General features: G+C 49.6%; 39 protein-coding genes (2 of these 39 cut by a window edge). 34 read left to right on the top strand and 5 right to left on the bottom strand.

Annotated elements, in window-relative coordinates:
- The 12 genes from EJQ19_RS03130 to EJQ19_RS03075 form a co-directional block, all read left to right on the top strand.
- A protein-coding gene (locus tag EJQ19_RS03130; protein WP_126139742.1) for a ThuA domain-containing protein crosses the window boundary here: on the top strand, positions 1–417 show its 3' portion. The gene continues 213 nt to the left of window position 1, outside the view; only the last 417 of its 630 coding nucleotides appear in the window; its start codon lies beyond the left edge, outside the window; its stop codon occupies positions 415–417.
- Between the two features lie 20 nt (positions 418–437).
- A complete protein-coding gene (locus tag EJQ19_RS03125) occupies positions 438–1,532 on the top strand; it encodes a Gfo/Idh/MocA family protein (RefSeq protein WP_126139741.1) in 1,095 nt (364 codons plus the stop codon).
- Between the two features lie 135 nt (positions 1,533–1,667).
- Positions 1,668–3,455 (top strand): sensor histidine kinase, encoded by a 1,788-nt coding sequence (locus EJQ19_RS03120; RefSeq protein WP_241242714.1) that lies wholly within the window; start codon positions 1,668–1,670, stop codon positions 3,453–3,455.
- Complete coding sequence (locus EJQ19_RS03115) at positions 3,448–4,995, top strand: response regulator transcription factor (protein ID WP_126139739.1); 1,548 nt, start codon at positions 3,448–3,450, stop codon at positions 4,993–4,995. The genes EJQ19_RS03120 and EJQ19_RS03115 overlap by 8 nt, the downstream gene beginning before the upstream one ends.
- A gap of 312 nt (positions 4,996–5,307) precedes the next feature.
- A complete protein-coding gene (locus EJQ19_RS03110; RefSeq protein WP_241242713.1) occupies positions 5,308–6,162 on the top strand; it encodes an ABC transporter permease in 855 nt (284 codons plus the stop codon).
- Positions 6,163–6,179: 17 nt separating this feature from the next.
- Positions 6,180–7,052, top strand: coding sequence for a carbohydrate ABC transporter permease (locus EJQ19_RS03105; RefSeq protein WP_126139737.1), 873 nt, complete (start codon positions 6,180–6,182; stop codon positions 7,050–7,052).
- A gap of 60 nt (positions 7,053–7,112) precedes the next feature.
- Positions 7,113–8,801, top strand: a complete 1,689-nt coding sequence (locus tag EJQ19_RS03100) for an extracellular solute-binding protein (RefSeq protein WP_126139736.1) — start codon at positions 7,113–7,115, stop codon at positions 8,799–8,801.
- Between the two features lie 77 nt (positions 8,802–8,878).
- Complete coding sequence (locus tag EJQ19_RS03095; RefSeq protein ID WP_126139735.1) at positions 8,879–9,958, top strand: Gfo/Idh/MocA family protein; 1,080 nt, start codon at positions 8,879–8,881, stop codon at positions 9,956–9,958.
- A gap of 22 nt (positions 9,959–9,980) precedes the next feature.
- A complete protein-coding gene (locus EJQ19_RS03090) occupies positions 9,981–11,009 on the top strand; it encodes a Gfo/Idh/MocA family protein (protein WP_126139734.1) in 1,029 nt (342 codons plus the stop codon).
- Positions 11,010–11,088: 79 nt separating this feature from the next.
- Positions 11,089–12,033 (top strand): sugar phosphate isomerase/epimerase family protein, encoded by a 945-nt coding sequence (locus EJQ19_RS03085; protein WP_126139733.1) that lies wholly within the window; start codon positions 11,089–11,091, stop codon positions 12,031–12,033.
- Positions 12,034–12,067: 34 nt separating this feature from the next.
- A complete protein-coding gene (locus EJQ19_RS03080) occupies positions 12,068–13,810 on the top strand; it encodes a hypothetical protein (protein ID WP_126139732.1) in 1,743 nt (580 codons plus the stop codon).
- 15 nt (positions 13,811–13,825) lie between these two features.
- On the top strand, positions 13,826–16,087 hold the full coding sequence (locus EJQ19_RS03075; RefSeq protein ID WP_126139731.1) for a glycoside hydrolase family 88/105 protein: 2,262 nt from the start codon (positions 13,826–13,828) through the stop codon (positions 16,085–16,087).
- Positions 16,088–16,091: 4 nt separating this feature from the next.
- Here EJQ19_RS03075 and EJQ19_RS03070 read toward each other — a convergent pair whose 3' ends face one another.
- Positions 16,092–16,967 (bottom strand): helix-turn-helix transcriptional regulator, encoded by an 876-nt coding sequence (locus tag EJQ19_RS03070; protein WP_126139730.1) that lies wholly within the window; start codon positions 16,965–16,967, stop codon positions 16,092–16,094.
- Positions 16,968–17,104: 137 nt separating this feature from the next.
- Here EJQ19_RS03070 and EJQ19_RS03065 point away from each other — a divergent pair, with 137 nt between their 5' ends.
- Positions 17,105–19,075 carry a beta-galactosidase trimerization domain-containing protein gene (locus EJQ19_RS03065; RefSeq protein WP_126139729.1) on the top strand — a complete coding sequence of 657 codons (1,971 nt, stop codon included), beginning with the start codon at positions 17,105–17,107 and terminating at the stop codon, positions 19,073–19,075.
- Between the two features lie 54 nt (positions 19,076–19,129).
- Here the strand turns inward: EJQ19_RS03065 and sspI are convergent, their stop codons facing one another.
- Positions 19,130–19,333 carry a small acid-soluble spore protein SspI gene (sspI, locus tag EJQ19_RS03060; protein ID WP_126139728.1) on the bottom strand — a complete coding sequence of 68 codons (204 nt, stop codon included), beginning with the start codon at positions 19,331–19,333 and terminating at the stop codon, positions 19,130–19,132.
- A gap of 118 nt (positions 19,334–19,451) precedes the next feature.
- Here sspI and EJQ19_RS03055 point away from each other — a divergent pair, with 118 nt between their 5' ends.
- Together EJQ19_RS03055 and EJQ19_RS03050 are read left to right on the top strand one after the other, a co-directional pair.
- Complete coding sequence (locus tag EJQ19_RS03055; RefSeq protein ID WP_126139727.1) at positions 19,452–20,165, top strand: potassium channel family protein; 714 nt, start codon at positions 19,452–19,454, stop codon at positions 20,163–20,165.
- Positions 20,166–20,176: 11 nt separating this feature from the next.
- Positions 20,177–21,019 carry a TrmH family RNA methyltransferase gene (locus tag EJQ19_RS03050; protein ID WP_126139726.1) on the top strand — a complete coding sequence of 281 codons (843 nt, stop codon included), beginning with the start codon at positions 20,177–20,179 and terminating at the stop codon, positions 21,017–21,019.
- 858 nt (positions 21,020–21,877) lie between these two features.
- Here the strand turns inward: EJQ19_RS03050 and EJQ19_RS03045 are convergent.
- Positions 21,878–22,480, bottom strand: coding sequence for a stalk domain-containing protein (locus EJQ19_RS03045; protein ID WP_164716284.1), 603 nt, complete (start codon positions 22,478–22,480; stop codon positions 21,878–21,880).
- Positions 22,481–22,602: 122 nt separating this feature from the next.
- On the opposite strand from EJQ19_RS03045, the gene EJQ19_RS03040 reads away from it, so the two are divergent.
- Positions 22,603–24,879, top strand: coding sequence for an FAD-dependent oxidoreductase (locus EJQ19_RS03040; protein WP_126139724.1), 2,277 nt, complete (start codon positions 22,603–22,605; stop codon positions 24,877–24,879).
- A gap of 49 nt (positions 24,880–24,928) precedes the next feature.
- On the opposite strand, the gene EJQ19_RS03035 is transcribed toward EJQ19_RS03040, so the two are convergent.
- On the bottom strand, positions 24,929–27,169 hold the full coding sequence (locus EJQ19_RS03035) for a helix-turn-helix domain-containing protein (protein WP_126139723.1): 2,241 nt from the start codon (positions 27,167–27,169) through the stop codon (positions 24,929–24,931).
- Between the two features lie 238 nt (positions 27,170–27,407).
- On the opposite strand from EJQ19_RS03035, the gene EJQ19_RS03030 reads away from it, so the two are divergent.
- From EJQ19_RS03030 to uidA, 12 genes are all read left to right on the top strand, one after another.
- On the top strand, positions 27,408–28,337 hold the full coding sequence (locus EJQ19_RS03030) for an ABC transporter permease (protein ID WP_126139722.1): 930 nt from the start codon (positions 27,408–27,410) through the stop codon (positions 28,335–28,337).
- Positions 28,331–29,191 (top strand): carbohydrate ABC transporter permease, encoded by an 861-nt coding sequence (locus EJQ19_RS03025; RefSeq protein ID WP_126139721.1) that lies wholly within the window; start codon positions 28,331–28,333, stop codon positions 29,189–29,191. Before EJQ19_RS03030 ends, EJQ19_RS03025 begins: the two co-directional genes overlap by 7 nt.
- Positions 29,192–29,229: 38 nt before the next feature.
- Positions 29,230–30,771, top strand: coding sequence for an extracellular solute-binding protein (locus EJQ19_RS03020; protein WP_126139720.1), 1,542 nt, complete (start codon positions 29,230–29,232; stop codon positions 30,769–30,771).
- 11 nt (positions 30,772–30,782) lie between these two features.
- Positions 30,783–32,132, top strand: coding sequence for an FAD-dependent oxidoreductase (locus EJQ19_RS03015; protein WP_126139719.1), 1,350 nt, complete (start codon positions 30,783–30,785; stop codon positions 32,130–32,132).
- A gap of 73 nt (positions 32,133–32,205) precedes the next feature.
- Positions 32,206–35,856, top strand: a complete 3,651-nt coding sequence (locus EJQ19_RS03010) for a carbohydrate binding domain-containing protein (protein ID WP_126139718.1) — start codon at positions 32,206–32,208, stop codon at positions 35,854–35,856.
- A 927-nt stretch (positions 35,857–36,783) separates the two neighbouring features.
- The gene (locus EJQ19_RS03005; RefSeq protein ID WP_126139717.1) at positions 36,784–38,502 is read left to right on the top strand and encodes a sensor histidine kinase; all 1,719 of its coding nucleotides are present in this window, start codon (positions 36,784–36,786) and stop codon (positions 38,500–38,502) included.
- Positions 38,503–38,515: 13 nt separating this feature from the next.
- Complete coding sequence (locus tag EJQ19_RS03000; protein WP_126139716.1) at positions 38,516–40,057, top strand: response regulator transcription factor; 1,542 nt, start codon at positions 38,516–38,518, stop codon at positions 40,055–40,057.
- Positions 40,058–40,313: 256 nt separating this feature from the next.
- A complete protein-coding gene (locus EJQ19_RS02995; RefSeq protein WP_420901659.1) occupies positions 40,314–41,183 on the top strand; it encodes an ABC transporter permease in 870 nt (289 codons plus the stop codon).
- A 14-nt stretch (positions 41,184–41,197) separates the two neighbouring features.
- Positions 41,198–42,076 (top strand): carbohydrate ABC transporter permease, encoded by an 879-nt coding sequence (locus tag EJQ19_RS02990; RefSeq protein ID WP_126139715.1) that lies wholly within the window; start codon positions 41,198–41,200, stop codon positions 42,074–42,076.
- A gap of 57 nt (positions 42,077–42,133) precedes the next feature.
- Complete coding sequence (locus tag EJQ19_RS02985) at positions 42,134–43,660, top strand: ABC transporter substrate-binding protein (protein ID WP_126139714.1); 1,527 nt, start codon at positions 42,134–42,136, stop codon at positions 43,658–43,660.
- A 108-nt stretch (positions 43,661–43,768) separates the two neighbouring features.
- Positions 43,769–46,054, top strand: a complete 2,286-nt coding sequence (locus tag EJQ19_RS02980) for a glycoside hydrolase family 2 protein (protein WP_126139713.1) — start codon at positions 43,769–43,771, stop codon at positions 46,052–46,054.
- A 28-nt stretch (positions 46,055–46,082) separates the two neighbouring features.
- Positions 46,083–47,882, top strand: coding sequence for a beta-glucuronidase (uidA, locus tag EJQ19_RS02975; protein WP_126139712.1), 1,800 nt, complete (start codon positions 46,083–46,085; stop codon positions 47,880–47,882).
- 268 nt (positions 47,883–48,150) lie between these two features.
- On the opposite strand, the gene EJQ19_RS02970 is transcribed toward uidA, so the two are convergent.
- On the bottom strand, positions 48,151–49,020 hold the full coding sequence (locus EJQ19_RS02970; RefSeq protein WP_126139711.1) for a helix-turn-helix transcriptional regulator: 870 nt from the start codon (positions 49,018–49,020) through the stop codon (positions 48,151–48,153).
- Between the two features lie 203 nt (positions 49,021–49,223).
- Here EJQ19_RS02970 and EJQ19_RS02965 point away from each other — a divergent pair, with 203 nt between their 5' ends.
- From EJQ19_RS02965 to EJQ19_RS02940, 6 genes are all read left to right on the top strand, one after another.
- Positions 49,224–50,273, top strand: a complete 1,050-nt coding sequence (locus EJQ19_RS02965; RefSeq protein WP_126139710.1) for a glycoside hydrolase family 88/105 protein — start codon at positions 49,224–49,226, stop codon at positions 50,271–50,273.
- A gap of 28 nt (positions 50,274–50,301) precedes the next feature.
- The gene (locus tag EJQ19_RS02960) at positions 50,302–51,252 is read left to right on the top strand and encodes an ABC transporter permease (RefSeq protein ID WP_241242703.1); all 951 of its coding nucleotides are present in this window, start codon (positions 50,302–50,304) and stop codon (positions 51,250–51,252) included.
- 13 nt (positions 51,253–51,265) lie between these two features.
- The gene (locus EJQ19_RS02955) at positions 51,266–52,147 is read left to right on the top strand and encodes a carbohydrate ABC transporter permease (protein ID WP_126139709.1); all 882 of its coding nucleotides are present in this window, start codon (positions 51,266–51,268) and stop codon (positions 52,145–52,147) included.
- 42 nt (positions 52,148–52,189) lie between these two features.
- Entirely contained in the window at positions 52,190–53,791 is a 1,602-nt protein-coding gene (locus EJQ19_RS02950; RefSeq protein WP_126139708.1) for an extracellular solute-binding protein, read from the top strand.
- A 67-nt stretch (positions 53,792–53,858) separates the two neighbouring features.
- Positions 53,859–55,631: a hypothetical protein gene (locus EJQ19_RS02945; RefSeq protein WP_126139707.1), complete on the top strand. Its 1,773-nt coding sequence runs from the start codon at positions 53,859–53,861 to the stop codon at positions 55,629–55,631.
- A 77-nt stretch (positions 55,632–55,708) separates the two neighbouring features.
- A protein-coding gene (locus tag EJQ19_RS02940) for a hypothetical protein (RefSeq protein ID WP_126139706.1) crosses the window boundary here: on the top strand, positions 55,709–57,671 show its 5' portion. Its footprint extends 1,610 nt past the window's final position; 1,963 of the gene's 3,573 nt are visible here — the first part of the coding sequence; its start codon is at positions 55,709–55,711; the stop codon falls past the right edge of the window.

Below are 57,671 nucleotides of genomic sequence, written 5' to 3'. Positions count from 1 at the left end.
CCGCTGCTGGCTGCGGTCAAAGAAGGCGGTACCGGGATTGCCGGCTGCCACGGCGGGATGGGCGATTCGTTCCGCAACGAAGTCGAGTATCAGTACATGGTCGGCGGTCAATGGGTGGCGCATCCGGGCAACGACGGCGTCACGTATACCGTGCGCATAAAGGATCGGGCGCAGCCGCTGACGGAGGGGATCGACGATTTTGTCGTCGTGTCGGAGAAGTACTATATGCATGTGGACCCGGCGATTCAGGTGCATGCGGTCACCGATTTCGGCGATGTGGAGATGCCGGTTGTCTGGACGAAAACGTACGGCGCCGGCAAAGTGTATTATAACTCGCTTGGCCATCAAGCGAACATCGTGCGCATGCCCGAGACGCTGGAACTGATGCGGCGCGGGTTGTTGTGGGCGACACGTTAGTTGGAGGAGGATGTCTTGAGATGAGCAAGAAAAAAGTAGGCATTATCGGGTGCGGCAATATCAGCTCGATTTATATGAAGAATCTTCCGACGTTTGCCGGTGTTGAGCTAGTGGCTTGTGCGGACCTCGATGTGAGTCGTGCAAAGGCGCGCGCCGAGGAATTCGGCATTCCGCATGCGTATTCGGTGAGTGAGCTGCTGGCGGATCCGTCAATCGACATTGTGGTGAACTTGACGATCCCGGCGGCGCATGCCGATGTGTGCCTGCAGGCGCTGGAAGCGGGCAAGCATGTTTACGTGGAAAAGCCGCTGGCGGTAACACGCGAAGAAGGACAGCGCGTGCTCGAGCTGGCGGCGCGCAAGGGGCTCCTCGTCGGCAGCGCGCCGGATACGTTCCTGGGCGGCGGCATCCAGACGTGCATCAAGCTGATCGAGGACGGCTGGATCGGGACGCCTGTGGCAGCGACGGCGTTCATGATGGGCAAAGGCCACGAGCACTGGCACCCGGATCCGGAATTCTACTACGCCAAAGGCGGCGGGCCGATGTTCGATATGGGGCCGTACTATTTGACGGCGCTCGTTGCCCTGTTGGGGCCGATTCGCCGGGTGACGGGGTCGACGGGCATTTCGTTCGCGGAGCGGACCATTTCCAGCGAGAAGAAGCGCGGGCAAAAGATTGCCGTCGACACCCCGACGCACGTTGCGGGTGTGCTGGATTTCCACGGCGGCGCGATTGCGACACTCGTGACCAGCTTTGACATTATGGAGGGGACGAAGCTCCCGCATATTGAGATTTATGGCAGTCACGGCTCGCTGAGCGTGCCGAATCCGAACAACTTCAGCGGCGAAGTGCTGCTGCGCAAGCACGGTTCGGATTGGCAGCCGGTCCCGCTGTCGCACGGCTACCACGCCAATACGCGCGGCTTGGGCGTTGCGGCGCTGGCGAAGGCGCTGCTGACGGGCGACGCGTCGGAGCACCGCGCGAACGGCGCGCTCGCGTACCACGTGCTGGAAGCGATGCACGGGTTCCACGACGCGTCCGACAGCGGCCAGCACTATAGGATGGCGAGCAGCTGCGAGCGGCCGAAGCTTTTGAATCCGGCTGAGGCGCTGTAGATGGAAAATCCTTGCCAATCATCTTCTCTTGACGATTAGGCCTTCGCAAGTTACCATAATGCTAAACATAAGGACATGCTCTTTTTTTTCACAAAGGAGAGGTGTCCTTCTTTTTTTAAGGAGAAGATAGATGTGATGCCGATCTGGTTGCGTATGAATCGAAGCTTCAAGGTAAAACTGATCTTCAGCTTGTCTTGTATCATTCTGCTTGCATTTGGCATTACCGGCTATTTGACCAATCGGTACAATTTGAAATTGTTTGAAGAAGAGATCAGCAAGCAATTTTATCAGACGAGCGCAGCAGCGACGGAAAAATTGGATTTGCGAATACAGGAAATGGTACGCGTCACCCAAACGGTTGTTTTTAATCCGGAGCTGGAACGGCTTATTCAATCGATGTCCGCCGATAAAAGCACAGATGCTTATCGGCAATATGACGATAAGAAGCAGTTGGAAGCACAAATGAGTCTGATTAAGTACGATCAGCCGTATATCACAGGGATGTACATGTTTGATTTAAACGGCAAGCTGGCTTTATATAGCTTTACTTCCGCAACCATCAACATGCTGGATGAGGCAACGGTCAATACCATTCGAAACCGAATCAGCGATTCATATGGCGACTTGGTGTGGATGAGTATGAAGTTGCCGAGTTCGATTGAACCTAGCGGTTACCGGAACACGATTATTGCAGCGCGTTGGATGAAGAATGGCAACCTGCAGACATATGGCATGCTCGTCATGGCGATCGATGCGACGTTTTTTTCCAATTCACTAAAGGAACTGACCCGGGAAGGGGCCGGGGAAGTGTATTTGTTTAATCCGAATGACGAACTGCTGTACACGAACATGAATACGCTTACGCCTGATGCGTTGGCAGGGATTCGAACAGTAGCCGCATCAAGGATTATCGACAATCGTTTATTCATACGAAGTGCAACCCAATCGACAGCTTTCCACTTAGTTAGCGGAACTTCACTGAATGAAATCAAGCAAAAAAACAGGAACTTGTCGCAGCGCATTTACTATTCGGGTCTGGCCAGTATTGTGCTGACGAGCATACTCATCGCTTTATTCACAGGAAAGCTGCTTCGTCCTTTAAAAGATTTGCAATCTGGCCTTCGCAAGGTACGGTCGGGCAATTTCGACGCCAGGGTCGACATCCAGACGAAGGATGAACTTGCCTATATCGGCGAAAGTTTCAATGCGATGACGGCACAGGTCGGGCATCTCATTAAGGAAGTGTATTTAACGCAGCTTAGTGAAAAAGAGGCGGAACTGAAGGCGCTGCAAGCTCAGCTGAATCCTCACTTTTTACACAATTTATTTAATGAGATCTATTGGAAGCTGTTCTTGAAAGAGGAGAAGGAAGTGGCGGGGCTCATTGGGACGGTCTCGGAAATGCTCAAATATTCGTTGATGCCGGTGCGAACGCTAACGACGGTAGGGGAAGAGTTTCAGCAAATTCGCAACTATGTGAAGGTGCAGGGCGAGTTGTTTGAACCGGACTTGGAGACGATGATTCAAGTTGATGAAGAGGTCATGGAGGTAAAGATGATGCGCGCGCTTCTCCAGCCGTTGGTGGAGAACGTCTTTATTCACGCCTTTCGCAATAAAATTACGCAGAAAGTGCTGTTGATCACCGCGCGTAAGGATGGCGATAGGTTGGAAATCGAAGTCAAGGATAACGGTTGCGGGATGGAGGAGAAGACAATCTATGATCTTCTGGGGCAACCAGGAACGTCACGTCTGCGACTGGATGGCCGGGAAAGCCTTGGCGTGCAAAGTGTCTGGCGGCGAATTGAGCTTGTGCACGGGCCTCCGTATCGCCTAGAAATATCGAGCACACCGGGAAGCGGAACGACCATGCGGTTGATTTTGCCCTATATGACAGAGGAAAGGAAAGAGGAGCACCATGGTTAAGGGGAAAGTGTTGATTGTAGAGGATCAAATGAATTTCCGCAAGGGGCTCGTCAAAATGATCGAGCAGGGCGATTTGGGCTGGGAAGTCGTTGGCGAAGCGAGCAACGGCCAAGATGCTCTTGAGCTGCTGGCAGAGCTGCAGCCGGATCTGGTGCTCACCGATATTCGCATGCCGATTATGGACGGCATTGAATTTGTCGGGCACCTGCGCAGAAGTCATCCGGATCTGCTTGTTGTTATTCTCACCGGCTATAAAAACTTTGAATACGCGCAAGCGGCGGTGCGGCACGGCGCCTTGGATCTGCTTATTAAGCCTTGTACGGAGCAGGATGTTCGTCAGGTGCTGAGCAAGGCGTCGGAGAGCTTCTACCGGAAATATGCGCTGGAACAGAAGCGCCTCGTTGAGCAGAAGCTGAACGTAGATCAGGCATTTCGCTCGATTTTTCTAGATTTGCCATATTCCTACGGGATCATTCCTGCGCTGAATGATTGCTTAGCCCATCAGGAGCTATGGCTGCTGCAGTTGAATAATGACGATTTTATTAAGCGGGATGCGCAAAAAGGGGACCGAAGCTTGCTGCAGTTCGCGCTTTCCAACATTGTTGAGGAATTGCTGCAGCAAACGGGATTGCTAAGCCGTCTTCTGCTCGTAGAGCACGACCGGTTCGTATTGATAACAGAGCGAAGCGGCGTATCCGAGCAGCTGACGGCTGATATGCAAGAGGCTGTGCAGCATTATTTGAAAATCCGGCTCAAATTCATTCCGATGGGTCCTGCGCCTTCTGCCGAGCATCTAACGGAATTATACATGTCGGTGTGCGGTTCACTGCGAGAGGAGAACCTTCTGAGGACGGCGGAGCAGGTGTCGAACCTCGGCATGTTGTCGCTGAATCAAGCCAGAGTCAACGAAATTGAGGTTCAATTGATGTCGGCCATTTTGCTGGGGCAGGCGGATAGCGTGCAGCAGCTTCTGGATCAGATGCTGCAAGAGTTCATGCACAAACCCTTGGAGGACATGAAGGTCCAGGCGCTGGCACTGGCCATTGCACTTCTCAAGCTTGTGCAAAAGCAATTTGATCCGGACGGGCAGGATGCTGTGCCAAGGCTGCCAGAGGAGATGCCCGGAGAGGATTGGTCCGTCGAAAGCGTTTTGGCTTGGGCGCGTCAACAGGTCAAGGGCTTTATGCAGCAATTCAACTTATGGCAGTCGTCAAAAAGCGAAAACGTTATCGAAAAAGCGGTACAATACATCGATGAGCATTATCACGAAGCGTGCCGGCTGACGGACGTTGCGGCGCACATTCACTTGAACCCGAGCTATTTCAGCGTGTTGTTTAAAAAGGCGAAAGGCGAAAGCTTCACCTCCTATGTAACGCGTTTGCGTATTGAAAAGGCGGCGCTATTGCTGCGCAACACCGATATGAAAATTTTCGAAATCGCCAGCCGTGTCGGGTTTGATGAGCCGAATTATTTCACGAACGTATTCAAGCAGCGGTACCAGATGTCGCCGAAGGAATATCGCAACGGCAGCGCGGTGTAGGGCGGGGCGGGAGGCTCCATTCCGCTTCCCCGCGGTCGCGGGCAGGCCCCGGAAGCTACTGTAAATGCCTCCCCGACTGCGGGGTTAAGCGGTTTACTAAATCTAATGAAATTATAGATTCCTCTATAATTTTTTAAGGGTTTTTATCTTGAAAACGGTTACGATAATACCATCAAGTAGGAATGAAGGAGTGGTGCACACATGAGAGAAACGCTGGAACATACTCCTGTCACGTTTCCGCAAACGACATCCACAAACGCGGCATCCTTAAAACGAAGACGCAGATTTAAACAAAACATCCCGTTGTTCGTCATGCTGCTGCCAGTTTTCGCCTTTTATGTGCTGTTCAAGTATTGGCCGATGGGCGGATTAATTATCGCGTTTAAAAGCTACAATCTCGGCGATGGCATTCTGCACAGCCCTTGGGTCGGCTTTGATAATTTCAAGCAGCTGTTTTCAACGCCGAACACGCTGGAAATTATCTGGAATACCTTCTGGCTCAGCTTCCTAAGCTTGGTGTTCGGTTTCCCTGTCCCGATTATTCTCGCTGTGATGCTCAACGAAATAAGGCGGGCTTGGTACAAGAAATGGATCCAGACTATCGTTTACCTGCCGCACTTTTTCTCCTGGGTGATCGTTTCCGGCATCGTGTTATCGTTGTTCGCGACGGATTACGGAACGATTAACAAAGTGCTGAAGCTGTTCTCCATCGAGCCGATTACGTTTCTATATGAATCGAAATCATGGGTCACCATCTTCGTCGGCTCCGGCGTATGGAAGGAAATGGGGTTCAGTACGATCATCTATTTAGCCGCTCTGACGACCATCGACCCTTCCTTGTACGAATCGGCCAGCATGGACGGCGCGACGAAGTTCAGGCAAATATGGCACATTACGCTGCCCGGCATCCGGCATACGATCATTTTGCTGCTGATTCTGGCGATGGGCCGCATTATGGAGGTAGGCTTTGATCAAGTGTACAACTTGCAAAATTCGGCGGTCGCCGACGTTTCGGAGGTTATCTCCACGTATATCTATAAAATGGGACTAGGCAACGCACAGTTCAGCTTAACGACAGCGATGGGACTTTTCGAGTCGGTCATTTCCTGCAGTCTTGTCTTAATTGCCAATCGAATCGCCAGGAAATTCGACCAGGCGCTGTTTTAGAGGAAAGGAGGAAGCGTATGAAGCCGTCAAAAGGCGAGTCGATTTTCTATGTTATCAACTATGCGCTGCTCGGTTTGATAGCGCTCACGTGCATCATCCCGTTCATCCATATCATCGCCCTGTCTCTGAGTGAACGGTCGGCGGTTGATTCCGGTCATGTGTTTCTCTGGCCGGTGGGTATGCAGTTTACCGCATATAAAATATTTTTCATCTCCAGCCCGGCGTTCACGGCGTTTAAGAACAGCATCGTCATCACCGTGATCGGGGTGGTGCTGAGCCTTCTTGGTACCATACTGGCGGCGTATCCGCTGTCCCGGTCGTACCTGTACGGGCGCCGATATTTTGTACTGGCGATGGTGTTCACCATGTTGTTCTCCGGCGGGATAATCCCAACTTATCTCGTTGTCAAAAATATGCATCTGATTGACTCCTATTGGTCCATCTGGCTGACAGGGTTCATCAGTACCTATAACATGCTGCTGATGAAGAGCTATTTTGAGAATATTCCTTATGAGGTTCAGGAGGCGGCCCGCATTGACGGGTGCAGCGATACGTCGCTTCTCCTCCGTGTCATTCTCCCGCTTTCGCTGCCAATGCTTGCAACGCTCGCGCTGTTCTACGGCATCAACTTCTGGAACGCTTTTATGAGCGTCCTGATGTACATTAATAAGAGCGATAAGATGAATCTGACCGTTGTCGTTCAGGCGATGCTGCAGAAGAACGATCTGCTCAATTCGCCATCGCTGAATCCGGAAGAGCAGGCGGCCGTGGCAACCGAAATGGTGAAGGCCGTAGGCGTCGTCGTCATGGTCGTCCCGATGCTGGTCGTCTATCCGTTCTTGCAAAAATATTTCGTCAAAGGCGTCATGCTGGGGTCAGTGAAAGGTTAGTTTTCCGTCCGGTTTTCCGTTGTAACAACTTCAAATACACGTTGTAGGGGGAATAAGGGAATGAATAACAAGAAGCTATGGTTAGGCATGTCGGTAAGTCTTGTTGCGCTGGGGGCGACACTTGCCGGCTGCAGCAACGACAAGAAAGAAGGAACGGAGGCATCTCCCTCATCCACTCAAGCGGCTGCGACAGCATCGCAAAAGCCGGCTGCACGTGGAGATATCACGGTATCCATGTATGATCGGGGCGCCGTCCCCGCTGCCGAAGGCTCTTATGAGGAAAATCGCTGGACCAAATGGATTAACCAGAACGGCCCTGCCAATGTGAAGTACATTCCGATTCTGCGCAGCGACTCCACCAAGAAATTCAACGTGCTATTCGCTTCCGGCTCAGCGCCGGACATCATCAACGAGTATAACACCCCGTTCCGGGGCAGTTTATACGATCAGAAGCAGCTGCTGCCGATCGATAATATTTTGAAATTTATGCCGGAGTATCAGAAGCTGTTAACGCAATATCCGCAGCTGAAGAAAGCGGGCACGAAGCCGGACGGCAAGATTTATGAAATTGGAAAAGTGAAAGAAGCAACACCGGCGCACATTCTGCTTATTCGCACTGATTGGTTGAAAAAGTTGAATTTGTCTATGCCGACGACGACGGAAGAGATGCTGAATGTAGCGAATGCATTTGCGAACCAGGATCCGGATGGCAACGGCAAGAAGGACACATACGGCATGAATATGAGCACCTATTCGGAGCAGGCGATTAACGAATTGTTTGGCGAAAGCTCCTCCAGTTCGTTGCTGGCTTGGGATTTGAAAGACGGCAAGGTTGTGCGCGCTTGGGACAAAGAATTGGCTTCCTTAAGCTTTAAGAAGAAGCTCTACGAAGGCGGTATGATCGATAAAGATTATATCAACGACAAAGACGGCGCCAAGGCGAAGCAGGACTTCCTAAACGGAAAAATCGGCATCTACGTGAAGTTCTCAGGCGGATGGTACGATTTTTCGATTAACGATATGGCCACGTTGAAGAAAAATGTGCCTACAGCAGAAATCGCACCGCTGGGTTACCCGAAATCCCCGGTGGGTACATTTACCGGCGCCATCGACAATCCGGTGCAAATGACAACCGTCATTAATGCCAAAGCGAAGGATCCTGAGGCGGTGGGACGTTATCTCGACTTTATGATGAAGCCGGAGACGGCATCGAAAATCATCAACGGCGAAGAAGGCACGCACTGGAAGAAAGGTCCGAACGGTTGCCCGCAAACGATCTCCCCGGACAAATCGAAGAACGAAGTCGGGTATGCGCTGGATTACGAAATGTTTTATTCCTCGGGCACGGACGCTTGTTCCTTTGTCTTGAATCAGTTTAACCCTGGCATTCCGGCTGAGAAAGCGGGCATGGACATGTATAGGGACGTTCAGAAGCTGTATTTTGATGAGAAAAGAGAATATCCGGGCATCGCGTTAGGCGACCATATGCCGGTATATCCAGCTGATCTTCAATTGATCAACACGACGATTCTCAAAGAGAAAGGCGACCTGTTCGTCAAAGCGATTATCAGCGGCGATAAATATACGGCGGAGCAAGCCATTAAGGATGCCCAGGCAGCGTATGACAAAGCTGGCGGCAGTAAGCTCGACGAGTTCATGAACAAATGGTATGCGGAAAATAAAGACACCGCCTTCCTTGCGAAGGATGCGATGGCGGTTGTGAAATCGCAAATGCAGCTTGTGAAGTAAGCTAGCAGAGAACGGGAAGGCTGAACAAAGCGTTCGGCCTTCTCATTTTATCCAGAAGATCAGGGAGGCAGTACCAAATGCAGAAAGTTAGAGTGGGAATGATCGGCTGCGGTGGCATTGCAACAGGAAAGCATCTACCCAGCTTAAATAAAATAGATAAAGTTGAAGTTGTTGCATTTTTTGACATCTCGGAGGAGAGAGCGAAGGAAGCAAGGGATCAATTCGGCGCACCCGGCGCGAAGGTGTATGCGAGCTTCCAAGATCTGCTTGCCGAAGAGGCGGTCGACGTTGTGCACGTGTGTACGCCGAACGATACCCATGCGGAGATTTCAATCGCAGCGCTCGAGGCCGGCAAGCACGTGATGTGCGAGAAGCCGATGGCCAAGACGGCCGCAGATGCGCGTCGCATGGTCGAGGTTGCTAAACGTACCGGAAAGAAGCTGACGATCGGGTACAACAACCGGTTTCGCGCAGACAGCCAATATTTGAAGAAAATCGTTGATGAAGGCGATTTGGGTGAGATTTACTTCGCCAAAGCGCACGCTGTTCGCAGACGGGGTGTGCCGACGTGGGGCGTTTTCCTCGACGAGGAGAAGCAAGGCGGCGGTCCGCTCATCGATATCGGCACGCATGCGCTGGATTTGACGCTGTGGCTGATGAACAACTACGAGCCGAGGGTCGTGCTGGGAGCTGCTTATCATAAGCTGTCACGGAAGGAAAATGCCGCGAATTCATGGGGACCTTGGGACCCGGCTAAGTTCACGGTGGAGGATTCGGCATTTGCGATGATCGTTATGAAGAATGGGGCGACGGTGATGGTGGAAGCGAGCTGGGCGCTGAATACGCTGGATGCCAAAGAAGCGAAGTCGACGCTCTGCGGAACGGAAGGCGGCGCCGACATGCAGGACGGCCTGCGCATAAATGGCGAGAAGCACAGCCGGCTCTATGTGAATCAGCTGCAGTTCGAAGCTAAGGGCGCAGATTTCTATGCGGGCAAGAAAGAATCGATGCAGGACAAGGAGATCCGCCTATGGATCGATGCGGTTCTGAACGATACACAGCCGGTAGTGACCCCGGAACAAGCCTGCGTCGTCTCTGAAATTCTCGAAGCGATTTACGAGTCCAATCGGACGGGCAAAGCGGTTTATTTTGATTAAAGGAAAAGGAGGCCGTCACACTGTGATTCGAGTAGCGATACTGAGCTTCTGGCATGTCCATGCGAAGGATTATGCCCAGCAGGCGATAGCGCATCCCGATACGGAAATTGCCGCCATATGGGATGAAGTGCCCGAACGTGGCCGGCAAAAAGCCACCGAATACGGCGTGCCGTTCTATGAGCGGCTGGACGATGTGCTCGCCTTGCCAGACGTCGATGGCGTTATTGTGGTGACGCCGACGAATCGGCATCGCGACGTGATGACGGCGGCGGCTGAGGCCGGCAAGCATATTTTTACCGAAAAGGTGCTTGCTTTGACAACTGGGGATTGCGAAGCCATCCTGGCCGCAGTAAGGAAATCTGGAGTGACGCTCACGGTGTCGCTGCCCCGCCTCAATATGGCGTTCACGCAAGCAGTGAACGCCATACTTCAAGCCGGACAGCTCGGACAGCTGACGCTGGCGAGGCTTCGCCTTGCGCATAACGGCGCTTTGCCGACGGAGACGTCAACGCTCGGCTCGCTGCCTGCGCATTTTTTCTCCCTCGAGCAGGCGGGCGGCGGCGCGCTGATTGATTTGGGCTGCCACCCGATGTATCTTGCCCGCCTCTTTCTTGGGATGCCGGAGAGCCTACACGCCAGCTTCGGCTATGTGACGGGCAAGGAAGTCGAAGATAGCGCCGTTGCGGTGCTTCGTTATCCGGATGGGGCGCTTGGCATCGTGGAAGCGGGCTTCGTCAACAGTTACTCGCAGTTCAATCTCGAGATCCAGGGGACTTTAGGCAGCTTATCGTACTCCAGGCAGGACGACAAACTGTATGTGCGAGGCGCGGGATTTGCAGGAGCGGAGAAGGAATGGCGCAGCTGGACGGACCTGCCTTCCGCGCTACCGTCTTCCTTCGAGCAATGGGTAACCCATATTCAGCAGGGAACTACAGCCGATGAAAACATACAGCTTGCGCTGGATCTCACACGTTTAATGGAGGCGTCCGTGAAGTCTGTGCAGTCGGGCGGCGCTGTAAGCCTTTGCGAGATTCCGGCGTCTGGCGTCTAATCGATGAAGCCGGTTCTCTGCAGCATGTTTACGCGGAGAAACCGGCTATCTGTTTTGCATGATACAAGGAGGGCTAGGAATGTGGGATAAAGGGGAATTTTCATTTTCGACATGCTGGAACATTAAGCGGCATACGACAGGCCGTGTGATGATAGAGGAGATCAAGTCCCTCGGCTTCCGTCAGGTGGAGCTGAACTACAATGTGAACGAGATGCTTTTATCGACGATCGAGCCGATGATTGAGCGGGGAGAAATCGGCGTATCCAGCGTGCATAACGTGTTCCCTTACATCGCGGATAAGGATTACGATACGGACTCCGTGCTGTTAGGCTTTGATGATGAAGAGAAGCGCCAGCGCTCGGTCGACCTGCTCATCCGCTCGATGGAATATGCGGTTCGCTACGGCGCCAAAGCGGTTGTCGTGCATCCGGGCGAGGTGCCTTTTGACCGAAATATCGACTCGGAGCTCAAAGCGCTGTATCGCGAGTTCGGCAAGGATTCGCCGGAATACCGTCAGCTGTGGAACGAAATGCTCGAGAGACGAGAGCGCTTGAGCCCGCGCTATACACAGCGAATTACGGAAAGTCTGGAACAAGTGTCGGAGCATGCCGCACGCCAAGGCTGGCAGGTGGCCATCGGCATCGAGACACGCGCCCGCTGCTATCAAATGCCGACGCTGATGGAGGCGAAGAGGATCTGCGACAATTTGCAGGGAAGCCCGGTCGGCCTCTGGTACGACATCGGCCATGCGATGATGATGGATCGGATGGGGCTGTACGATAATGTGCAGGAACTGGCTATCGTCAAGCCGTATATTTGCGGCGTGCATATTCATGAGACGCTGGAACTGTCGGATCATTGGTGCCCGTATGTGCATAGCAAGGACATGACGTATTTTGACCACTTTCTGGATGCGATCGATTACGCGAAGGTCAAGGTTTACGAGCTTAAGGCGGCGTGCCAGCCGGAGGAGATTCATGAAAGCCACGGGCTTCTGATCGGCAAGTTGAACGGCAGGAGATAAGCGAATGTCGACGTTTAAGATAGGAGAGAGAACCATGGAACCGATGTATATGAAGCTGGTTCAGCTTAACGATGAATGGACGGAAGCGGGCTTGCAGCTGCAAGTCGCCGATCCGGCCTCCAAATATGACGGAGGCGTGATGGACGAAACGACGGGGATTCCGCGTGCGAACCATCTCGGCACTCCCGCAGTCATGGCCGCATGGGCGGCTTCGCTCGTAAATGCGGATTCCCGCTATTACCGGCAAGCCGAACTGCGGGAAGCGCTGGAGAAGGCGTCGGCGTTTCTGCTGCGCCGTCAGCATGCTGATGGTACAATTTCGCTTGGTTCCACGAATTTCAACTCGCCGCCGGATACCGCTTTTGTGGTGGGCGGCATGACGCAGATTTACCGCTTGCTCGAGCAAGCGAATTGGCCCGAGCTAGCACCGGCGCTAGCGAATATCCGCCTGTTTCTGGAGCGGACGATTCCAGCGCTGCAGACCGGCGGCTGTCATACGCCGAACCACCGCTGGGTCATTACCGCCGCTTTGGCGCAGCTGCACGACATCTTCGGCCATCCCGAGCTCCTTGTCCGTGCGGAGGAGTGGCTCTCGGAAGGGATGGACATGACGGAGGACGGGGAGTGGACAGAGCGCAGCAACGGGATTTACAACGCGGTCAGCAATATTTCGCTGTTCCATACAGCGCGGGCCTTGAACCGGCCTGCACTGCTCGAGTATGTCCGCCGCAATCTGCGGATGATGGCGTATCTGATCCATCCTGACGGCGAGGTGGTTACGGACTATTCCGGCAGACAGGATCTGGGGCAGACGTTCAATCTTTCCAATTATTTTCTCGTCTGCCGGCTGATGGCGGCGCACGACCGGGATCCGCTGTTCGCAGCGATGTCCGATTATGCGGGATCGTTTATCTCACAGTATAAGGAAGGCGTCAATAATCATCCGATGGTCGGCGTACTACTCTTTCCTTCGAGTCTGGAAGGGCTGGAGCGCGAGCCGCTGCCGGAGCGCTACGTGAAGAGGCTCAACTTTGGGCACCCGATGGAGGCGCATTTGAAGCAGGCGGGCCAGGTCGGCCACCATATGAAAATCCAGCACAGCTCGATGCACCTCGCCTTCGGCGCTCCGGTCGTCCGCGTGCGCGACGGGAACGACAGCGTGACAATGATGGCGAAGGCGCCATCCTTCTTCTCGCTGCGCCATGGCAAGGCCAGACTGCTTGGCGTCAAGCTGGCGACCTCCTTTGCGCCGGGCGTGGTGATGTTCGATTCGCTCGAGGAGGCGGAGCAAGGGGCCTTCAAGCTTCGCACGCTGCTGGAGAAAGGCTACAGCGGCCCAATTCCGGCAGCAAGCCTTCGGGAGCTTCGCCTTAATGAGTCCATGAGCCCTTGGTACCTGCTGCCGCATCATCTGCGGCCGATGACGCACTTGCAGCAGTTTGAGCTGGCTGCGGACATCGCGCAAGGTGACCAGGCGTGGACGCTCCGCCTTCGCTCCGACGAGCGGGAGGATGTGTTTGCGCAGCTGACTTTTGTGTTTGGGAGCGAAGGAGAAGTAGAGGGCAGCGGGGTGGAGCCGATCAGTGACGGCCGTTTTCTGTATAAAGAGGGAACGCTGACGTATGCCGCCGGCCCGGATGTCATTGAGATCGCCTCCGGCGCCTTTGAACACCGCCTGCCAGAGCTTCGTGACGTACAGCATCCGAATGGGTGCTTGTATGCCCATGTCAACTTGCTTTCCCCATTTGACCACACGGTGACGATTCGATTGCGATAGAAAGGGCGGAGAGAGATGACCTATTATTTTGACGCGCAGGAGAGCGCGTATGCACAGTTCGGAGATGACGAGGGCGCTGTACTTGGGCTGCTTGCAGACCGCTATAAAGGTGCAAATCCGCCGGTTCCGTTTATCTTTCGTGTCAGTTATCCGTCGGGTGTTAGACAGACGCGGGAAGGCCTGTATGAGTTGGACTTGCAAGCCAAGTTTCCGGACGCGCGTCCCGGACATTTTGCTTACGCTTATGCGCTCGTATGGAGCGACAGCGAACGGAACCTGGATTTGCTGCTGGAGAGCTTGGGGCCGGTACAGGCTTATTTGAACGAGGAACGGATCTTCCGCTCCAATGTCATCGAAGAGATTCTGCCCGATGCCAGGGTGAAACTGAATGTCACATTTGCCAAGGGTTGGAATCGCTTGTTCGTCAAAATGACAAGCACGCCGGCCGGCTTCGGCTGCCGCTTAGGTGCGGATGAGGCGAAGGTGCGGATTCTGAATGTCTTGACGCCGTTCCCCAGCAGGGCCGGGCAATCCGGCTGGGTATACTCCGAGCCGGTGGAGAAGGATCTGTTCCCGGACGGTCCGGACGTCCACAGGCTGGCCGCCGAAGAGTGCAGCGGCCTCAGATGGCTGCCTGCGCAGCAGTGGGACGAAGCCCAGCGCCGCCTGCCGAACTTTGCGCGGATGTTCGGAGGAGGACGCCCTGGCCAGCTTGCGTACGCTTGGACGAAGCTGGAGCTTGAGCGGCTCGGCGGCGCGCCCGTTGTACTCGAAGGGCAAGCTTCCGGCCCGATAACGGTGTGGGTGAACGGGACGGCAGTGCTGGAGCAGCCGCATGCCGGAAGCTTCCGGAAAGAGCTGGCCCTCGGCGGTGGCAGCTGCGATGTCCTCGTTCGCAGCGTGTGCACCGACGCGGCGTGGGGCTTTACGCTTGGGGCAAGCTGCGCGGGAGCGTCCTGCCGATTCGCTCTGCCCGTGCCGGTCAAAGGAACGGATCAAGCTTGGATGTTCGTAGGCCCGCTCGATCCAGACACGGACTTGCCTCTTTCCGATTTTATGCGCACGGACCGGGTTTATCCTTCCGGCTCGGCTAGCGGACATCAAGGCGCTGATAGCAGCGTGTACTGGAGATTGGACGCGCCGGATGCGGCGATTCGGCCGATCTATGAGAACGCCATGCTCAGCAACAAATGGACCGTAGGCACGGTAACGAATTATGCGCGTTGGGACTATCCGCTGGGCGTGACGATTTACGGGCTGCTGCAGGCGGGCCGATGGCTGAACCGGCCGGATCTTACCGCCTATGCAGTTGCACATGTGCAAGCTTGTACACGCATGTACGATTACGCGCTGTGGGATCGGGAGCAGTATGGTTTCCCGGCCGTTAATCAGCAGCTGGTGCTGATGAAAATGCTGGATAACTGCGGTTCTTTTGGTTCCGCCATGCTGGAGGCATATTCCGTATGCGGGGATGAGGCGTTTCTGCGCATTGCCGAGCGGATCGCCGACTTTATGTTAAACCGTCTGGAACGCAGGGAAGACGGTGCGTTCTTCCGGGAATGTCCCGGGGAATATTCGGCGAATACCATGTGGGCGGACGATTTGTATATGAGCACGCCGTTTCTTTGCCGCTACTATAAGCTGACGGGAAGCGAGCGTGCGCTGGATGAAGCGGCGAATCAGTTCTTGCTGTTCCGCAACTATTTGTATATACCGGAGCATCAAATCATGTCGCATGTGTTTGATTTCAAGTACGGCAGAGCTACGGGCATTCCGTGGGGAAGAGGCAACGGTTGGACCCTGTTCTCTTTGACAGAGGTGCTTGAGACGCTGCCGGGCACTCACTCGGCGCGTCCGGCGCTCCTTGCATTCTTCAACGAGCTGTGCAGCGGATATGCGGCGCTTCAGGCGGAGAGCGGCTTATGGCGCCAAGTGCTGAACGATCCCGACGCGTATGAAGAAGCATCGTGCACGGCGATGTTTGCCTATGCTTTTGCACGCGGAGTGCGTTTTGGCTGGCTGAACGATCCGGAACGCTTCTTGACGGCGGCGTCCAACGCCTGGAGAGGCCTGACGCAGGTCGCCATTGACCGCCAGGGCAACGTACACGGGGTGTGCAGCGGATCCAGGTACGCTTTCCACGCAGAATATTACAAAGACGATTTAAAAACGGTGCTCAACGACAATCATGGGATCGGCATCATGATGCTGGCGGGGACGGAGGTTGCCAAGCTAAATGCACGTTGGACAGCCTCTGTAAAAAAGGTGTTGTTGTAAAATCTCACACATACCCATACGCAGACCTGCGGTAAGCGCTTGGCGTGCTCCCGACGGTTTTGCGGAACATCCGGATAAAGTAGTTATAATCCTCGTAGCCGACACGTTCCCCGACGTCCTGAAGCGATAGTTCGCTCGTGCGGAGCAGACGCTTCGCCTCCTCCATCCTGACCACATGATGATACTGCAGCGGGCTGAGTCCCGTATGTTTGCGCAGGCAGCGGGCTGCATAATCCTCGTTGAAGTGCAGCTCATCCTCCATGCGCGCCGCATGATACGGCTCGCGCAGGCGGGCTTCGAGATAGCGCATCACCTGTGCGGCGATGATGGAAGAGCGGCTGCCGAGCCGCTCCGTCCGCAGGGAAGCTTGCAGCTGCGAGAGCAGCCTTCCCAGGAGCAACTGCTGATCAAGGGCTGCTTCCATCGTCAACGAACGCCGCAGCCTGAGCATTTCCTCCAAAATCGGCTCCACCGCTACCCGATCGTACGTCCCGAATTTAGGCAAATACATATATTGCTCCTGCGGCGCCAGATCGCTGTCACGCCCTTCACGCACGCGAACCGACCAGGCAACCTGGTGATCCGGGAGTCTGGCAGCCGGAGATTCATGCTTGAAATGGACCCAGTAGATCCCGGTCGGCTCCGTGCAAGCTTTGTGACCGATGTGGGGGACGCCGGGCTCCAGAAGCAGTACTTCGCCGGGGCCGATCTCGTAAGCTTGCTCCCCTTCCGTCATGTACAGCGTCCCGCTGCGAACGAGCAGCAGGTCGTACACATCAAAGGTGCGCCCGAAATGCTGGGTCTGGGCCGGCCACGTGGAGTAGCCGATCGTGAGAAATTGCGGCAAAGGCGGGATGCGAAGCTGCAAACAGTCGGTCATAGGTAGGGCCCTCCTTGGTGGACATATTCATAAGTCGGTCGAAAATATGCTATTTTAAGTCGATACTATGACTATATCATGTTCGCTTTTGAAACTATAGTTAAATTAACTACAGGGCCAGGAGGCGACAGTAACTTATGCGTTTTCGTCAAGTTCATCTCGATTTTCATACATCGGAAGCGATCCCGGGGATCGGGCGCGATTTCGACAAGGGGCAGTTTCAGGACATGCTTCGCAAGGGGCACGTGGACTCCATCACCGTTTTCTCCAAATGCCATCACGGCTGGGCGTACCATCCGTCTGAAGCGAACGAGATGCATCCGCATCTAACGTTCGATTTGCTCGGGGGTATGATCGAGGCTGCGCATGAGATAGGGGTGAAAACGCCGGTCTACTTATCCGCAGGGCTGGACGAAAAGCTGGCGCGCCGGCACCCGGAATGGCTGATCCGGGACGTGAACGACAATACGAACTGGGTGGATGGCTTCATGAAGCCGGGGTATCACCAGTTCTGCATGAATTCGCCGTATCTGGACGTGCTGCTCAGCCAAATCGATGAGGTGGTTCGCCGCTACGACGCGGACGGCATCTTCCTCGACATTGTCGGCGTGCGCAAATGCTTCTGCCATACGTGCGTCGGGCAGCTGCTCGCCGAGGGAAAAGATCCGCGTGACACTGCCGCAGTTGTGGAGCTTGGCGAGCGTACGTACGCGACGTACGCTCGCCGGGTTCGCGAGACGATTGACGCCGTGAAGCCGGGGCTGCCCGTGTTCCACAATGGCGGGCATATTCGCCGCGGGCGCCGGGATCTCGCTGCGATGAACTCGCATCTGGAGCTGGAGTCGCTGCCGACCGGGGGCTGGGGCTACGATCATTTTCCGCTGTCCGCGCGCTATGCGCAGGGACTTGGGCTGCCGTTTCTCGGCATGACGGGCAAGTTCCACACGTCGTGGGGAGAGTTCGGCGGTTACAAGCATCCGAACGCGCTGCGCTACGAGACGGCGCTCAGTATCGCGAACGGCGCCCGCTGCTCGATCGGCGATCAGCTGCACCCGGAAGGCTGGATGGATCCGGCGACATACGCGATCATCGGCGCGGCTTATGCCGAGGTGGAGAGCAAGGAAGCGTGGTGCACAGATGTGCGAAGCGTCGCGGATGTCGGGCTGTTTTCGGTTGAAGCATCCGGGCAGGAGGAGGGGGCGGAGCGAACAGGCGATTCCGACGCCGGTGCGGTGCGCATGCTGCTGGAAGGTCACGTGCTGTTCGACGTGATCGATATGGCGAGCGATTTCCACCGCTATCGGGTGATCATTTTGCCGGATCGCATTGCGATTACGGGTGAGCTTGGGGAGAAGGTGAAGGCGTTCCTTGCGCAGGGCGGAAAGCTGCTGGCCACGGGGGCATCGGGGCTGAATGTGGAGGGCACCGATTTTGCCATTGAGCTTGGCGTTCGTTATGCCGGGGTGAATGCGTATAAGCCTTCGTACTTCCGTCCGCATTTTGCACTGGAGAGCTTGCCGGAAGCGTCCTTTGTGTTCTATTCGAAGGGGCAGCAGATCGAAGTGACCGAGGAGGGAACCGTGCTGGGGGACCGGGAAAATCCTTATTTTAACCGCGACGTGTTCACGTTCTGCTCCCATCAGCATACCCCAAGCGCGCTCCAGCCGAACGGTCCGGGTATGGTTGAAAGCCGGAGCGGCATTTATATCGCGTGGAACGTGTTTGAGGAGTATGCAAGCGTGGGCAGTCTCGTGCTGAAGGAGAGTGTGCTTTACGCGCTGAATAAGCTGATAGGCGCAGCGAAAACGCTCTCGACCAACTTGCCGGCACAAGGCGTCGTTACCCTCATGGAGCAGCCGGCGGAAGGCCGGTATGTGAATCATCTGCTGTATGCGGTGCCTGTCAAACGCGGGAAGGGGGTAGAGGTGATCGAGGATCTGATGCCGGTGTATGGAACGAAGGTGTCGGTGCGTCTGGGCAAGCCTGTAAAACACGTCTATCTGGCTCCGCAAATGACGGAGCTCGCTTTCGAGACGGATGCCGAGGGAACGGTGCATTACGAGGTGCCGAAGCTGCTGTGCCATCAGATGGTCGTGATGGATGTATAAAAAATGTAAAAGCCTGCGGCCGCAGGCTTTTTTCATGTAGAGCCGGGAAGCCGCTTAGGCGAGATGGCCTTTCAGCGTTTCCACGAGCGTATCTTGTGTGCTTGCTTCGCTGTGCTGCCAAATAATTTCGAAAAGCACCCCGAGCCCGGGCAGCACCCGCTCTTCCCCGCCGATGGAGTCTTCGATGATTTCTTTTAACTCCTCATCCGATTTGTTGTTAACACGCTGGAGAATGGCCTGTCTTAACGTGATGTTCATACGTCGACCTCGTTTCTATATATCAGTATCGAAATTAATATGTGCAAAAAGGGGAGGCTTCATCCTTTTTTCTGAGCGGTCGGGACAGTCCACATGGAAAAAGTGAGATGAGGGCAACATGTATGGTATACTGAGGAAAATCTCGGAATATGGGGGCACAGACGCAGTGAGTGTAAGAAAACAGTTTGCGGTCATCGGTATCGGCCGATTCGGTTCGGCGATTGCAAAAACTATAACGCAATTGGGGTTCGAGGTATTAGCCATTGATCAAGACGAGGAGACGGTTCAGGAGGTTTCCTCTTACGTGACGCATGCGGTGCAAGCGGATTCCACCGATGAGGATGCCATGCGGGCGCTGGGTTTGCGGAATTTTGACGTTGTGGTCGTCGCGATCGGAGAAGACATTCAGGCGAGCATTCTGACGACGATTATTCTGAAGGAAATGGGCATTCCCAAGATTGTGGTGAAGGCGGTCAATGACCTCCACGGCAAGGTGCTGAATAAAATCGGGGCCGACAAGGTGATTTATCCGGAGCGCGATATGGGGCAGCGGGTTGCCCATCATTTGATCTCATCCAATATTATTGATTATATCGAGCTGTCCGCGGACTACAGCATCGTGGAGATTAAGGTATCCAAGATGATGGTCGACCGCAGCCTGCGGCAACTGGATATGCGGGCCAAATACGGCTGCAACGTCATCGCGATCAAGCAAAATGAGCAGCTCATCATTCCGCCTAGTGCGGAAATGCCGCTGCGGGCCGAAGACGTGCTCGTGATTGTCGGGAAAAATGAGAGTCTGAAAAATTTCGAGATTACTTTTTCGGAGTAGGAAGTCGGGTTATGATGCGTACATATTCAGAAATTTTATCCGTGCAAAATGCAAGAGTGAAAGAGTGGGCCTCCTTGCTCGAACGACGCGGCCGCGACAAGCAGGGCAAATACCTCATTGAAGGATACCACCTCATTGAGGAAGCGTTAAAAGCGGGGGCAGGGGTCGAAACGATCCTGTTCCTCGCGGATAAAGGGCTGCCCGGCGAGCTCGCTTCGCTGGGCGGCGCCGCTGCGGCGGAATGGATCGGCGTGAGCAGCGCCGTGCTCGCCAAGTGCTCCGATGCGCAGACCCCGCAAGGGGTGCTGGCGATCGTCGCGAAGCCGGAGGTCGGCGCGGACGCGCTGCTCGCCGGCGCGCATGACCTGGTCGTGGTGCTGGACGGCGTCCAGGACCCCGGCAACCTCGGCACGATCATCCGCAGCGCGGATGCCGTCGGGGCCAACGCCGTTGTGCTGGGTCGCGGCACCGTCGACCTGTACAACCCCAAGACGATCCGCTCGACGATGGGATCGCTCTATCATCTGCCGATCGTTGAGGCCGATCTGGCGGAGCTGCTGCCGCACGCGCGGGAACGGGGCGTGCGGCTCGTGACCACGAGCCTGCAGGCGCAGCGCTCGTGTTACGAGACCGACCTGCGCGAGCCGGCGTGGCTCATCCTTGGCAACGAGGCCAAGGGGGTGTCGCCGGGCGTGGCCGCGCTGTCGGACGTGCAGGTGATCATTCCGATGCAGGGGCAGGCGGAATCGCTGAACGTCGCGATGGCCGCGACGGTACTGCTGTTTGAGGCGATGCGGCAGCGGATAGATCCCGCACAAATAAACTCATCATGTGTGAGTAACGATTATAGTTGAGACTCATTTGGTCGATATTTGGGACATTCTAGGTGATATGTTTGAGACAAATTTTTAACCAGTAATAGCAAGAATCCTTGTTATTACTGGTTTTATTTCAGTTCTAAACAAGTTTTAATTTCCTGTTCAGATTGTAAAGGTATGAGAATACTTTTAAGAAATATTTGATTATAATTGAGATTTTCTGTGAAAGGTTGTGAGCGACTTTACGACTAATTCGGATAAGGGGCTGGTGCAACTACCAGAGTAGCTCCCAGGAGCACTTCCCTGATAGGAAGCGACAATCTGTATTGCACCTTTATCGTTAGAGTCAGAGATACGTATGGGCTCTAAGGCCATAGCTTTTCGACCTTCCTATCCCAGCCATAGTAGCAGTTTTGATGGATTCCTCATCCCATTTTCATCATTTAAGGTACGGGAAGAGAACAGAGAGTTATTATTGCAAAAAGAACAGTCCTCCTCAGAACTACTAGCCCAAGAGGATCTTGAGGCATTTCTTCAAATAATGAAGAGAGCAAGAAGTATAACACATGTGTAAGGTATTTTCTATGAAAAGCCGCGGAAATTGAGGCTTCGGGCATAACTGAAAGGGAGTAAATTAGGGCAAGATTATTTGTCTATTTCCGTATGCCCCCGCCCAATTGCCGAATGAAATGGGTAATCTTACTTTCATTCTTTAAAATGATCCGATCTAGGGTGGTGAAATCTTGCGATATGAGTAAGTACCCTGGGGCCTATTTGGCAGATCAAGTCCAAATTCGCTGGTTTTTGAGCAAATAAGCACTCCGACAAGCTGAAAAAAGAAGCTATCCTGCAGTCATTGACTTGTGGGACAGCTTCTTCTTTCTTTATATGGGCCTATCGTCTAGCGTTGAAGCCGACGAACGCTTTCGTGTTAAAATCAAACACAGCTGTCAACGGCCCGAGGAGTGTATCTTGGTCTGTGTTGTAGGTTACCGTCACGGAATTGCCGTTCGCTGCTTGGATGTCGGCAAGCAATTTCTTTTGCTCGTCTGTCGTTGCGAGTACGCCCGATTCCTTAGAGGAGACGATTTGAACCGTAGCTTCCTCTTGCTTTGTCGTAATATGGGAAGCTTGCTCCTTCACTTGCGCCCAAGAGCCAAGTCGCGGTATTCTTGCGCTGCTTCCGGCGTCAATTTCAGTACCGACCTTCAGATCAGCAGCGGTTGGCGTTTTGCCGTCAAGGCTTTTGATCACCGTCGATGTATCGTTAAAATCACCCAAGTGCTGCTCTTTGTTTGCTTCATCGTAATTGACGGTATAGCCGAGTTTCGTTGCAGCGTCGCGTACAGGGAGGTATGCTTTGCCATCAATGTAAACAGGCGTAAGCGGGCTGTCTTGCCCGTTAACAACAATTTTTACATCCTTTTGCAAGTAGCAGTATTGTTGCTGACAAACCCTCTGACGGCGGTCGGTTCGAATAGGTTGCAGTTTGTCCAAAACTTTTTGTTTCGTTATTTTCAGAACCACCATAAAACTGAGAACTATACAAACGGCGGGGGAAGGCGTACAGTATCCCATATCTGCGGACAGTTAGTTGAAACGTTAGGGGAGGAATCCGTTTGCAGCATGTAAAAGAATCTTTTGACGTCGTTGTGTGTGGCGGCGGTTTGGCTGGCGTATGCGCGGCCATAGCCGCAGCAAGGAATGGAGCGCGTACCTGTATCGTGCAGGATCGCCCTGTATTCGGAGGGAATAGTTCGTCTGAAATTAGGGTATTTCCGCAGGGAGCGGCGAACTACAACGCTTATGCGCGAGAAACAGGCATTATTTCGGAATTGCTGATTGAAGAGCGTGCCGTGAATCATGAGCCCAATAACGAAAATGGCCGAACAAACAGTGTCTGGGATATGATTCTGTACGATAAAGTGATAAGTACACCGGGCTTGTCCTATCATTTGAACACATCCGTTCATGCTGTGGAAATGGGGGATGCTAAGGAGATTCACGCGGTTTGCGCGCGAATCGGCAATGCGGAGATCGAACTTACCCTGCAAGCGAAGGTTTTTATCGATTGCTCAGGGGATGGAATCCTGGCGGACTTATCCGGCTGCGAATGGCGCATGGGATCGGAGGGAAGGGATGAATTCGGGGAACCGCACGCCCCTTCTACGGCTAACGCGGAAGTCATGGGCAGTTCGATTCATTTTCGGGCCAAAGATATGGGCAGACCGGTCCCTTTTCAAGCGCCGACATGGGCATTTCCCTATGAGGATCCGGATGTCTTTTATAAAGGAGGCCGTGTTCCTCATGATCCTGAGGGGGGCTATTGGTGGATTGAGCTGGGCGTACCGTGGGATACGATATCGGATAACGAGACCATTCGCCATGAGCTGACGAGGCACGTCTTGGGCATATGGGATTATATGAAGAATAAGGATCCGGACCTGAGGGTAAAAGCAGCGAATTATGCGCTGGACTGGATCGGCCAAGTTCCCGGAAAACGGGAGAGCCGGCGAATCATGGGTCAGTACCTGTTAACAGAAAATGACCTAGTGAATCCGCCTGTTTTTGAGGATGAGATTGCCTTCGGCGGCTGGTATATCGATCTGCACAAATCGGGTGGATTGCTTGCCGAATACAGCGAACAATCTGTTGCCGAAGGAGAACATTCGGCCTATATGATCAAGAGCTACGTCGCTCCGTACGGCATTCCACTGAGATGCCTAATGGCCAAGGACGTATCGAATTTATTGATGGCAGGACGCAATATCTGCGCGTCCCATGTGGCACTAGGCAGCAGCCGCGTAATGGGCACGACCGCACTGCTTGGTCAAGCCGCAGGCACGGCGGCCGCTGTCGCGCTTAGCCATGCAGAGCGCGTAAACAGTATCTCTGCGGACACCATAGCTGCGCTGAAACAAAGGCTTTTGAGAGATGGCTGCTTCTTAATAAACGAAACCAATCAAGATCCGCTGGACATAGCGAGATTTGCAACGGTGACGGCTAGCAGCGAAGCTAAACTGAGTCGAATCGAACCCGCGGAGCAGGGGTCAGCACTGGATGGTGCTCATGACAGCAGTGAGCTTTTAACGGAAAGACGAGGCCAATGGATTGCTGTAAGCACAGCGCAGATTGAGGCTCTCTCTGTTTGCGTAAGCAATCTGACCGATCAAACCCAGTGGTTGGCTGCATCCTTAGCCGCCGTCGGTCACATCTGGGAGTATGTCACAGATACGCAGCCGATCATCGCGAGCACCACGCTTGCGGTTCCTCCTGGCCGGCTACAGTGGATTCGCTGGGAGCTGGATGTGAAGCTAACGCAGGACGCTTCTGCAGGCTATGTCCGGTTAGATATCGGCGCTCATCATCAACTCTATTGGCATAAGGCGGCCAGCGTTGCACCGGGGATGGTAGCCGCGTCGGATATGGGCAATGGGCTCATGCGAAGGTATGGCAACGGTGAAACGTTGGCCTTTCAGATCGAGCCCGCGCAGAACTGCTATCCGGCGCAGCATATCGTAAGCGGCGTCACACGACCGTATCGAAGCACGAATCTTTGGCGCTCCGATCCTTCCGAAGGGATGCCGCAGTGGGTGGAGTTAGCTTGGGAAGAGGCGCAAATGATTTCGCAGGTGGAAGTTACGTTTGCCGGGCATTTATTGCGCGATTACCGCTTTTACCCGCCGCTTAGCCCGGACCCGCAGTGCGTCAAAGCGTACGAGCTTCAAGCGTGGATGAACGGGGAATGGATGACGTTGGAGAAGGTCTCCAACCAGTATCAGAGGCGGCGGATTCATCATCTTGCGAATTCAGTATCTACAAAGAAGCTCCGGCTTGTCGTTTATGAGACAAATGGCGATCCAAGTGCCGCTATCTACGAAATCAGAGTGTATTAAAAGAAGGTGCCCCCAAAGCCATGAACATGGTGAGGGGGCACCTTCTTTATCAATCCTGCTCATGCTGCTCGCGGTATTGATTCGGCGTCATGCCGGTTGCTTTCTTAAAAGCTGTAAAGAAGTGGCTTTTCGACTGGAAGCCGGACTGCGCCGAGATTTCGGCTACGGACCATTTTGTTTTGAGCAGCAGCTCCTTCACTTTCTCAACGCGGCGCTCAAGGATGAAATCGGAGATGGAAATATCGTTCTGTTCCTTGAAGATTAAGCGCAGATAATTGACGGAAAAATTGACATGGTTGGCAATGTCATCGATGGTCAGCATCGCATTGTGAAGGTGATTAGAGATATATTCCACAATCTCTGGAAAAATTTCTTCTTTTTGCGTGCGGCGGCTGGACATTTGTTCGATCAGATTCATCAGCGATTCCTCGATCCAAACATGCACTTCCCTCAGATTGTTATACTGATCCAATTGGTTGCGTATGCCGACCATACCCCCGGGGGTGTGCAGCTGTTTAAATGATTTTTGCAGCACATACAGGAGTTGAATAAGTTGAAGCTTGCTTTCATCCGCAGGCAAGTCTTGCAGCTGACTGAACAAGTGCAGAAGCTGCCGTTGCAAAGCGTCGGTATCCCGAATGCGAATCGACTGAACAAAAGCGGAGATTTGTTCGTTATCCAATCCCTGGAACTGGCCATCCATGTGCGTGTTCTTTTTGTCATGGGGCGTATAAATGGCGCTTTCTCCTGTAAGGAAGGAGATCTCGGTCAGCTCGTACGTCATTTGATAAATGTGATGGATATTTTCAGTCGGCGCAATGGCATCGCTGATTCCGATCGAAAGGGACACTTTAATCCATTGCAGAACATGATGTTTGGCGTCTTCGAGCATGGCGAGAAGCTCGGCTTCACTCCGCTTCTGCGTCTCGGGAACCGAGAGGACGACGACCACATGATCGCTGCCGAGATCGGCTGTCTCCGCTTTTAACCCGTACGTTCGAACGACTTCCTCTATCACGTTCTGTATCGCAAATTTCATTAATTTTCGGGATTGAAAGTTGTACGTTTGGCAAAAGGGGATATACTCCTCAATGCGACAGACGACGATGCGAATCGGCTTATGTAAAGAGATGGTGATCTTCTGTTGTAGATCCTCCCGTAGGGACGGACCTACGGACCCGCTTAAAATCCACTGTCTCAGAAGTTCATCCTTCACAATCGAATCGCTGTTTTTGAGCGAGCGATTTTGCTCCTCGATGCGATGAACTAATGTATCAATGCCCAGCTTGAACTCCGTATGAAAAGAGGATATCGAAAGTTCATTTTCCGGCAGCTTCGACCCTGTGGTATACTGGCGAATTTTATCCAGAATTTCAGTCAGTGGTTTGTAATTTTGTTTGGACAGGAAATACAGAATGACCAGCAGCAAGACGATCATGAGAAAGAAGGAGCCTAATACTTTTAAATTGAGCGCGAGCAGCTTGTTTTTCCAAATCCCCTGCGGAGTCAGCAGGAAGAGCTGCCAGCCTTCGTCCGAAAAAGTAATCGATTGTACACCCCAACTCTGCCCTTCCGATCGCCACTGATCCCCCGCTTGCATAATCGTCTTTGCATCAGAAGGGCTGACATCCCCCATCAGCACGTTCTGGTCGGTGTCGGCGACGAGCCACTTTCCTTCGAATTCATTATTGCTCAGCAGAAGATCCTCAGCGAGAAATGCTTTATCCAGCATAATCACAAGGCGCCCCTTCGGTGTCTGGTCAATGCCGCCATTGGGCAGAGAGAGAGTTAATTCCGTTTGCCCCAGATAGCTCGTTTTTGAAAAGTTGAGAGGCTGCACTGACGGATGCATGAACTGCTGCAGCATCGCTTGATCGGGAAACTGATCAAACGACATAGCCCCGTTTTTGACGGAAAACACTTCTTGGGTGGTCAGGTTAAAAAGGAAGACATCATGAACGAGCCGCTCGGTCGCCAGAAAATCGCCTAATTCGATATCAATCAGATGACTCAAATAAGCATCTTTTCCTTTCTGGGTAAGCCAATCTCGCATATTCCGCTCCTGATAAAGTTGAATACTGCTTACTTTTAATTTTCTTAACGTCATGTCCATCGTATTTCGAAAGTGATTGAGTTTAGCGGCTGATCTTTCGTTCACTTCATTAATGGCATATTTCGAAATTTGGCTGGATAGGAAGAACGAATAGAGCAGTGCCATCCCGACAAACGCCACGCCGACGATAAAGAAGATGCGCATGTAAAGTTCTTTGAAATGAATCCGTCTTAGCATAGCTGGCAGCCTCCAAAAGGATGAAAGATGTTGATGATGTATGTCACATTCGCTATATCCATTGTCTCAGCAGTCCTAGCAGAATGCAATCGTCCAGCGGGGTTTCATGAGATTCAAAACCTTGTGTGAAAAGGAGAACTTGACGAAATGTGATTCTCAGAACTCCCTTCAAACTAAGAACTATACAGCCTGTTAGCGAAGGTATAGAGTAGGGCCTATCAACGGATTCGAAGCATGCATGCGAAATCTAGAAAGAAAGGTGAGTCCTGTGTATAAGAGAATCATTCTTCACAAAGTGCATTATGTCATGTTGCTTCCGGGGCTTGTGTACTATCTCATTTTCAAATATGTCCCGATGGGGGGCGCCATCATTGCTTTTAAAGACTTCAATATTGCAACAAGGATTTGGGGGAGTCCTTGGGCAAACCCGTGGTATAAGCATTTTAAATATTTCTATGATTCACCGTACTTCTCGCAAATTATGGCGAATACGATGCTCATTAGTGTTTACAAGCTCTTCTGGCTCGTCCCTCCGTCGATCCTTTTTGCCATTTTATTATCCGAGATTCGGTGGAAAGCTTTTCGAAATGTCATTCAGTCCATTATGTACATGCCGCATTTTATTTCCTGGGTCATCATTTTCGGGATCTCCTTAGCCTTATTCTCGGAAGCGGATGGACTTATCAATCTCATGTTGAAAAATGCCGGCGTGGCGACGATTCCCTTTCTAACGTCGAACGAATGGATTCGATCTTTACTTGTGGGAACCGATCTTTGGCAAAATCTAGGCTGGGGTACCATCGTTTATTTAGCTGCTATTGCGGGCATTGATCCGACCTTGTATGAAGCCGCCCGAGTGGATGGCGCGAGCAGAATCAGAATGATTTGGCATATTACCTTGCCGGGCATTCGGACTGTCATCATTTTGATGCTGATTCTCCGTCTTGGCACGATCTTAGATGCGGGGTTTGAACAAATCTACATCATGTACAATATTCAGGTGTATCAGAAAGCGGACATTATCGACACCTGGGTATTCCGCACGGGCTTAGAACAGCTTAACTTCAGTCTGGGTGCCGCTGTAGGGCTCTATAAATCAATCATTGCACTGATCTTGGTCATTGGTGCCAATACTTTAGCCAAGCGAGTAGGTGGAAGCATATGGTGATGGATTGGAAAGAACGTTTTTTTGAAATTTTGATTTATCTGATTCTCATCGTAATGTCGGCCTGTTTCGTGTTCCCTTTGCTGTACGTGCTATCGATGTCATTGACGCCGTTCAGCGAGGTGATGAAAAACGGCGGTTTTCTCATCATTCCCAGACATATTTCATTCGAGGCCTATGCCCTGTTCCTAAAGGATGCGACGATCCCTAGAGCCTTCGGTGTCTCTTTATTCGTCACCATCATCGGAACCTTATTGAATGTGCTGCTGACGGTCCTTATGGCGTATCCCTTGAGCAGGAAAACGTTGCCTGGCAGGTCGATTTTTCTCTTCCTTATTCTGTTTACGATGATGTTTAATGGCGGCATTATTCCTACCTATCTCGTCGTGAAGGCAAGCGGATTGTTGAACTCCGTATGGTCGATGATTATTCCATCCGCAGTCGGGACGTTTTCGCTTCTGATCACAAAAACCTTCTTCGAGGGTTTACCGGAAGAAATTATGGAAGCGGCACGGATCGATGGGGCTTCCGAAAGCAAGGTTTTAATTCGTGTGCTATTGCCGATGTCTGTCCCCGTCATGGCTACAATTAGTACCTTTTATGGCGTTATGCATTGGAATGAGTTTTTTAGCTCGATTTTATATATCACGGATGCCAATCTATATCCGCTTCAGGTCGTTTTGCGAAGCATTCTAACCGCCTCGATGTCCGCCGAGATCAATTTGGAGAATACGGTTCCTTCTACAACCCTGCAAATGGCAGGCGTTATCTTAACAGCACTTCCGATTGTAATTGTCTATCCTTTCATCCAAAAATATTTCACCAAAGGAATGTTGATTGGTGCAGTGAAAGGTTAACCGTTTACATATAAAATGATCTAAGGGGAGATGGTTCTATGAAGGTTTCATTGACAAGCATTACAGTCATCGGGTTATCGATCAGTATCTTATTAAGCGGATGTGGGAAAACAGAAACCACGGATGGGGGCAAAGCGACCTCCGCGAGTGCAACCGCACCGGCAGCTTCTGCGAAATCAACGGCACCGGTTAAATTAAGCGTGCTGATCGGCGGGACCGGTTTAAGCGATGTCGACAAGCGGATTCAAGCCGAGATCGGCAAGAAGCTCGGCGTGGATTTCGACTTTAACGTGATGCAGACGGGCAACAACAATGAATATGCCAATCAAATTAACGTCAGAGTCGCTGCCGGCAATGCGCCGGATATTTTCACCGTTTCGAATGATCAAATGCAGCAATTCTCGAAGCAAGGGGCCATTCTGGATTTAACGAATTATTTGGATAAAATGCCGAATGTGAAAAAGGCGTACAGCGAAGCTGACTTAACCAAAGGGAAAGTGGACGGCAAGCTCATGACGCTTCCGAAGCGGGCAGCGGTCCCTTACCGCATGGTGATGTTAAGAAAGGACTGGCTGGATAAACTGAACCTGCCTGTTCCGACTACATTAGACGAATTGGCAACCGTCATTAAAGCTTTTCATGATAAGGATCCGGATGGGAACGGCAAACAAGATACTTACGGGCTGACGGGAACCGGATTGGATGTGTTCGCACCATTCTTCGGGGCGTTTGGCGCTGCTTTCGGTTCGGAGGGCAATTTTACCATCAAAGATAATAAAGCGGTATATTCGAGCACCCAACCGGAAATGAAGCAAGCGCTCACTTACATCAATAGCCTGTATGCCTCGGGCGCGATCGATCCGGATATCCTGACGAATAAAGGAAATGCAGCAGCTACGAAAGCTCAAAAAGGTCAAGTGGGCGTCATCTACGCCAATTGGTCGGATATGTTCAAGGATGAGTTCGTGAAGCTGACGACAGATACGAATCCCAATGCCAAGTTCATTGCCATTGAGCCGCCGACGGGACCTGCCGGTAAATTTAACGGCGCGTTCGACTATAGCGCAACAGACTGGCGAATTGCGCTTCCGAAAGCCATCGAGAAAACACCGGAGAAATTAGAAAGAGCGCTAGCCTATCTCGACTACATCACAGGGGCAGGCGAAGGTCAGAACATGGTGATGTTTGGCTTTGAAGGTACGCACTATACCAAGGAAGGCAGCGTGATTACACCGCTTCCGGCGATGTCAGAGCTCGGATCGACCTTTCAATTGCAGTTGACCGGCCGGGATGAGCTGCCTTACTTGTATACGAAGTTCGCCAAGCAAAAAGCTTACATCGATTTCGCGATTAACCTGCCGTACATCAAAGTGTACAATAACTTTGTAAAAACACCGGAAGGCTTAAACAAATCGGATAAGGATCGTTTCGAGAATGAAGAGTTTATCAAATTTATTTATGGGAAACGTCCGGTTGAACAGTTCGATGATTTTGTGAAAACGTTGAATACGACCTACCAGCTTCAAAAGTATGTCGACGAGGCAGAGAAAGCTTTTAAAGAAAAAGGATTGATTAAGTAGAGCGGAGTTGAATGGATTTGTTACGTGAAGAAGCCAGAGAAATTCCTGTTTTCTACGAGGCAGACATTTGTGTCCTAGGGGGTAGCTGCACTGGCGTTTTTGCTGCTGTTCGAGCCGCTCGCCTGGGCGCAAAGGTCGTTATCATTGAGAAACAGAACGCTTTCGGCGGCGTTGCGACATCGGGTTTAGTAAATATTTGGCATTCGCTGCACAATACCGAATTCAATCAACAGATTATAGCCGGATTGACGCTTGAGACCATCGAGCGGCTGGATCGGATAGGTGCCGTGATTGAGCACCAGAAGAACCACTCTTCGGGTTTCTTGCTCAATACCGAGGAACTTAAGATCGAATTAGATCGACTCGTTCAGGAAGCAAATGTAAAGGTCTATCTTCACACGATGTTTGTTGCCCCCTACGTCGTAGATGGGGAGCTTCAGGCCGCCATTGTGGAGAATAAATCCGGGCGTGGCGCGATTAAAGCCCAAATGTTCATAGACGCCACAGGTGACGGTGATCTGTGTGATCGGCTGGGAATTGGGCACCGCATCTCCCCTGAGTTTCAGCCGTCAACGGCATGCGCCAAGATCGATGGGTGGGAGCCTGGGCTGCAAGGATTTGATTTGGCGGAAGCGCTGCTTGCGTATAAAGAAGAATTTCATATTCCTGAAGGCTTTGGTTGGGGCGCTCAAGTTCCAAATTCTAAACACGTGTACATGTATGCGGGAACGCGTGTGTATCACGCCAACAGTTCAGACGGCGAGGCATTGACCTACAGTGAAATGGAAGGCCGCAGACAAGTAAGAGCCATCATGGACATGGTTCGCAAATACGGTCAAGGCAACCAGATGTCGCTTGTCTCTCTTCCATCGTACATCGGCACGCGGGAAACGCGCCATATTGACTGTCATTATCAATTGACAGGGGATAACGTGCTGCATGGCCATCGGTTTGATGATGCCATCGCGAACGGAAGTTATCGGGTGGATATTCATCATCAAGATAAGCCTGGACTGACGTTCAGATACTTAAATGGAGAGCAGGTGTATATCCGGCCTGGTTATCCGCATGAAGTGGGCAAGTGGCGGGAACCGGTTGAGATTGACCCCACCTTTTATCAAATTCCGTATCGAAGCTTATTGCCGCAAGGACCCTACAAGAATGTTATTGTGGCCGGCAGAATGTTGGATGTGGATGAGACTGCTTTTGGCGGCGTGCGGGTCATGGTGAATATGAATCAACTTGGCGAAGCTGCGGGCGTTGCTGCTTATATAGGGCTTTCAGAGAATAAGGGATTTGTAGATGTGGATGTACAGCAGCTTCGACATCAGTTGAAGAGCGGTGGATCGATTGTACTATAGATAACTACCTGATGTTAAGGGAGAGGATAGCGAGTAGAACCGGGAGCCAACCATCTGAAATTCAAATAGGAGGATGTGCATGGTTATGAGGCTAAGATGGAGGTTTATGTCTTGTATACTACTAATTACGATGATGACATCTGTAATTATTCCTTGGGGAGCAGCGCCTGCATATGCAGATACAGTGGAAAAGAATGCCTTGCTGAATCCAGGATTCGAGAGTGGCAACCGAAATTATTGGGGGCAATATAGTTCGAATTCTGCTGTGGTTTCTATCCAAAATACAGTCAAACATGAGGGCAACTACAGCTTGCAGGCAACATTTAGCGGAAACACCAACCTGCAATTGTATCAAGACGTTACGGGCGTTCCCGGGCAATCGTATTATTATGAAGCATGGGTCAAAAGCGAAGGTATTTCGCCAACGGGGTCGCAGCCCAATGGGTTCTATCCTTCCTTGCTGATCGCTGCTTATAATGGCAGCACATGGGTAACCAACCCGGCAGCACCGGCTGCTATCGCACCGAACCAAGACTGGACGAAGGTCAGCGGTACGTTTATATTCCCGTCCGGAGCGAATACCATTAAGCTTTCGCTCGGGCGCTGGAATGCGGTGGGCGCTATCTCCGGCACGCTGTATGTGGATGATGTATTTATCGGGAAAGCACCGGATTCTCTGCAGGCGGCACTGACGGCGCCTAACTTTTTAGTAACAGATTCGGTCGATCTTACAACGCAAATGAACCTTACGGGAAGCTTTAACGGTTCGTCATCCGGAATCGCTCCGTCCAGTGCGGTTCGGTGGCAAGTGACAAGCGGCAGCGCGGTGATCGTGGGCAATCACTTGACGTATACAGGCGATATGTCGGGGGGAGATGTCAGCCTGAAAGCGACGTTCGCGGGTCTTGAAGCGACGGTCACGGTTCCCTTTATTCGAGATCCCATTGCTCCCATTCCCGGGAATATCGTGTTGAATGGAGGATTCGAAGCCGGAAATCGAAGTAATTGGGGGCAGTACAGCGCCAGCTTTGCTGCGGTTACGGTGCAGAATGCGGTCAGACGAGGAGGGAGCTACGGCTTACAAGCTGCGTTGAGCGGGAACACCAATCTGCAGCTTTATCAGGATATGGCAGGCACGCCGGGAAAAAAATATTACTATGAAGCGTGGGTGAAAAGCGATGGCATCACGCCAACGGGTTCACAGCCCACGGGCTTTTATCCTGCATTACAAATCGCGGCTTACAATAATAGCAGCTGGGTAGCGAATGCGGCAACGCCTGTTACCATTCCACCCAATCAAGATTGGACGAAGATCAGCGGAACGTTTATATTCCCGGCTGGAGCGAATACAATCAAGCTGTCATGGGGCCGATGGAATGCAGTTGGTGCCATCTCCGGTAACTTGTACATCGATGATGTGTATGTCGGGAGAAGCCCGGATGCCATTCAGCTGGCCATGTCCAAGGGAAGCTATAAAGTAACAGAGTCGGTTGATTTGGCCGACCAAGCAAATCTCACAGGGAATTGTGGTGGCTGGTTGCTCCCGGTCACGGAGTCCGACTTGGTGACATGGTCCGTAGTCGCCGGCAGCGCGACCATAGCCAATAACAAGCTGAACTACGGGGGGGCGCCGACAGGGGGAAGCATTACCTTGAAGGGCATGTATAAGGGACTTGAAACGACTGTCATGGTTCCTTTTGAGCCGGATGTCGAAGCTCCGGTGTGGGGTTCCAACGCGCAGATCGCAACCACGGGAAAAGGGAGACATACCCTTAACTTAGCATGGCCCAGTGCATCCGATAATGTAGGTGTAACGAAATACCGGTTATATCGAGATGCCGAACCGCCTATAACTGTAAATGGTAACGTTTACACATTGGCAGGGCTTGAGGCGGGGAGAAGCTATCACTTTGAGATTGAAGCGGGTGATGCCAGCGATAACTGGACGAATGATCGAATTGCCGCTGACTTCAGTACAAGAACACTGCAAGAGCCAGATTGGATTCAGGGTTCGCTAACGGCAACCGACGTGGATTATTCATCGCTTACCCTGCACTGGAGCGGAGCTGCGGATGATCTTGGCGTCACGCAGTACCGCATTCTGCAAAATGGACAGCAGATTGCCGTGACTTCGACTGTGTACGCGTATCCCGTTAGCGGGCTGCTGGCAGAGACCGCCTACACCTTCCGCGTAGAAGCGGGCGATGGCAGCAGCAACTGGACCGACAATGGTCCGACCCTGCAAGTGGTGACGCCTTACCGCTCGGTTGCGGCAGCTGAGGTGAGTGTCAGCGAATCGGACGTCATACGGCACGCGGATAAGGAATTGCTCGGTTTCAACAATGACTGGCAAGAAAGCCAGCGCGTCATCATGAACCAGAGTCCGAGCTTGGCCATCCGGGATGATTATGCAACCGCCATGCAAGGCCTGTCTCTGCCGCTCAGCAGAATGGGCGGAACGGATTCGCAATATTTTAAATGGAAACAAACCTTGGGGCCTTATGCACAGCGAACAGGCTTTCCTAATCAATGGTATCCGACGACGCCGATGAATTTCGGTATTGTGGAGTGGTTAAAGTCCGTACAAAGCGTGAATATGAACAGTTTGTTTACATGGACATTTAATATGCTGCAATCGGATTATGCCGCAGATGCGGCGGATTTGGCGGAGTTTCTGACAAGTCCGGGCGACGGCACTACGAATCCCAATGGCGGAACGGATTGGGGCGCACTGCGCAGGCTATACGGCATAGCGGATCCAGTCAACGTCGTGTTCGAGCTTGGGAACGAATTGGATCATGGCCTGGGGATGAGCAACGCGGACTATATTCAAAAGTGTACGGAGATTATCGCAGCTGTGCGAGCTGTAAATCCATCGGCGAAATTTGCAGCGTTGGCCAAAACGGCACCATGGGGGGATGGGGCTCCTTCGGGTACTTGGCGGAACTGGCATAATGCGGTGCTGCAACAACTGGGAAGCAGCATCGACTATATTGCCTTCCACCCATATTATCTCGGTAATTCAATAGCCAATACAGAAGCGTATCTCAACTATCTTCGGGATGATATTCATGCATGGGAAGTCGGCAATGGTTCCGGTCATGCTGTGAACGTGTACATTTCTGAACATGCCGTATGGCCGCTGCGAGGCACGGAAACGGATTATTCGGCAGCTTCGTACCGAACGCATGATTTGGAAGGGCTTCTGGGCACAGCCCAATTCATTAACAGGATGTACAATCGACCTGAAATTACGATGGCTGCTTATCATGCGCTTGTATCGGGCCCATGGTTCACCTTGGGCCTGGGACCGTCGGGCATTTATCGTACGGGCATTGCGGAAATGATGACGACTATGGAGCAAGCGCTGGGGACGGATGTCGTAAAAGCGGACGTAACGGGGGACTACACGAATCTTACGCAGGATAATAATACGTTTACGGTCAATGCGATGACGGACGATGCGGACGGATTGCGTCTTGTGCTTGTGAACAGAGATTCGCGGATGAAGCGCGATATCGGCTTTGAATTTGAACATGCGTATAAAGTGGTCAAAAAGACAGTCCTAACGGCACCTAGTCTGATTTCCACGAATACGGCGACTAGCGCGCCGATCTCGGCCGTCACAACTGTGGTGACGGATGAACAAGCGCTGCAGCATTACCTGATGCCGGAGAAAAGCATGGTGGTGTTGTATTTGGAGAGGCTTGACGCGCAGCCTTGAGACGAATCACAAATAAGGAGCTAAGCGGCCTGATGCGCTTAGCTCCTTCGCTTTTTGAGAACCACAAAAATTTTCATTCTTTTCTAATGGATACCTAATAATTGGTTTACTATCATCAAGACATTTCAGAACACCGGTTTTTCCCGAGTACTGGCGTAGATTCATTACATGTAATTCACTTTGTCACTGATTGGAACGTTATTTGGCATAGAATTGGAACGTAGATTTGTATAAAAAATGTAGCCCGATGAATCAAGGAACCTTGACTTGTCGGGCATTTCTAATTAGTGTAATAGTCAATAAAAAAACCTTCATTTTCAATGTCTTATCTCTGGAACCAATCTTGTCATAAGTAGTGAAAATAAAATTAAGGTACGTGCCGCATGATTGGAGATAAAATTCGTGCTCTGAGAAAACGGATATAATATGCTATTGGAAGAAGATTATAGTAAGGATTTGAAATTAGCTGATGTTTGGAGTCTTAGTCCCACTGAGTTAGAGCTAATATCTCAGTTTAGATTACTTTCAAGTGCCAAACAAAAAGAAATTTTGGATTTTCTCAGCTATAAACTTAACTATACTTAGTTTCGACGCTAACTACAAAAACCATGCCAAGATGACCACGCAGGCGTGGCTTTTTGCTGTTCACTTCCTATTACTCCTAATCCATGAATTTTAATAAAGTGATGGCCCCTAGTCCTTCTTCTGTAACATGGTACAATCTGTTCGAAAATGAAAATATTGCTTTAAAGTAACACAGTAGTCTTAGATGCAGTTAAAGGTATGGTGTAATAACCATTAACCTAAAAGCATCGCAAATTTTGCACGTATTTTCATCTGAATTTTCTATTGTATAATGAATCGAGAAAAACTTTGAAAATATAGTCAGCCTATTTTCCTTCACAATAGGTTAAAGGAGACTTTATCATGCAATCGATAAATTTTAATACGATTCGTTTCAAGTTAATTTTCGGTTTATTTGTTATCATGCTACCGGTTATTTCTTTCCTTGTTTATAACAGCTATTATTCCATAAGCGTAGTTCGTAATCAGGTGGCACAATCGAGCAATAACTTGCTCCACTTGTACATGGGATTGATTGATAAGGATTTAAATAATATTGATAATTATCTCCTACAATTTGCTGCACAGAATGCAGGGTTATCTTATTTGGACCGCCCGGCTGTGCAGGATCAGGATGCGTATAATCTGGCCAAATATCAGTTATTCCGGGATTTGTATGAGAAAAGCAATTCGTATAATGCGCTTGATTTTTTCTTTGCTTACTCCGTTGTAAATCAAGACTTAATACTTGCTCCAAAAGCTTCAGTGTCGGAGAGTCCCGACCTTAAGGAATTCAAAGATACTCTAAGACAGCTCACTCAGGATACTCAGAAATTATCGTCTTATAGCACGAATCGGTGGTCAACAATTACTATAAATGGAATCCCTTATCTTATTCATTTAATTAAGTATGGAAATGTTTACATCGGTGCGCTTGTAAATTCCAAAGAAGTCATGGTACCGCTTGATCTGCTGGATCTTGGGAAAAACGGAAGATCGCTGATTGTTGATGCTGATAATCAACCGCTGATGGACCATAATTTTTACAAGGAGCAGGAGATTCAGCTGAATTATGAACAGGGCACTTATTTGCTTACTGGCACGAACCGGAAATATTTGGTCATTGGTGAGCAATCAAGCAAAGGAGATTTCAGTTTGCTTGCCGTAATACCGGATCGTAATATTATTGAACAGCTTCCTTATACACAGCGTGTTATATTGATAATAACTATTGGGGCGGTCTTTGTTTTAATCGGAGCTTTATATTTCTTGAGAAGGACCGTACTTCTGCCGATTAATCGCATTATTGTAGCGATGCGCAAGATCAAGGACGGCAACTTGGAGGCTCGGATCGTTGATACGCCGATATCTCAAGAATTCCGAATGATGAATGAAACCTTTAACGATATGATGGTTCAAATACAGGAGCTCAAAATCAATGTTTATGAAGAACGTTTAAACAACCAAAAGGCGGAGTTAAAGCATCTGCAATTGCAGGTTAACCCTCATTTTTATTTGAACTCCTTAAATATCGTATACTACTTGGCAGAGGACCAAAATTTTCGTTTACTAAAGGAGCTATCCTTATCCTTAATTGAATATTTCCGTTTCATGTTTCGTAGTCACATGGATTTCGTGCTGCTAAAGGATGAAATCAAGCATGTTCAAAACTATTTGCGTATTCAGGAGTTTCGTTTTCCTGGGAGCCTTACTACTCATTTCTCTATATCAGAAGCTCTATTGAACTATAAGATCCCTCCTTTAATCGTGCAAACATTTATTGAAAATGTGATCAAGCATGCCGTTTCTTTGGATGAACCGATTGAAGTTCATGTTGAGATCGTACACCATTTGGACCGGATGATCATTCGAATTGAAGATACCGGCAAAGGGTTTGATCCGGGAGTTTTACAGAAGCTGGAGCAAAATGAAACCCTTATGAACAATGATTCGGGGGAGCATATCGGAATTTGGAATGTGAAACGAAGACTTTGGCTGCTGTATCAAGAGCAAGCGAACATAAGCTTCTCTAATCATCCTGGTGCGGCCATTACCATCATGCTTCCGCTTCAGTCGGGATAAGGAGGTCCTTAATATGTACACGTTATTGATTGTAGATGATGAAGTATACATTGCCAATAAGGTGAAAGCTAGCGTTGATTGGGACCAGCTTGGAATTTCCAAAGTTTTTGTTGCTTATAATATCCGCCAGGCTAAGGAGATATTCGAAAGTCATTCGATTGATGTGATGATTTGTGATATTGAAATGCCACAGGGGAATGGTCTGGAGCTGTTGACATGGGCAAGAGAAAAATACTTAAAAACAGAATCCATCTTTCTTACATGCCACGCTGACTTTGAATATTCCAAGCAAGCGCTTCGATTAGGAAGCCTGGACTATTTACTGAAGCCGGTACCGGAAAATGAATTAAAGGAAGTCGTACAGAAGGCTATTTATAAAATAAAAACCGAAAGACCATTAGTAATGGAACGTTTCTGGCTGGACTTACTACAACAAAGCATTCCTTCTCACCCTGAAGCAATCAAGAAAGCTCTCTTCGAAAAAAGCATCCCTTTGTCCGAAACGGCAAGCATTCTACCGATCCTGATAGGCGTTCAGCATTGGGAGAAAAAGCTGTCCGTTCGCGAGGAACATATTATGGAATATGCTCTTCGAAAGACAGCAGAAGAGCTTATACTTCAGCAGGGGAACAAGGGTCAAATCATTCAGGTGAAAACCGGGCTTATCTTGGTTATCCTTGAATTGGAGAGAGAGTCTGTTCCAACAGAAGAGAAGCTGAAAGAGTTGTGTGAAGCTTTCATTGAAGCCAGTCATCAATATTTTTATTGCCAGGTTTCCTGCTATATCGGTGAATTGACTCGAATTCCAAATATGCTAGCCATGTATGATCAATTAATGTATCTGCACCTTAACAATGTTTCTCTAAGCAAACAGGTCATCGCATCTCGTGAACAAAGCGTTAAGACGCAAGACATTCCTTGGCCTCAAATGAACATATGGGCGGAAATGATGAAGCAAGGGGACAAAAAGAAGCTGCATGCGGAAATCACAAGTACGCTCCATTCCTGGAAACAAATTGAGGGGCTCGATGCCCAAAGCTTGAGACAATTTTACCAGAGTTTTCTGCAAATGCTTCTGTATACTCTGCAGCAAAATGGTCTAAAATCGGACCAACTATTCAAGGATCAATTGTCGCCTGATCGAGCACTCATCGCTACGAGATCTGTCAACGATCTTCAATCTTGGGTTCAAGATGTTCTGGAAATTACTTTCATACAGCAGAATGAAGGGGAAAGTGAATCTTTGGTGGATCGAATCAAGCATTACATTACTTCCCATATCGATCAGCCGTTATCCCGGCAATACATTGCGGACTATATCGGTCTAAGTCCGGATTATCTAGTAAAATTGTTCAAGAAGGAAACGGCAATCTCGATTTCGGATTATATTACGCAAGAAAGGATCCGCATTTCTAAAGAGCTTCTTGCGCATTCGGACCTACCGGTGAGCAGCATTGCACAAGCTGTCGGTTATTCCAACTTTGCCTATTTTTCAACCACTTTTAAGAAAGAGGTATCGATGACGCCTCAGGACTATAGAAGAACGAGTCGCTAATTTCAAATAAACATCCCGATTCGGGATGTTTATTTTGTTAGGACGGAAATTCAAAAGTGTGAGTGCGGATTTATGGTAGTTGCTTAAAATCGTTTCGCTTAATATAAAGTTTATAAGAACCGAAGAGTTGAATAAGGGGGAGATGACATTGAACACAAGGGCATATGAAGCATCACGATCAGAAGTACAGCCCCAACAAGTTACAGCCACGAGAGCGTTATTAAAAAAGGTGGTTAAGTACCGGGCATTACTCTTAATGACGCTTCCAGGAGTTCTGTATCTGTTGATTAATAATTATTTACCTATGTTTGGGGTCGTCATTGCATTCAAAAATATCAATTTTGCGAAAGGAATCTGGGGAAGCGACTGGGTAGGGTTCAAAAACTTTGAATATTTGTTTAAGACAACTGATGCCTATATCATCACAAGAAATACAATTCTCTATAATGTCGTATTTATCATTTTAACTACAGTGTTTGCCATCGGTTTAGCAATCATGTTGAATGAAATAAAGAATCGATTTTTGTCACGGATGTTTCAAAGCTTTATCTTACTGCCCTATTTAATTTCCACGGTTATTGTGGGCTACCTGGTATTATCATTTTTGGATGTTGAAAGTGGATTTATCAATACATCGATTCTTCCTATGTTGGGGATGAATTCAATCGAATGGTATGCAGAAACGAAATATTGGCCTTATATATTAACGATTGTGCACACATGGAAGGACGCAGGATATTTATGTGTGATTTATTTAGCAGCAATTATTGGGATTGATCAAGAATACTACGAGGCCGCGACGATAGATGGGGCCAACCGGTGGCAGCAGATGTGGGGTGTTACTCTACCGCTAATTACTCCTGTCATTACGATAATGTCACTATTAGCCATCGGACGTATTTTCTATTCTGACTTTGGGCTATTCTATCAAGTGCCCTTGAATACAGGGGCTTTGATGCCGGTTACTAATACCATTGATACCTATGTATACCGAGCACTTATGAATTTAGGTGATTTCGGAATGGCGTCTGCTGCTGGGCTGTACCAGTCTCTTGTCGGATTTATTCTCGTTATGATATCCAATTTTATTGTTAAAAAAGTAAACAGCGAGAATGCACTGTTTTAAGGAAGGTGACGCCCATGCTAACAAATAAAGGATATCAGTTGTTTTTGAATATGATTATGTTGCTCTTTGCCATCTGCAGTGTATTTCCTTTTCTTCTTTTGGTTTCGGCATCCTTTACGGACGATATGGAGATGATACGCAGCGGATACTCGCTAATTCCTGAGACAATTAGTTTTTCAGCATATGAGTATCTCTGGAATGACGCTACGACAATCATGCGAGCGTATGGAATCACGATACTAGTAACCGTCGTAGGGACACTAATAGGACTAACATTTATTTCTTTGCTTGCTTATCCGCTATCCAGGAAAGAGATGCCATTTCGCAAGTTTCTGGCTTTCTACGTTTTCTTTACTATGTTATTTCATGGTGGACTTGTCCCTACGTATTTGGTCTATACCAATTTACTTGATTTGAAGAATACGATTTGGGCCCTAATTATTCCGGGATTACTGGTGAATGCGTTTTATGTGATTCTCATGCGTACCTTCTTCGCAACCTCCATACCCCCATCGATTATTGAGTCGGCTTATATTGATGGAGCGAAGGAGTCAAGAATTTTTATAAGAATTGTCGTCCCCTTATCAACACCAGTGCTTGCCACCGTTGGTCTATTCCAAACCATTCGATATTGGAACGACTGGTTCAATGGTCTAATCTATATTACGGATAGCAAATATTACAGCCTCCAAAATTTATTAAACCGCATTTTGCTGGATATCCAATTTATGCAGAACAGCGATGGTCAAACGATGGAAGCGGCGGCGCATTTACCTTTGGAATCGATGCGAATGGCTATTGCTGTTATAGGCGTCCTTCCGATTATTGCTGCTTATCCTTTCTTTCAAAAATTCTTTATCAAAGGGATTACCGTCGGCGCTGTAAAGGGTTAAAGGCTATAACTGGTATATGCCAATTAAGTATATATTCAAATAAGGGGGAGTTTTGAAATGGTTGCACCGAAGAAGTGGAGTTCAAAAATGATATTATTAGGAATAGGAGCAAGTGTCTTACTAGCAGGTTGTAGCTCGAATGGCAGTGAAAAGCCCCAGAACGTAACGAATGGATCAGGCAGTACAGGTGAGTTAAAACCATATGAAATTGTCATGATGTTCCCATTTAATAACCAGCCGAAAGAATTGCAGGTGGTTACAGAAGAAATCAACAGAATTACGAAAGAAAAAATGAATGCTACTGTGAAGCTTGTACCGATCAGTTTTGGTACTTGGGCTCAACAAACGACCGTTATGCTGGCCGGTAACGAAAAGATTGACCTCATGTATAGCAGTGTTCGAGGTTCATTCAATAACACAGTTGCCCTGGGACATTTTATTCCACTGGATGAGCTTATTGCAAAATATGGTCAAAACGCTAAAAAAGCTCTGGATGAACAAAATCCTCAAATTTTGAATGCAACAAAAGTAAACGGGAAAATTTATGGCTTGCCTAATATTAAAGATTTGGCCTCGGATTATGGCGTGACGATGCGTAAGGATCTTGTTGAGAAGTATAAGATTGACATAAATAGCATTAAAACATTAGATGATCTGGATGCGATATTTAAAATGATCAAAGATAATGAGCCAGGTGTGACACCAACTGTTAAATATGGCTCTACTATTATTGATTCTTATGTAGGATCGCTTATTGATCCTCTAGGGAACCAGTTTGGCGTCCTTCCCATACATGGTAATGAGTTGAAGGTCGTGAATTGGTTCGAGACTAAGGAATATGAGAATTTGCTAAAAACGGTAAGAAGATGGTACCTTGCAGGATATATCGCGAAAGATGCTGCTACGGATACAGAAACCAAATATAATCTCGTCAAGGCAGGGAGAGGTTTCTCATGGTTATCTTCGATGAAGCCAGGTATCGAGCAGCAGGAAACCCGGAGTACAGGTAAGGAGATGGTGTCCGTTCGCCTATCGCCGCCCATCACGACAACAGATAAAATTACAGGAAGTTCTTGGAGCATTGTACGCAGTTCAGAGAACCCGGAACGTGCTATGATGTTGCTGGACTTGTTATACACGAATAAAGATCTGCAAAATCTGTTCAGTTGGGGAGTAGAAGGTAAGCATTACGTGAAAAAAGGGGACGTTATCGATTTCCCTGAAGGGGTCAATGCTTCGAACTCCGGGTATAATCTGCAACAAGGGTACATGTTCGGTAACCAATTCTTATCCTATATTTGGAACGGAGATGATCCGCAGCTTTGGGATAAAATGTCTAAGTTCAACAAGAGTGCGGTCATATCTAGAGCGATTGGTTTCAGCTTCAACGCTGAGCCTGTAAAAACAGAGATTGCTGCGGCGAATAATGTAATCAATCAGTTTAGAGTAGCATTAGAGACAGGAATGTTGGATCCAGAGTCGAAACTGCCCGAATTCAATAAGCAGTTAAAGGCTGCGGGCTTGGATAAGATCATTGCGGAGAAGCAAAAACAGTTGGATGAATGGGCTAAGAGTAATAAATAAAGATTTACTATTTCCATAGTCACGAAATCCGCGGTAGGTTCCTTGCAATTTGTGAGCGAATCTGCCGCGAACTATATTCCAATTTTAGTTATAAGTGAGGTTAAGCCGATGGTACAAACAGTTGAGCTGAATGATGGCTGGATTTTTACCAAAAATAATACGGTTACCTATTCATCGGAAGATATTCAAGAGGGCGAGGACGTTACAATTCCGCATTGTTGGAACCAAATTGATGGGCAAGATGGAACTCCTTATTATCGAGGACAGTGCTGGTATCAAAGAAAGCTTACTCTCCCCGAAGTGGACGTGACGAAGCGACTGTACTTGGAAATCGGAGCAGCAGGGATGATCGGTACGGTTTACATCAATGGACAATGTGCCGGTGAGAGCCGGTGTGGATATTCCATGTTCAGAGTACCTCTGAATCCTTATATTCAGGCTGGAGAAAACCTTATATCCATCATGGTGGACAATAGCCTACACAAGGATGTATTCCCCCTTATGGCGGACTTTACGTTTTACGGAGGATTATATAGGGATGTTAAGCTCCTGGTGATGGAGGATATCCATTTTGACCTGCTGGATCAAGGGCGAGATGGTGTGTATTTAAGTCAAAAGAAATTGGAGAATAACGCCTTTGAATTGGAGGTTTTCGGAAAAATAATCAATGAATCTTCCATTCCTAGAACAGGAGTCCTTATCGTTCAAGTGAACGATCAAGAAAGCAATATGGTTTTGGAAGAAAGAATGGAATTAACATTAATCGCCGAAACCGCTTTTAATATAAAAAGTGTGATCTATACTCCCATTCTTTGGCAAGGTATAGAAAATCCATATCTATATACCGTCAATGCATCCATAAATATAGAAGGACATACTTATGACATGCGATCCATTAAGTATGGATTTAGAACGGCAGAAGTAACAGCAGATCGAGGATTGCTGCTTAACGGTAAACCCATAAAGCTTAATGGTGTTAGCCGTCACCAAGACTATGCAGGTGTGGGTAATGCCATTACTAAGGCTCACATGGAAGAGGACATGTCCTTAATTCGGGATATAGGTGCGAATACCATTCGCCTATCGCATTATCAGCATGATGATTACTTTTACAGCTTATGTGATCATTACGGGATGCTAGTGTGGGCTGAAGTACCGTTCATTAGTATTCCCTCAACTCAGGATCCGCAAAATCAGAATGCCGTTGATCAGCTTGAGAGGTTGATTAAGCAGGCCTATAATCATTGCTCCATCTATTGTTGGGGAGTACAGAATGAAATCACAATTGCTGTTGAAAACGAGAAAACATATGAAAGTGTAAAACGGTTAAAGGCTCTGGCTAGACACTTGGATCCGGGTCGGCTAACGGCTCAAGCCAATATTTATTCGGTTGAAGACGATAGTTTGCTCAATTCCATCACGGATCTTGTCGGTTACAATTTGTATTATGGTTGGTACTATGGGGAAATGAAGGATCTGGGGGAACGACTGGATCGATTCCATCGAGTGCAGCCCAATGTGCCTGTTCTTATTGCGGAATATGGCGTAGATACGAACCCTAGGTTTCATTCTTATTCTCCGCAAGTGAAAGATTACACCGAGGAGTATCAGCTGCTCTTCCATCAAAATGCGTTACAGACAATCAACGATAGGCCCTATGTCTTGGGCGGTTATGTATGGAATATGTTCGACTTTGGCAGTGCAAATAGAAACGAAGGCGGCGAGTCAGGTAAGAATTTGAAGGGGCTCGTAACGATTGACCGGAAAATAAAGAAAGATGCCTATTATTTATATAAAGCCCATTGGTCAAAGAATTCTTTTGTCCACATTGCCGGCCGCCGATTTACTAATAGGCATAATGAGTTAAACGACATTGTTATTCTTTCCAATATTTCTGTTATCAAAATTTATAAAGATCAAGTCCTGCTCAAGGAAGTAAAAAATGATCAGCCTGTGAAGTTGGTGAAAGACGTAGCTCTAGTTCGAGGTGAGAATCACCTCAAGGTTGTGGGTGTCGATGAGCTAGGCGCTATCTACTCCGATGAAATAGTGCTCCATTACGTGTCCGAGATAGATAAAAGTTATGTTTATGTGAAAAAGGAAGAGGCAAGGCATGTTGTGAACTGGTTTGAAAAATTTGATTTAACTAACGTTAAGGAAATTGAACTGAAAGAAGGCTATTATTCTACTTTTGACACAATAGAAGATCTGTATATGAATGAGAAAGCTAAAGCAGTGTTTCTTAAATATTTCGAGCATACAACACATAATCCAAGGTTTGAATTGACCAAAGGAGTCATGTCGATTGAGAAGATGTCAAAGCTCTCTTTCTTCAAAATTCCTAAAGATTTACTTACCGTTATCAATACAGAATTGAACGTGATTAAAAAATAAGCTTTAATAACAGGAGTGATATCCCGGTATGTTATATCCTCAAAGCAATACGAAGAGAGAATTGATAGAGTTAAATGGGATATGGAATTTCAAACTTGATGACGGAACAGGTGCTACCAATAGAGTATATGAACAACAACTGCAGGGTACGATTCCCATGCCCGTGCCGGCCAGCTATAATGATCTGGTGGAAGACGCGCGGGTAAGAGATCATGTGGGTGACGTATGGTATGAAAGGGAGTTTTACGTATCCGAAGCTTGGCAAGGAAAACGGATCGTACTCCGATTCGGCAGCGTAACGCATTACGGCAAAGTATGGGTTAACGGTCAAGAGGTGATGGAGCATCACGGGGGCTATACTCCGTTTGAAGCGGATATTGCACCATATGTTTATTTTGATCGCAAGAATCGGGTCACCGTGCTCGTAAATAATGTGCTCGACTTCACTACGATTCCCATCGGCGAACTGCAAGTCAGACGGGATTCTGTGGGGAATGAGATTCGAAAGCAGGACTACTTCCATGATTTTTTCAATTACAGCGGGATTCACAGACCTGTTCGGATTTATACAACGGCACAACAGTATGTAAAGGACATTACCATTCGCTCGGAGCTTCGCGGTCAAACAGGCGTCGTTCAGTGTGAAGTGGAAACCGAAGGCTCTTCGAATGTAAGGGTAACGATTCTGGATGAGCAGGAGAACATGGTCGCTGAAGCATCAGGTGTGCATGCAGTCCTGGAAATTGAAAAACCAACGCTGTGGGAACCAGGGGCTGCCTATCTGTACACTCTAAAAGCAGAGGTTATTGGCAAGGAAGGAACTGTTGTAGACACATATAGCGAACCTTTTGGTATTCGTACTGTGAAGGTGGAAGGAAAACAGTTTCTGATCAATGGAAAACCCTTTTACTTTAAAGGCTTTGGCAAGCATGAGGATGCGGAAATCCATGGCAAAGGTTTGGATGAAGCGTTAAATATCAAAGATTTCAGCTTATTGAAGTGGATGGGGGCCAATTCATTCCGTACGTCCCACTATCCGTATGCTGAAGAAATCATGCGATTGGCTGATCGTGAGGGAATCGTGGTTGTGGACGAGGTTGCCGCGGTCGGACTGCATCTATCATTAGGGGCGTATGCATCATCAAATACACGTAATACCTGGCAAACCGTTCAATGCCAAGAAAGCCATAAAGCAGCTATTAAAGAATTGATTAAGCGCGATAAGAATCATGCATGCGTTGTGATGTGGGCTATTGCGAACGAACCTGCCGGGGAAGAAGAAGGGGCTTATGAATATTTTAAGCCACTCGCGGATTTAACCCGGGAGCTTGATCCTACAAGGCCGCTCACGATTGTCAATTACTATGCCGCATCCCCTACTACCTGCAAAATTCATACGTTAAGCGATGTGCTGTGCTTAAACCGCTACGTAGGCTGGTATGCGTTTGGCAATGATTTGGAGATGGCCGGCAGAGTGCTGAATCAGGAGCTACTGGCATGGTGGGAACTTACAGGAAAACCTGTTTTTCTAACGGAGTTTGGCGCGGATACCATTCAAGGACTAACTTCTACAGTGCCTCTTATGTGGTCGGAAGAATATCAGTGTGAATTTTTAAAAACATACCATCAAGTTATGGATAAGCTCGACTTCGTGGCGGGGGAGCACGTCTGGAACTTTGCTGATTTTGCCACAAAGCAAGGGATTGTCAGGGTAGATGGAAACAAGAAGGGTGTATTCACCAGAGATAGACGGCCAAAGAAAGCTGCTCACTTCTTGAGGGAGCGTTATCAGAATATAAAGGATTATTACTATAAGATTGAAAAGTGATTTATTAATCGTACTTAGTCAGACCTCTATCCCATCGGAATAGAATAAAAGGGGGTAATTTACCGATGTTATCGGTGAAATGATTTCAACAGAACGGACTCTGTAGTCTTCTTGCTATTTACGATGAACATCATCCCCAGAGGGGATAATATTGGAGGAGCCGGATGCGTTGACCCGCACGTCCGGATCTGTGAGAGGCCCATGCAATTGCGCATGGGCCTACTCGATTGTCCAAATGGTGTGGGTTGTACAATGAGGAATAGTCGGGCTATAAGGTGTTATTACGATAAGCACGTGGAGTGGTTCCGGCAATTTTTTTAAAAGCGCGGCCAAAGTAGGAAAAACTGTTAAACCCGACAGCTTCCGAAATTTCGGTTATGGGCATATTGGTGTTGGCCAGTAGTCGTTTGGCATGGTGAATGCGAGTCTGATTAAGAAAATCCGTGATCGTCAGACCAATCGTCTTTTTAAACAGGTGACAGAGATAATAGGGGTTGATATATAAGTCCTGAGCCAATTTCTCCAAGGGAATGTCCGTATTGAAATGTTTGGACAAATATTTGACAGCTTCTTCGACTTTAGGATTAATTGTGTTGCGGGCAATCGGTTCAAGCTCCTTTTCTTCCCCGTTAAAGACGAGTCGATCGATTTCCAGCAGCAATTCGTTCAAATAAATGCGCATCGCCAAGAAGTCGCCAGTATTGAGCCGCGCATATTCCTCATGCAGCCGTTCCAGCAAATAATCGAAGTGGCGCAGCCGTTCGCCGCTTAACCGAATGTGCCGGTGCTGGTTCAGGCGATCGAATACGCGAAGAAACCGCTCCCGAATTTCGGGTTCGAGCAGCTCGGGCAAAAAGTGAATGGCCGAGCGTGTGCTCGGCAATTGCAGTTTGGGCGAGCTTTTATGGGACTCGAGCGCGCTGATCAAGATCAGATCGTTGCCTTCGAGCGGATAGATGTTTTCCTCAATGACAAAATAACCGCTGCCTTCGTGAAACAAATAAATTTCATAGCCGGCATGTGAATGGAAATTCATGTAAAAGTTTTTTTCCGTTTCCTTATATTTCATGTGGATGGGTAATTCTTGCAATTTATTGTTTACGAAAAAGTCCGTTGATTGATATGCCTGATCTGCCATAGGCCAATCCTCCTCTGGAAGTATGCGCTCTCATTCATTCTAAATCGAAAAATTCAAGAAAGCAATATCGGTATGGTTTTACGCAATTGATCGAGAGATTTGCATCCGTTTTCATACTATACTTGGCTCATACCGCTAATCACATGAGTCGGAGGTGCGAAACAGAGAAAGGCGGCATACAACCAGAGGAGTGGGATCAAGAAATGGCTGTCGTAAAGAAAGAACATATTAAAAATGCAGCTGAGCGTGTCTATCGTTATATGACGGAAAGCGATTCAACAGATTGGGGGATGAATATTCATGCTTGGGATTGGGTGCCCGGTGTTGGGGTCATTGCCTTGCTTCATTATTACGATCAAACAGGCCAAGAGGACGTTCTGAACTATTTGACCGGGTGGGTCGATCGAAATCAAGACAAAGCAGGTCGTACGAAGGTGATCAACTCGATGGCGCCGTTTGCCATCTTCCCTCGCTTGTACGAACAAACCAAACAATCCTACTATCTTGATCAGGCTAAGCAAATTTCCCGCTGGATCGTAGAGGAAGCTCCGCGTACGCGGGAAGGTGCTTTCGAGCATACGGTTACAGAGGAGGACAGCTTTCCCGAGCAAGTATGGGCAGACACCATCTTCATGGCCGTCTTGCTGCTGGCTAGGACGGCCAAATTAACCAAGGATGCCGACCTTGCTGCGCAAGCGCTTGAACAGGTGGCCATCCATTTGCGGCTGCTGCAGGACAAGGAAACCGGTGTCCTGTTCCACGGATGGAACTGCGCTCAAGGCGACCATTTGTCAGCGGCACGCTGGACGCGGGCGAACGCTTGGGTGTGCGTAGCCGTACCAGAAATTCTTGCTGAAATTTCCGAACTCATTGCAATTCCGTCCGAGATTGGCTTACACTACAAACGGATGATTGATGGGTTAATCACGTACCAGAACGAGCAAGGCTTATGGCACACGGTGATGGATCAAGCCGAGTTTTATCACGAAACGTCAGGCAGTGCGGGAATCGCTTGCGGCATTATGCTGGCAATTCGAAGGGGCATGCTCGATGAAAGGTACAAAGACTTCGTGATGAAAGCGCTGAATGGCGTGCTGGCGAACATTCATGCAACCGGTGAAGTAGGCAGCGTTTCCGGAGGTACGCCGATCATGCCGACGATCGAGGCTTATCAAACTATTGAGCGAATACCGACTTTGTATGGGCAAGGGATGGTACTGATGCTGCTGGTGGAATGCTTCGGTTTGGAGTAAACGAATCTATGGTTATGGAGGGTTAGGTATGAACGTTCGGAGTTCTGATGCATCGATAACCAGAACCAGCCCCAGAAAAAGCTCATTGCTTCGGAGCATGTACCGCTATCGCAGGCTGTATGTGCTGGCGCTTCCCGGCATCTTGTATTTTTTGGTATTCCATTATTTACCCATGTGGGGCGTGCTGATTGCCTTTCAGGATTACAGTCCGTTTCAGGGTTTTTTCGGAAGCGATTGGGTCGGGTTCAAACATTTTATAGACTTTTTCCAAAGTGACAAATTTTTAAGACTGCTTGGCAACACGCTGATGATTAACTTGCTAAAGCTTGTGCTATTCTTCCCGGCACCGATTGTGCTGGCGTTGCTGCTGAACGAGGTAAGAAATGCCCTGTATAAACGTTTAGTACAAACGGTCGTTTACTTGCCGCACTTTCTGTCATGGGTTATCGTCATCGGCATATACTCGCTGATGTTCTCCTCAACCGGCTTCGTCAATGAACTGGTCGTGATGATGGGCGGCACCGCGAAGAAATGGATGATGATGCCGGAGTTGTTCCAAATAACGATCGTGCTTCAAAATATTTGGAAAGAAACCGGCTGGGGAACGATTATTTTCCTTGCCGCACTAAGTTCTGTTTCGCCTGAGCTTTACGAGGCAGCTGTCATGGATGGGGCCAGCCGCTGGCGGCAATTGTGGAATATTACGCTGCCGACGATTCGGCCGACGATCATTATGCTGCTCCTGCTGCAACTTGGCCATATCTTAAATACTGGTTTCGAGCAGATCTTCTTGATGCTGAACCCGCTCGTGCTGGATGTGGGCGACGTGTTTGCGACGTATGTGTATAGAGAAGGGATTTTGCAAGGGGACTTCAGCTTTGCTTCCGCTGCGGGATTGTTCAATTCACTTGTAGGGCTAATCCTCATTCTCGGCGCAAATAAACTCACCAAAAAACTGGGCGAAGAAGGGCTCTTCTAGGGAGGGTGAAACCATGAGATTTAAACGAACTTTTGGCGAGGTACTGTTTGATCGTGCCAATTACGTAGTGCTCGCCCTCGTTTCCGCTGTCATGCTGCTGCCGTTTGTCAACGTACTCGCTTCTTCGCTTTCAAACGGCGTTGAACTGAGCAGGGGAGGGCTCGTCCTCTGGCCACGCGGTTGGTCGCTGGAAGCGTATACCTATATTTTTAGACAAGGGGATTTGGTCAAATCACTGGGTGTCACCGTATTCATCACGGTGTTGGGTACGGCATTGAATCTGATCGTCACCTTTACGCTCGCCTATGCGTTATCCAAATCGCAATTGCCTTTCCGCAATCCGCTGCTGATGCTGGTCTTCTTTACCACCCTGTTCAGCGGGGGCATGATTCCGAGCTTCATATTGGTTAAAAGCCTTGGCTTGCTTGACAGCCTGTGGTCGCTGATTATTCCCGGCGCGGCAAGCGCGTTTAACGTCATTATTGTCAAATCGTTCATGCAGTCCATTCCGGATGGGCTCGAAGAGTCTGCCACGATTGACGGCTGCACAGAGTATGGCACGTTTTTCCGAATCGTGCTGCCAGTTTCCATGCCGATCGTCGCGACGATGATTTTGTTCTACGCGGTTGGCCACTGGAACGAGTTTTTTCAAGCTATTCTATACATTAATTCGCCATCCAAATGGCCGATGCAAGTGTTCTTGCGGCAAGTTCTGCTCGTTCTTAGCTCATCGGAGCTGAATGCGTCCATGATCGATCATGATCAAATGACGCAGCTCGCGGAGCCGATTAAAATGGCGATGGTCATTGTTGCGACAGTGCCTATTGTGATTGTGTACCCGTTCTTGCAGAAATACTTTGTGAAGGGCGTCATGATTGGCTCCATTAAAGGGTAAAGCTTTGCACCATCCATTCGCTAAATCCAAGGGGGATTTGAAATGAAACCATTGACACAGAAAACGCTTTATACTTGCTTCACCGTCGTACTCGGAAGTACTTTGATCTTATCGGGCTGTGGCAAATCAGACTCTTCCAGTGGAAGTAAGGCGACGGGAGCGGCTTCTGCAACGCCTTCAAAGCCAGTGCCGGTAACCTTCTCGATGAATGTGAATACGGTGCCGGACGTGGAGAACAACGAGGGCATTAAGTGGCTCAATCAGAAGTTCAATATGGATCTGAAGTTTACGCCGATTCCTAACTCGAATTTCCAGGAAAAATTCAATGCCATGGTCGCTTCGGGCGAAATGCCGGACGTGTTCACGTTTAACTTCGATGCGACGGCCGTGAAGCTGATTAAACAAGGCGCGGTTGCTCCGCTGGATGACATCATTGCGAAATATCCAAATTTGAAATACACCAAATCGCACTATGACAACATGAGCTACAACGGCAAAGTGTACGGTATCCCAATCGCTCGCTCGCTGCTCTCCGCTCCGAATGCTCCGCTGATTCGTCAGGATTGGCTCGATAAGCTGAAATTGCCAGTGCCTAAGACGCTGGATGAGTTGTATGCAACCATGCAAGCGATGACGAACAACGATCCGGATGGCAATGGTAAAAAAGATACTTACGGCCTGCAGCTCGGCGAAATTACGGGACGTGTCGGCGACTTCAACGGTCGTGAGTTCTGGGGAGCGGCGGATCTGCTGTACAGCTTCGGTTTGGACGGCTCCGGCTGGGTGCTGAAGGATGGTCAGCTTGTGATGAACGAAACGCTGCCAGAGTATAAAACGTACCTCGATTGGCTGAAAAAAGCTATTGCCGAAGGCTTGGTCGATCCGGATTTTGCCTTGAATAAAGCGAATCAATCACAAGATAAATTCTTTAAGAACGGCAAGAGCGGGATTGCATTCGATTTCGTCTCCAATATTCGCAACTTCACTTCAACCGTTCCGAAAACAACACCTGGCGCGAAGTTGACTGCATTCGAGCCGCCAGTTGGCCCGACAGGCAAAAGCGGCGTTGTTTCCGGCCCTGGCAACGTTGGCGCGATCTTTATCAGCGCGAATGCGGCGAAGGATGCCAATAAAGTCAAGACGATCATGCAATGGCTGGATTACGGTCCGTCCAAAGACAACGGCTACGTAGTCGGCAGCGCGCAAAAATACAACATGCTGCAGAACTACGGCTTGGAAGGCGTAACCTTTAAGAAGAACGCCGACGGCAACGTGGAAGTGACAGATAAAGACAAGCTCGCAAAGCTTGGCGGCGGCTACATTTTGCCGACACAAGCGCTGCCTAACCCGGAGAATACGAACTATACAAAAGATACCGACGACCCGGATACGTTGAAGCTGGAAATTGCAGCGAACGATATTCTGATCAAACACTTGAAAGCAAGCCCAATCGCAGGTCTGCAATCGGCAACCGAACAAAATACGCCGGACATGTATATGGACCTCGTAAAAGCCAAAGTGAAATATGTCATGGGACAATTGAGCAGCGCTGAATGGGATCAAGCTTTGAAAACGTTTATGGATAAAAACGGTACGAAAGTGACACAAGAATATAATGAAGCGCTCAAAAATGTAAAAAAATAATAAGCCAGCCCCCGGTTCTCGGGGGTTTTCTCATCAAGTGAATTTGTCCAAAGGAAGTGCCAGCCGAATGAAGGAACAAGCCATTCAAAAGTTGATTAACGGAATTGTCGATAAACAGTGGAAGGATTTCGATCTGCAAGCACTGGCACTCAAGACAACCAGAGGTCCCGGGTATAATTATCATACCAATGTACGGAATGCCGAGGTTCATATGATTCGGGAGTCGTTCTACTTTGCCTTGTCGCTGCTCGACCGGCAGGCGGACGGGGATTGTTCGCTGGCAGCCCGAATCATTGACCGTTTGCTTCACTATCAAGTACTAGATCCTGATCATCCATCATATGGCATATGGCCTTATTATATGGAAGAGCCGGTCGACGACATGGCGTCGCCGGATCGAAATTGGGCCGATTTCTGCGGCAAAGCGTTAATCCAGGTTTATGTTGACCATGCGGATGCATTGCCAGCTGAGCTTCATACGAAGATCAAAGCTTCGCTCGAAGCCGCTGCACGCTTGATTATGCGACGGAATGTCCTGCCGTCCTACACGAATATTTGCATTATGGGGACGTATGTTGCGCTGCTGGCCGGAGAGCTGCTAGGCAATGCCGAGTTGTTCGCATACGGCCGGAGCAAGCTCCAGCTGCTGCACGAATATTGTACGTATCATGGCGCTTTTACCGAGTACAATTCCCCAACGTATACGATCGTCGCAATTGAAGATTTGTCTCTGATGCTGAGACATATTCGGGATAACACAAGTCTGACGATGATTCGTGAACTTCATGACATGGCTTGGGCCTCCATTGCGGAGCATTATCATGCGCCGACACAGCAATGGGCTGGCCCGCACAGCCGTTCCTATGAAACACTGCAAGGCAATGCCTTCTTATCCTTCCTTCAGCTTGCTGGCCAAGGCAGATTGGAGCTCGTTCCGGACGAGGAGCTGGATATTCATGCGCTATGGGCCCGGGTAGGGCTTAACATGCCGGAAGTCTATGTGCCGTATTTTAAGGGGGAACGGGCGGCAAGCTTCTCTCAAAAGGTCATTGTCAAAGGGGAGACCCCGGTGATTGCATCGTCGTATCTGACACCGGACTTCACGCTGGGTTCATTTAATCACTGTGATCTATGGAATCAGCGCAGACCGTTGACAGCATATTGGGGAAGTGCCAAGCAAGCCGCTGCGCTGCGCTTTCGCTGCTTGCACGATGGCTACGATTTCAGCTCAGGTCTGCTCCATACCGTTCAGCAGCGAGGGCTCCTGCAAGGGATTGCGCATTTCTGCTCCAATCATGGCGACAAGCATTTTACGCTGGATCCGATTGATGGCAAAGTAGAGGCGTCCTCCCTACTGCTCCGATTTGAATTCATTGGAGATCGGAGCGAGCTTCTGCTGCCGAGTCAACTGATCATTGGCAAGCCAATACGCATTTGCACACCAACGGTCACGATTGGTCTGATCATCCCGTCCTGCCGCTTTGGCGATTACACGCCTACACTTCGCATGAAGGAAGAAGAAGCTGCAACAGCCATTGAAATTGTCCTCTATGAGGGGGAACGTCGAGAGCACAGTCTATCCGAGTTGCGCGAAGCGTATGTTGCATTTGGGCTGCTGCTTGAACGGGCCGATTGTCCGGAGCAGGAGTTTACCGCCAAGATTATGAGCATCGCAGTTGCAAGATCAGAGAAGGAAATCCAACTTATTTACGAGGATGCGGCCAAAGTGCTGCGGGTTGGCGTGCCGCACGGCGTTCTGCCGTTCCGTGAAGCGATGCAGAGGGCAATGTGCAGAAGTGAATTAAAAATTGAAGCGGGTGCGCCGATTTGGTCGGTATAAAGGGAGGGGCGTGTCCCCTCTGAGATTAAAATGAAAGCGCATTCAATGAGTGAGTGAGTGAGTGAGGGAGGGTATTTATGCAATTTTTGTTTAAACATGCTCGAAATAACCGGTGGAAGTCGCTTGCGCTGGCTTCCTTGCTCCTTGTTTCTGCTGGCGGTCCGGCAGTGTTAGCGGCCGATCCGGCTCCAATGACGCCGGATACGCCGATTTACTACGATCGGGTCGATAATGTATATCCGGATCTGGCGAAAAGCGAAACGATGCTGAACTTCTTTCAGCAGAATCTGATTGCTAATCAGCAGCCGGACGGACGTTTTGATAATTATCCGCAAAAAGTTTACGTCTCCGGCACCAATCTGACGGCTGGCAACATAGTTGCGAATTACGGTTTTGAACAAGGAACCACAGTGCTGCCGGAGGGGTGGACAGCGACAGATGGATTAAGCGGAACGCCAAACGGCGTGAATGTGAACTGGCAGGCGGATTATACTTCCGCGCTGGAGGGCAAGCGGTATGTGGATATGTCGGCCTCGTCGGCAGCGAGTGCGGCCCTTGTCCAGCAGATCAGCAACCCGGTGCATGTGATGGTCGATTATTCTGCTCCGGCAGATGTCACGCTAACGCCCGGCAGTTTGATGATTTTCAGCGCATTCTATCAAGCGGAACAGGCATCCGTCCCATCCGGTGGGCAAGGGATCTACGGCAAAGTTACGTTCTTGGACGGCAGTGGACAGCCATTGGGAAGTCCCTACGTGTTCCAGGGCAAGAGCGGCCTGACGGGGTGGCAGGAAATTCGCGGGCTCGTGACCGTTCCATCCATCCAGCCGGCGAGCATTCTCGTGCAAGCGGGCATTGATGGCACGCAAGGCAGCGTCCAGTGGGACGGCGTTCGCCTCATGCGTGTCGACACGTCGGCAGGCAGTGATCAGATTCCGTATGCTACAAAAGGAACGGCCGCTGTGCCGAATGCCGGATTTGAAACTTCAGCCTCCTGGACAGCGGTGCAGGAAATCGGACCTGCGGCTGCAGTGACTGTATCTGCGGCAGGCGGGAGCAGCGGCAAAGGGGGGCGCATCGCTTCAACTTCCGCTTCAACGGTTGCATTGCTAAGCAACACGGTATCGGCATCAGGGAACGGGACGCGCCAATTTGGCGGCGACTATCGCATTTTTAACGTGAACTACAAAACCGATGCGGGCTTTGTCGCGGCAGATGCGCACAGCGTTGAAGCGCGGCTTGTTTATCTCGATATGAATAAGCAGCCGATCGGCAGCACCAGCTTTTATGGCGCTCCAACGGAGGGGCAGTGGGGGACAATCTCTGGCGTATTCGATACGCCGTATCCGGTGTATTATGTGCGCATTGAATTGCGCAGCAATCGTGCTGTGGGAACGGTGACCTTCGACAATGTTTCGTACATTGGTGTAGATCAACAGGCGAGCAGTACGGAAGCCGGCTTGGGAACCGTCGGTATGCTGGCGTTCAACTGGACACGCACGGGGAAAACAAATGATGAGCTTGCCAAGCGAACACGCGACGGCCTCACCTTTTATTTGAAAAATCGCGTTACGACCATCGATAATCTCGCCAATGCAAATAAATTAATGCCGAGCATGGCAAACAGCGGCGAGATCTATGTGCCTTATGCTGTCAGCGGGGCGACGACGGGGGCCGATTATCCGACAACCGCATTCGGCCTGCACAATCTGGCGACAGCCATCCAATATGGCGAAGGCTTGTTTACGACCGATCAGCTTGCAGATGCCAAAGCGAAGGCGCTATCCATGTGGAGATGGATTACTCGCGTCGTGCAATTCAACACGCAGCAATCGATGAACCAGACGCTCGTTGCGCTGCTCGGCGGCATTCAGATGGCGAATATTACGCAGGATGACGCCTTGAAGCAGGAGATTCGCGATTACTATGCGATTGGACTCGCGGGCACGAACTTGCCGCCGGCCACAGGTGGTGTGCGCAAAGCGGCTCGTCAGAATATTGACGGCTATAACATTTTTTATGAAGTGAATGGCTTCGATG

It is taken from the genome of Paenibacillus whitsoniae, assembly GCF_003955665.1.
GTDB lineage: Bacteria > Bacillota > Bacilli > Paenibacillales > NBRC-103111 > Paenibacillus_E > Paenibacillus_E whitsoniae.
The sequence above is the reverse complement of the archived record's forward strand: the minus strand, read 5'-3'. Positions and strand labels throughout refer to the sequence as shown.

Coding starts and splice junctions, on each gene's coding strand:
- EJQ19_RS03125 (WP_126139741.1), top strand. CDS start 438: ATGAGCAAGAAAAAAGTAGGCATTATCGGGTGCGGCAATATCAGCTCG.
- EJQ19_RS03120 (WP_241242714.1), top strand. CDS start 1,668: ATGCCGATCTGGTTGCGTATGAATCGAAGCTTCAAGGTAAAACTGATC.
- EJQ19_RS03115 (WP_126139739.1), top strand. CDS start 3,448: ATGGTTAAGGGGAAAGTGTTGATTGTAGAGGATCAAATGAATTTCCGC.
- EJQ19_RS03110 (WP_241242713.1), top strand. CDS start 5,308: ATGCTGCTGCCAGTTTTCGCCTTTTATGTGCTGTTCAAGTATTGGCCG.
- EJQ19_RS03105 (WP_126139737.1), top strand. CDS start 6,180: ATGAAGCCGTCAAAAGGCGAGTCGATTTTCTATGTTATCAACTATGCG.
- EJQ19_RS03100 (WP_126139736.1), top strand. CDS start 7,113: ATGAATAACAAGAAGCTATGGTTAGGCATGTCGGTAAGTCTTGTTGCG.
- EJQ19_RS03095 (WP_126139735.1), top strand. CDS start 8,879: ATGCAGAAAGTTAGAGTGGGAATGATCGGCTGCGGTGGCATTGCAACA.
- EJQ19_RS03085 (WP_126139733.1), top strand. CDS start 11,089: ATGTGGGATAAAGGGGAATTTTCATTTTCGACATGCTGGAACATTAAG.
- EJQ19_RS03080 (WP_126139732.1), top strand. CDS start 12,068: ATGGAACCGATGTATATGAAGCTGGTTCAGCTTAACGATGAATGGACG.
- EJQ19_RS03075 (WP_126139731.1), top strand. CDS start 13,826: ATGACCTATTATTTTGACGCGCAGGAGAGCGCGTATGCACAGTTCGGA.
- EJQ19_RS03070 (WP_126139730.1), bottom strand. CDS start 16,967: ATGACCGACTGTTTGCAGCTTCGCATCCCGCCTTTGCCGCAATTTCTC.
- EJQ19_RS03065 (WP_126139729.1), top strand. CDS start 17,105: ATGCGTTTTCGTCAAGTTCATCTCGATTTTCATACATCGGAAGCGATC.
- sspI (WP_126139728.1), bottom strand. CDS start 19,333: ATGAACATCACGTTAAGACAGGCCATTCTCCAGCGTGTTAACAACAAA.
- EJQ19_RS03055 (WP_126139727.1), top strand. CDS start 19,452: ATGTATGGTATACTGAGGAAAATCTCGGAATATGGGGGCACAGACGCA.
- EJQ19_RS03050 (WP_126139726.1), top strand. CDS start 20,177: ATGATGCGTACATATTCAGAAATTTTATCCGTGCAAAATGCAAGAGTG.
- EJQ19_RS03035 (WP_126139723.1), bottom strand. CDS start 27,169: ATGCTAAGACGGATTCATTTCAAAGAACTTTACATGCGCATCTTCTTT.
- EJQ19_RS03030 (WP_126139722.1), top strand. CDS start 27,408: ATGCGAAATCTAGAAAGAAAGGTGAGTCCTGTGTATAAGAGAATCATT.
- EJQ19_RS03025 (WP_126139721.1), top strand. CDS start 28,331: ATGGTGATGGATTGGAAAGAACGTTTTTTTGAAATTTTGATTTATCTG.
- EJQ19_RS03020 (WP_126139720.1), top strand. CDS start 29,230: ATGAAGGTTTCATTGACAAGCATTACAGTCATCGGGTTATCGATCAGT.
- EJQ19_RS03015 (WP_126139719.1), top strand. CDS start 30,783: ATGGATTTGTTACGTGAAGAAGCCAGAGAAATTCCTGTTTTCTACGAG.
- EJQ19_RS03010 (WP_126139718.1), top strand. CDS start 32,206: ATGTGCATGGTTATGAGGCTAAGATGGAGGTTTATGTCTTGTATACTA.
- EJQ19_RS03005 (WP_126139717.1), top strand. CDS start 36,784: ATGCAATCGATAAATTTTAATACGATTCGTTTCAAGTTAATTTTCGGT.
- EJQ19_RS03000 (WP_126139716.1), top strand. CDS start 38,516: ATGTACACGTTATTGATTGTAGATGATGAAGTATACATTGCCAATAAG.
- EJQ19_RS02995 (WP_420901659.1), top strand. CDS start 40,314: ATGACGCTTCCAGGAGTTCTGTATCTGTTGATTAATAATTATTTACCT.
- EJQ19_RS02990 (WP_126139715.1), top strand. CDS start 41,198: ATGCTAACAAATAAAGGATATCAGTTGTTTTTGAATATGATTATGTTG.
- EJQ19_RS02985 (WP_126139714.1), top strand. CDS start 42,134: ATGGTTGCACCGAAGAAGTGGAGTTCAAAAATGATATTATTAGGAATA.
- EJQ19_RS02980 (WP_126139713.1), top strand. CDS start 43,769: ATGGTACAAACAGTTGAGCTGAATGATGGCTGGATTTTTACCAAAAAT.
- uidA (WP_126139712.1), top strand. CDS start 46,083: ATGTTATATCCTCAAAGCAATACGAAGAGAGAATTGATAGAGTTAAAT.
- EJQ19_RS02970 (WP_126139711.1), bottom strand. CDS start 49,020: ATGGCAGATCAGGCATATCAATCAACGGACTTTTTCGTAAACAATAAA.
- EJQ19_RS02965 (WP_126139710.1), top strand. CDS start 49,224: ATGGCTGTCGTAAAGAAAGAACATATTAAAAATGCAGCTGAGCGTGTC.
- EJQ19_RS02960 (WP_241242703.1), top strand. CDS start 50,302: ATGAACGTTCGGAGTTCTGATGCATCGATAACCAGAACCAGCCCCAGA.
- EJQ19_RS02955 (WP_126139709.1), top strand. CDS start 51,266: ATGAGATTTAAACGAACTTTTGGCGAGGTACTGTTTGATCGTGCCAAT.
- EJQ19_RS02950 (WP_126139708.1), top strand. CDS start 52,190: ATGAAACCATTGACACAGAAAACGCTTTATACTTGCTTCACCGTCGTA.
- EJQ19_RS02945 (WP_126139707.1), top strand. CDS start 53,859: ATGAAGGAACAAGCCATTCAAAAGTTGATTAACGGAATTGTCGATAAA.